Annotated in this window: 45 protein-coding genes, 1 rRNA gene, 3 pseudogenes and 1 riboswitch; of the genes and pseudogenes, 12 read left to right on the top strand and 37 right to left on the bottom strand. The window is 38.5% G+C overall.

What is annotated here, in order from left to right:
* Positions 1–23: 23 nt before the first annotated feature.
* Positions 24–155, bottom strand: a pseudogene (locus AAFN87_RS19615) (IS21 family transposase); the annotation flags it as partial.
* Between AAFN87_RS19615 and AAFN87_RS19610 the strand changes: the two are divergent.
* Positions 134–940: pseudogene (locus AAFN87_RS19610) on the top strand (CotH kinase family protein); the annotation flags it as partial. The pseudogenes AAFN87_RS19615 and AAFN87_RS19610 overlap by 22 nt on opposite strands.
* A gap of 328 nt (positions 941–1,268) precedes the next feature.
* On the opposite strand, the gene AAFN87_RS19605 reads toward AAFN87_RS19610, so the two are convergent.
* The 3 genes from AAFN87_RS19605 to AAFN87_RS19595 form a co-directional block, all read right to left on the bottom strand.
* A complete protein-coding gene (locus tag AAFN87_RS19605) occupies positions 1,269–2,669 on the bottom strand; it encodes a vWA domain-containing protein (protein WP_347792751.1) in 1,401 nt (466 codons plus the stop codon).
* 696 nt (positions 2,670–3,365) lie between these two features.
* Positions 3,366–3,650, bottom strand: a complete 285-nt coding sequence (locus AAFN87_RS19600; protein WP_347792750.1) for a hypothetical protein — start codon at positions 3,648–3,650, stop codon at positions 3,366–3,368.
* A gap of 181 nt (positions 3,651–3,831) precedes the next feature.
* Positions 3,832–4,305, bottom strand: a complete 474-nt coding sequence (locus AAFN87_RS19595; protein WP_347792749.1) for a MarR family winged helix-turn-helix transcriptional regulator — start codon at positions 4,303–4,305, stop codon at positions 3,832–3,834.
* Positions 4,306–4,453: 148 nt separating this feature from the next.
* Between AAFN87_RS19595 and AAFN87_RS19590 the strand changes: the two genes are divergently transcribed.
* The 4 genes from AAFN87_RS19590 to AAFN87_RS19575 all read left to right on the top strand — a co-directional run bounded on the left by AAFN87_RS19590 (position 4,454) and on the right by AAFN87_RS19575 (position 8,586).
* Positions 4,454–5,038, top strand: coding sequence for a DUF3238 domain-containing protein (locus AAFN87_RS19590; RefSeq protein ID WP_347792748.1), 585 nt, complete (start codon positions 4,454–4,456; stop codon positions 5,036–5,038).
* A 47-nt stretch (positions 5,039–5,085) separates the two neighbouring features.
* A complete protein-coding gene (locus AAFN87_RS19585) occupies positions 5,086–5,712 on the top strand; it encodes an FMN-dependent NADH-azoreductase (RefSeq protein WP_347792747.1) in 627 nt (208 codons plus the stop codon).
* Positions 5,713–6,807: 1,095 nt separating this feature from the next.
* On the top strand, positions 6,808–7,965 hold the full coding sequence (locus AAFN87_RS19580) for a YhgE/Pip domain-containing protein (RefSeq protein ID WP_347792746.1): 1,158 nt from the start codon (positions 6,808–6,810) through the stop codon (positions 7,963–7,965).
* 69 nt (positions 7,966–8,034) lie between these two features.
* Positions 8,035–8,586 carry a PadR family transcriptional regulator gene (locus AAFN87_RS19575; RefSeq protein WP_347792745.1) on the top strand — a complete coding sequence of 184 codons (552 nt, stop codon included), beginning with the start codon at positions 8,035–8,037 and terminating at the stop codon, positions 8,584–8,586.
* Between the two features lie 188 nt (positions 8,587–8,774).
* Here the strand turns inward: AAFN87_RS19575 and rlmD are convergent, their stop codons facing one another.
* The 5 genes from rlmD to AAFN87_RS19555 form a co-directional block, all read right to left on the bottom strand.
* Entirely contained in the window at positions 8,775–10,136 is a 1,362-nt protein-coding gene (rlmD, locus tag AAFN87_RS19570) for a 23S rRNA (uracil(1939)-C(5))-methyltransferase RlmD (RefSeq protein ID WP_347792744.1), read from the bottom strand.
* A 331-nt stretch (positions 10,137–10,467) separates the two neighbouring features.
* Positions 10,468–10,572: a cytochrome bd oxidase small subunit CydS family protein gene (gene cydS / locus AAFN87_RS20115; RefSeq protein ID WP_481886499.1), complete on the bottom strand. Its 105-nt coding sequence runs from the start codon at positions 10,570–10,572 to the stop codon at positions 10,468–10,470.
* A gap of 12 nt (positions 10,573–10,584) precedes the next feature.
* The gene (locus AAFN87_RS19565; protein ID WP_347792743.1) at positions 10,585–11,610 is read right to left on the bottom strand and encodes a cytochrome d ubiquinol oxidase subunit II; all 1,026 of its coding nucleotides are present in this window, start codon (positions 11,608–11,610) and stop codon (positions 10,585–10,587) included.
* Positions 11,607–12,953: a cytochrome ubiquinol oxidase subunit I gene (locus AAFN87_RS19560; protein ID WP_347792742.1), complete on the bottom strand. Its 1,347-nt coding sequence runs from the start codon at positions 12,951–12,953 to the stop codon at positions 11,607–11,609. The genes AAFN87_RS19565 and AAFN87_RS19560 overlap by 4 nt, the downstream gene beginning before the upstream one ends.
* Positions 12,954–13,162: 209 nt before the next feature.
* Entirely contained in the window at positions 13,163–14,077 is a 915-nt protein-coding gene (locus AAFN87_RS19555) for a diacylglycerol kinase (RefSeq protein WP_347792741.1), read from the bottom strand.
* Positions 14,078–14,599: 522 nt separating this feature from the next.
* On the opposite strand from AAFN87_RS19555, the gene AAFN87_RS19550 reads away from it, so the two are divergent.
* From AAFN87_RS19550 to AAFN87_RS19530, 5 genes are all read left to right on the top strand, one after another.
* Positions 14,600–16,231 carry a peptide ABC transporter substrate-binding protein gene (locus tag AAFN87_RS19550; RefSeq protein WP_347792740.1) on the top strand — a complete coding sequence of 544 codons (1,632 nt, stop codon included), beginning with the start codon at positions 14,600–14,602 and terminating at the stop codon, positions 16,229–16,231.
* A 112-nt stretch (positions 16,232–16,343) separates the two neighbouring features.
* Entirely contained in the window at positions 16,344–17,273 is a 930-nt protein-coding gene (locus AAFN87_RS19545; protein WP_347792739.1) for an ABC transporter permease, read from the top strand.
* Positions 17,273–18,208, top strand: a complete 936-nt coding sequence (locus tag AAFN87_RS19540; protein WP_347792738.1) for an ABC transporter permease — start codon at positions 17,273–17,275, stop codon at positions 18,206–18,208. The genes AAFN87_RS19545 and AAFN87_RS19540 overlap by 1 nt, the downstream gene beginning before the upstream one ends.
* A 14-nt stretch (positions 18,209–18,222) precedes the next feature.
* Positions 18,223–19,281: an ABC transporter ATP-binding protein gene (locus tag AAFN87_RS19535; protein ID WP_347792737.1), complete on the top strand. Its 1,059-nt coding sequence runs from the start codon at positions 18,223–18,225 to the stop codon at positions 19,279–19,281.
* The gene (locus tag AAFN87_RS19530; RefSeq protein ID WP_347792736.1) at positions 19,271–20,185 is read left to right on the top strand and encodes an ABC transporter ATP-binding protein; all 915 of its coding nucleotides are present in this window, start codon (positions 19,271–19,273) and stop codon (positions 20,183–20,185) included. The genes AAFN87_RS19535 and AAFN87_RS19530 overlap by 11 nt, the downstream gene beginning before the upstream one ends.
* 114 nt (positions 20,186–20,299) lie before the next feature.
* Here the strand turns inward: AAFN87_RS19530 and AAFN87_RS19525 are convergent, their stop codons facing one another.
* The 13 genes from AAFN87_RS19525 to AAFN87_RS19465 form a co-directional block, all read right to left on the bottom strand.
* Positions 20,300–20,857, bottom strand: coding sequence for a thioredoxin family protein (locus AAFN87_RS19525; RefSeq protein WP_347792735.1), 558 nt, complete (start codon positions 20,855–20,857; stop codon positions 20,300–20,302).
* Between the two features lie 278 nt (positions 20,858–21,135).
* Complete coding sequence (locus AAFN87_RS19520) at positions 21,136–22,656, bottom strand: hypothetical protein (RefSeq protein WP_347792734.1); 1,521 nt, start codon at positions 22,654–22,656, stop codon at positions 21,136–21,138.
* A 13-nt stretch (positions 22,657–22,669) separates the two neighbouring features.
* Positions 22,670–23,467: a cupredoxin domain-containing protein gene (locus tag AAFN87_RS19515; protein WP_347792733.1), complete on the bottom strand. Its 798-nt coding sequence runs from the start codon at positions 23,465–23,467 to the stop codon at positions 22,670–22,672.
* A 176-nt stretch (positions 23,468–23,643) separates the two neighbouring features.
* Complete coding sequence (gene gatB, locus AAFN87_RS19510) at positions 23,644–25,071, bottom strand: Asp-tRNA(Asn)/Glu-tRNA(Gln) amidotransferase subunit GatB (protein ID WP_347792732.1); 1,428 nt, start codon at positions 25,069–25,071, stop codon at positions 23,644–23,646.
* A 1-nt stretch (position 25,072) separates the two neighbouring features.
* Positions 25,073–26,536, bottom strand: a complete 1,464-nt coding sequence (gatA, locus tag AAFN87_RS19505) for an Asp-tRNA(Asn)/Glu-tRNA(Gln) amidotransferase subunit GatA (RefSeq protein ID WP_347792731.1) — start codon at positions 26,534–26,536, stop codon at positions 25,073–25,075.
* Positions 26,537–26,557: 21 nt separating this feature from the next.
* Entirely contained in the window at positions 26,558–26,848 is a 291-nt protein-coding gene (gene gatC, locus AAFN87_RS19500) for an Asp-tRNA(Asn)/Glu-tRNA(Gln) amidotransferase subunit GatC (protein ID WP_347792730.1), read from the bottom strand.
* 248 nt (positions 26,849–27,096) lie between these two features.
* Positions 27,097–28,269 (bottom strand): CamS family sex pheromone protein, encoded by a 1,173-nt coding sequence (locus AAFN87_RS19495; RefSeq protein WP_347792729.1) that lies wholly within the window; start codon positions 28,267–28,269, stop codon positions 27,097–27,099.
* 14 nt (positions 28,270–28,283) lie between these two features.
* Positions 28,284–30,284, bottom strand: coding sequence for an NAD-dependent DNA ligase LigA (gene ligA, locus AAFN87_RS19490; protein WP_347792728.1), 2,001 nt, complete (start codon positions 30,282–30,284; stop codon positions 28,284–28,286).
* 10 nt (positions 30,285–30,294) lie between these two features.
* Positions 30,295–32,550 (bottom strand): DNA helicase PcrA, encoded by a 2,256-nt coding sequence (gene pcrA / locus AAFN87_RS19485; protein WP_347792727.1) that lies wholly within the window; start codon positions 32,548–32,550, stop codon positions 30,295–30,297.
* 31 nt (positions 32,551–32,581) lie between these two features.
* Positions 32,582–33,277: a heptaprenylglyceryl phosphate synthase gene (gene pcrB / locus AAFN87_RS19480; RefSeq protein WP_347792754.1), complete on the bottom strand. Its 696-nt coding sequence runs from the start codon at positions 33,275–33,277 to the stop codon at positions 32,582–32,584.
* Positions 33,278–33,388: 111 nt separating this feature from the next.
* Positions 33,389–33,706 (bottom strand): YerC/YecD family TrpR-related protein, encoded by a 318-nt coding sequence (locus AAFN87_RS19475; protein WP_347792726.1) that lies wholly within the window; start codon positions 33,704–33,706, stop codon positions 33,389–33,391.
* A gap of 21 nt (positions 33,707–33,727) precedes the next feature.
* Entirely contained in the window at positions 33,728–34,783 is a 1,056-nt protein-coding gene (locus AAFN87_RS19470; RefSeq protein ID WP_347792725.1) for a DUF3048 domain-containing protein, read from the bottom strand.
* 14 nt (positions 34,784–34,797) lie between these two features.
* The gene (locus tag AAFN87_RS19465; protein WP_347792724.1) at positions 34,798–36,528 is read right to left on the bottom strand and encodes an adenine deaminase C-terminal domain-containing protein; all 1,731 of its coding nucleotides are present in this window, start codon (positions 36,526–36,528) and stop codon (positions 34,798–34,800) included.
* A 158-nt stretch (positions 36,529–36,686) separates the two neighbouring features.
* Between AAFN87_RS19465 and AAFN87_RS19460 the strand changes: the two genes are divergently transcribed.
* Positions 36,687–36,896, top strand: coding sequence for a YgaP-like transmembrane domain (locus AAFN87_RS19460; RefSeq protein ID WP_347792723.1), 210 nt, complete (start codon positions 36,687–36,689; stop codon positions 36,894–36,896).
* Between the two features lie 40 nt (positions 36,897–36,936).
* Here AAFN87_RS19460 and purD read toward each other — a convergent pair whose 3' ends face one another.
* The 13 genes from purD to AAFN87_RS19395 all read right to left on the bottom strand — a co-directional run bounded on the left by purD (position 36,937) and on the right by AAFN87_RS19395 (position 49,861).
* Positions 36,937–38,187 (bottom strand): phosphoribosylamine--glycine ligase, encoded by a 1,251-nt coding sequence (gene purD, locus AAFN87_RS19455; RefSeq protein WP_347792722.1) that lies wholly within the window; start codon positions 38,185–38,187, stop codon positions 36,937–36,939.
* A 363-nt stretch (positions 38,188–38,550) separates the two neighbouring features.
* On the bottom strand, positions 38,551–38,853 hold the full coding sequence (locus tag AAFN87_RS19450) for a hypothetical protein (RefSeq protein ID WP_347792721.1): 303 nt from the start codon (positions 38,851–38,853) through the stop codon (positions 38,551–38,553).
* A gap of 52 nt (positions 38,854–38,905) precedes the next feature.
* Positions 38,906–40,432, bottom strand: a complete 1,527-nt coding sequence (gene purH, locus AAFN87_RS19445) for a bifunctional phosphoribosylaminoimidazolecarboxamide formyltransferase/IMP cyclohydrolase (RefSeq protein WP_347792720.1) — start codon at positions 40,430–40,432, stop codon at positions 38,906–38,908.
* Between the two features lie 395 nt (positions 40,433–40,827).
* Entirely contained in the window at positions 40,828–41,391 is a 564-nt protein-coding gene (gene purN, locus AAFN87_RS19440) for a phosphoribosylglycinamide formyltransferase (RefSeq protein ID WP_347792719.1), read from the bottom strand.
* Positions 41,391–42,446: a phosphoribosylformylglycinamidine cyclo-ligase gene (gene purM / locus AAFN87_RS19435; protein WP_347792718.1), complete on the bottom strand. Its 1,056-nt coding sequence runs from the start codon at positions 42,444–42,446 to the stop codon at positions 41,391–41,393. The genes purN and purM overlap by 1 nt, the downstream gene beginning before the upstream one ends.
* A 19-nt stretch (positions 42,447–42,465) precedes the next feature.
* Positions 42,466–43,890 carry an amidophosphoribosyltransferase gene (gene purF, locus AAFN87_RS19430; RefSeq protein WP_347792717.1) on the bottom strand — a complete coding sequence of 475 codons (1,425 nt, stop codon included), beginning with the start codon at positions 43,888–43,890 and terminating at the stop codon, positions 42,466–42,468.
* Positions 43,866–46,097 (bottom strand): phosphoribosylformylglycinamidine synthase subunit PurL, encoded by a 2,232-nt coding sequence (purL, locus tag AAFN87_RS19425; RefSeq protein WP_347792716.1) that lies wholly within the window; start codon positions 46,095–46,097, stop codon positions 43,866–43,868. The genes purF and purL overlap by 25 nt, the downstream gene beginning before the upstream one ends.
* Positions 46,084–46,767 carry a phosphoribosylformylglycinamidine synthase subunit PurQ gene (gene purQ, locus AAFN87_RS19420; protein ID WP_347792715.1) on the bottom strand — a complete coding sequence of 228 codons (684 nt, stop codon included), beginning with the start codon at positions 46,765–46,767 and terminating at the stop codon, positions 46,084–46,086. Before purQ ends, purL begins: the two co-directional genes overlap by 14 nt.
* 2 nt (positions 46,768–46,769) lie before the next feature.
* Complete coding sequence (purS, locus tag AAFN87_RS19415) at positions 46,770–47,018, bottom strand: phosphoribosylformylglycinamidine synthase subunit PurS (protein WP_347792714.1); 249 nt, start codon at positions 47,016–47,018, stop codon at positions 46,770–46,772.
* A 162-nt stretch (positions 47,019–47,180) separates the two neighbouring features.
* Positions 47,181–48,305 carry a 5-(carboxyamino)imidazole ribonucleotide synthase gene (purK, locus tag AAFN87_RS19410; RefSeq protein WP_347792713.1) on the bottom strand — a complete coding sequence of 375 codons (1,125 nt, stop codon included), beginning with the start codon at positions 48,303–48,305 and terminating at the stop codon, positions 47,181–47,183.
* Positions 48,302–48,790, bottom strand: coding sequence for a 5-(carboxyamino)imidazole ribonucleotide mutase (gene purE, locus AAFN87_RS19405; protein ID WP_347792753.1), 489 nt, complete (start codon positions 48,788–48,790; stop codon positions 48,302–48,304). Before purE ends, purK begins: the two co-directional genes overlap by 4 nt.
* 177 nt (positions 48,791–48,967) lie before the next feature.
* Positions 48,968–49,067, bottom strand: a riboswitch (purine riboswitch).
* Positions 49,068–49,155: 88 nt separating this feature from the next.
* Positions 49,156–49,344 carry an NETI motif-containing protein gene (locus tag AAFN87_RS19400; RefSeq protein ID WP_347792712.1) on the bottom strand — a complete coding sequence of 63 codons (189 nt, stop codon included), beginning with the start codon at positions 49,342–49,344 and terminating at the stop codon, positions 49,156–49,158.
* A gap of 106 nt (positions 49,345–49,450) precedes the next feature.
* Entirely contained in the window at positions 49,451–49,861 is a 411-nt protein-coding gene (locus AAFN87_RS19395) for a hypothetical protein (protein WP_347792711.1), read from the bottom strand.
* 218 nt (positions 49,862–50,079) lie between these two features.
* Here AAFN87_RS19395 and AAFN87_RS19390 point away from each other — a divergent pair, with 218 nt between their 5' ends.
* Positions 50,080–51,030 carry an LCP family glycopolymer transferase gene (locus tag AAFN87_RS19390; RefSeq protein WP_347792710.1) on the top strand — a complete coding sequence of 317 codons (951 nt, stop codon included), beginning with the start codon at positions 50,080–50,082 and terminating at the stop codon, positions 51,028–51,030.
* 368 nt (positions 51,031–51,398) lie between these two features.
* Here the strand turns inward: AAFN87_RS19390 and AAFN87_RS19385 are convergent.
* Positions 51,399–52,346 (bottom strand): annotated as a pseudogene (locus AAFN87_RS19385) (carbon starvation CstA family protein); the annotation flags it as partial.
* A 361-nt stretch (positions 52,347–52,707) separates the two neighbouring features.
* Positions 52,708–52,823: ribosomal RNA gene (gene rrf, locus AAFN87_RS19380) — 5S ribosomal RNA — on the bottom strand.
* Positions 52,824–52,960: the final 137 nt, after the last annotated feature.

Genomic DNA, 52,960 nt, shown 5'->3' with positions numbered 1-52,960 from the left:
ATAATTCGTTGTAGTTGGATTCATTATTTATACACCTCTCCAATCGCTACTAAATTACGTTTTGCTAAGTCATCAATATCTGGATAGTTAGGCACTGATACACTTAGTGCTTCTTGATAATGTGTCACCTGGTAATTTAATTTCGCTTGACTTAGGGTGCTTATCGCCAAAGTCCCAATTTGTAAATATGAAATTGAATGGGATAACTGAGGGGCTTTATTTGGAATTAGAATCAGTGGATGAGTATTTCCTTAAGAATCAACAGCTACCGCAAGGACCAATATTCTATGCGGTTGATGGCGATGCTAACTTTTCGTTGATGAGTGATCTTGATAAAGAGGTTAAGAAATCACTTAAGGCCGGCTATGAACTAAAATATGGGACAGAACAAGATGAATTTCATTTACAAAAAATGATTATTGAAATTAATACCATTTCAAAAGCTGAATTTGAAAATAAAATTGTGAAATACATCAATGTTGATCAGTATCTTAGCTGGTTGGCCGGCGTTGTTTTCACCCAAAATTTTGATGGTTTTGTTCATAATTACGCATTATACCAGAATAGCGAAACTAGGCTATTCGAAATCATCCCGTGGGATTATGATGCAACTTGGGGAAGGGATGTAAATGGGAATGTGATGGAGGAAGACTATTTACGAATCGAAGGATTTAATACGCTTACTGCAAGAATTCTCGACGTAAAAACATTTCGACGTCAATACAAAAACTTGCTAAAAGTTATTTTAAACAACCAATTTAATGTAGACTATTTGAAACCTAAAGTACAAGGTATGCATGCTTTAATAAGACCTTATATTCAAAAAGATCCTTATAAAAAAGACGATATTCATTTATTTGATAAGGAACCAGCGTATATATTGAATTTTATTGAAGCACGGGCGAAGTATATAAGAGGGAAATTAGATTCATTAGATTAGGTTGTAGCATCATCTATTGGTGTTCTTATTATGCAGTCTTTTTTTTAGTTCATCAGCTAAGCGAGTTACCGGAGATTATCCCGGGTAATAGTGAAGTCATTTTAGCTTCCTTTCTTCAGCTAAACTGCGACGTTAGCTCAATAACTTTTACGAAAATTTCTTGCCTTATTAAAAGCCTTTATTAAAACAACAAGAAAAAGAACGAATTCTCCTCTTTGGAATTCGTTCTTTTTTTCATTATACTAACTCCAACCAAATAACCGCTTCACAATGTGCGGAGTGTATGTGTCAACACAAGGATGTTGGTAGGTTTAAGTTTCAATTCCCGTTATTCATTTTCCCATTGCTGTTTCCATTCATTAACCTTATCATCAATTTCCTTCTCCGCTTGTTCTCTTTCCGATTCCTTGTCCTCTTTTACTGATTTGAAGTGTTCATTACGTAAGTCTTGCATCGAGTCAGCCAATTCCAGCACTTGTTTCTCTAAGTCATCAGTAATTAATTCACTGTTATTCAAGAAATAAACAGCATTTCTGATACGATTAAATTCTGCATTGGAAACGGTATATAAAGGATTATAAATTTTATTCATTCGATCCTTTGCATCAATAGATTGCTGTATCGTCACTCCTTGTGTCCAAACGAGTTGACCAATCGATGGCTGCCACTTTTTCGTCATTTGAACTTCAAGCTCAGTGGGATCCTCCACTGTAACATATTCTCCACCGCCTGAATCGGCCACTTGCTTTAGCTGTTGCTGACCTTCGTTATCTACGTCGAAACCGATAATATTGACCTTTGCTTTAATACTTTGACTTTGAAGAAGCTTAGCTGCAGCAACCGGGTCTCCATCACATGTTTCCACTCCGTCACTTACCATATAAACGACATTCGAGTAATTTTCTGCAGGATAGGCTTGCAGAATTTCTCCGGCTTTATTGATTGCCCCGGCTAGTGGAGTCCAGCCCCTCGCCTCGAAAGAATTTAACGAGTTAGTGAAGTTTTCGGCTTGATAAGTCGATAGCGGATACACTGATTCCACATTTGAACAGGATGCTATTTTATCCGACTCGGACGATGAGCCAACATGTCCGTAGGCGATCAACGAGACATTGGCATCAGTAGGAATTTGCTCAACGAATCTGGCAATCGCCGCTTTCGCAAGTTCCATTTTCGTTTGACCGGCTATTTCTCCTTTCATACTGCCGCTTGCATCCATTAACACCACAACATTCATTTTCTTTTGTTTAGTAGTGACCTCATCCTCGCCCTTCGGTAATTCCGGCATTACATACCCATGATCATAAGCAACTAATTGCTCATAATAATTTTTATAATTTCCTGAACCAAGCATATAAACAAGATAATCATATACCTGCTCACTGTTTAAGTTTTTATGTTTAGTAAAATAAGTTTGGAACTCCTTCTCTGCAATAGGATTGAACGTATGCTTCAGAAAATCTAGGTATTGCTGACCGTCCCATCCCCCCAATGTTTCTAACTGCTGATCCATATGCGTTTCGACTAACACACCAGCTTTTTGGCCAACCATTTCTTCTACTGTTCTCGCGGCTTGTGGAATCTTTTCCTCCACTGTTTCCTCGGTTGTCGCTGTTTTGGCAGGCTTCGAATCCTCCGTTTTTGTTTGCGTTTGATCATCCGAACACGCCGCTATTACCATTAAGAACAGCATGCACACTAGAATTGCCCCCCGTTTTAAAAAAATCATCCCTTCCCCTCCTTCTATTACATACTATCTTTTACGTTTTATGGAACGAATTCGTTTCTAAGTCTTTTAATACATTTATACCGAGATATTTTGAGTACAAATTACTAACGAAAAAGAGTTGCGAATTTCATGCTAATGCTAACTCTAATCCTTCGCTATCTCCAAGGAACGACAGGAAAGCAGTTCATCACAAAGTTAATCAAGAAGTTAGAATTAATGGACCTTATTTCTCTAGCCCTGTTCGGTTCCCCATAACTAATGTTAAATTGTATTATTTATCATTTTTCTCATGCGTCTATCTTTTTGTTAAATGATAAAACAAGCATCTTGTTCTACTAATCTGCGCCGATGTTTAATAACTTCATCAAATATATCTTTAATCCTTTTTTTACACCAAGAAAAAAAGAACGAATTCCATTATCGGAAATTCGTTCTTTTATCACTAAGCTAACTCCAACCAAGCAACCGCTTCACAATGTGTGGAGTGTATGTGGTAACACATGGTTGCTGGTAGGTTTAAGTAATTGGCCAGGCCCTACTATAATAGAACTTAGCATTTTTATTTATCTTCAAACAGTTTTTTCTTCAACTAACGCCGAAGTGCAATCTTCCACAAACTATATTTCATACAACAAATAAACGGTGCCTTATACTTTATAAAGAAACGCCTGTAAGGTGTTTCTTTTTGTTCTATTATTATCGTGACATCTTAATCACTTTCACCATGCCCGTTTTTTTCACTAAAATTGTTTTATACTTCACATGCCCTTTTGCATCTTTATATAGTGTGATGCGTTTTCCTTTATTATCTTCTACAACTTTCGCAACATAGCCTGACAGGTCGACTGTTTTATTTGATTGATATGTACCATGATTATAGTGATTTGCTGCTGCTTCAGTATGCGTTAAGTTTGTTGCTGACATACCTCCAACCGTTAACATCAATGCTCCAACTACTGCGATTACAACTTTTTTCATCATTCATTCTCTCCTTTAGGGGTTGTCTTAACTTCTAATTTCATTATAAAAGAGTTTTCTGTGATTCCCCTGTGAATAATATTAGAATTTGATGAGAATGAAAGATTTTGAGATGGTAATTCGTGAAAAAGTACTGATCTACGTTATTAAACACGCTTAAAAACCCACCTTATAAACTTTATTTTTACCAGACAGGTCTTATTCTCAATGATGATTTACATTCATTTTCTTTATAAATAAATTTTGATAAATCTTCTTTTAACACTTGAATTCGTTCAGTTCCGATGTATTCCATCCAACGTGTCTCAATTTCATTTAGTATCTTTTCTTTTGCTTTTACTACTAACCATCCACGTTCGGTCAAAACAATGATTTTCCCTCTCTTATCAATGGGATGCGGTTTACGCATTACATAACCACTTTTCTCAAGATAATCCACCATATTACTCACAGCTTGCTTTGTAATTCCTAAATATTCGGCTAGTTCTATTCCTGTTGCTCCATTGGAGGCGATGCATTTAAACATAAAACCATGTACAGGTCTAATATCCTCAAATCCCAATTCACTCAATCTGTCATGTAGTTCATTTATTGATGTACTTAAAGATAAAGACAAAAGTGATATAAGATCCAACTCATTATCTTCTTTAATATTCATATATACCTCCATTGTATATAGTCAACTTAGTTGACTATATAATAAATCTATTGTACTATGCGTAAAGTAGTCAATCAAGTTGACTATAATTCGGTTTTAAAAGAAGTAGCATTCACCGAAACAAATTTTAAATATTATGGAGGTTCTCATGGCTAACATCATTAAAATTAGAGCAAGTGTATTCATTCCAATGCCTTGGACTGAACCTAAGAATGATACCCAAACAGGGAATGTAATTCAATTTGAAGGTGACTCACGTGAGTTTACTCCATATGCTGTAAACGTTATGCGTTCTAGAATTGAACAAGAAGTAGTGGTTGATTTTTATAAAAAAGAGATCTTCACATACGCGAATACTGGCATAACAACAGAAAGAATTACACATCCTGATTGTTCAGTTCATAAAAGAACAGGAAAAGCTAGTACCGAACGTATTTTGTGTACGGACATTGTATGGGGAGAGGATAACGTCAAATTTCATATGAGTGCCAGTGCTAGCAATCCACTAAATGAGTATGCACCTCCCGTTGATTATCTATTAATTGTACTTGTTAAAAAAGATGGTACTATCGATATTCAAGGTGAGCATGACGGATTCCCTTGTTATGAATTTTATAAGCAAGTCGACTTTGGTCCGTTTGATAAGATTCATACACATGACTTCAGAGAAACTGGTCATACAGCTGCAGCTCTAGGTGGAGATATGGATTGCAGTTTTAAAAAGATTATATAAAGACAATAAGCATTCACAACATAAGAATGAACAACAGGAGAAAAAGAATGACAACAGTTTTATTTGTAAAAGCAAACGATCGCCCCGCAAGCCAAGCGGTGAGTGTAAAATTATATGAGGCATTTTTAGCAAGTTATAAAGAATCACATCCAAATGATACAGTGGTAGAGCTTGATTTATACAATGAAGAATTGCCATATGCAGGATCAAATATGATAAACGGGACATTTAAGGCTAGTAGAGGAATGGAATTAACAGCAGAAGAAGCAAAAGCAGTAGCTGTTGCTGATAAATATTTAGATCAATTCCTTGCAGCTGATAAAGTCGTGTTTGGTTTCCCATTATGGAACTTAACAATTCCAGCTGTACTACACACATATATTGATTATTTAAACCGCGCAGGCAAAACATTTAAATATACGCCAGAAGGCCCGGTTGGTCTTATTGGAGATAAGAAAATTGCAATATTAAACGCTAGCGGCGGTGTATATTCTGAAGGACCAAAAGCGGAACTAGAGATGGCTGTTAAATATGTAGCAAGTATGATGGGCTTCTTCGGTGTAAAAGATATAGAGAAAGTAGTCATTGAAGGTCACAATCAATTCCCAGATAAAACAGAAGAAATTATTGCCGCAGGACTTGAAAAGGCTGTTAAAGTAGCAAGTACATTCTAATTAACAAACATTCTTCAACTGAATATGGCAGTGCCAGAGCTTTTATAGTGTTGGTACTGCTTTTTTATTCGCTCATCTTGCTAGTTTTGTGTAGTAAGAACCTGATGTTTATTTCTAGTTCAACTAAAACACTTGTCAGTTTAATAAGAAAAAAGAGAAGCCTAAATAGCTCAACAATCTTTCATTAAAGCACCCCGATCAATAACTTTAACAAAAAATATCTTTAATCCTTTTTGGAACAACAAAAAGAACGAATTCCCCCTCGGAAATTCGTTCTTTTCATTAAGCTAACTCCAACCATGCTACCGCTTCGCAATGTGGTGAGTGTTGACTGTTGACACAAAATTATAACAGGGATGTAGTTGGTTCTCCAAGACTTCCTGTCATACCCGCTAAGCCAATTAATCGAACAAATTCCTTCTTATGAAACCACCCTGCCAAAATAAATGAACGAGTTTGCAAATTCCGATGGGGATTTTAACAGATCGTTATGTGCCAATTTTTTCTAATTATTGGTACCACAATTACAGGTTTAGGTACAATATCTGCTATTTTGTTTTTCCAATGATTTCTGTTCCTAATAGCCTTTACTCTATGTATATGATTTTCATGTAACGGTAAACCTTGTTGTTCAGAATAGTTTTTTTATTTGAATTTGGTCAGAGGTTTTTTGTTCGATAAATACAATAAAAAAGTTTGAATCTTGGATTTTTTCAGGTCTCATATATGATATTTTCATTTTCTCCTCAATCTGTACTTCGCTTATAAACAAAAAATAGAAAATGGACGGAGGGATTGGGGTACCCCCTTTTCTATCCATTCTTTATCCATTTGGTTTGCACAACTTTATTTCTAATAAGCAAGAGTCTATTTATGCTTTAATACACTCAATCCAACCAATCAACCGCTTTACAATGTGATATCAGTAAGGGTTAGTAGATTTTCGAGGAAGTATAATTTTATGTATATGTATTCCTCCAGGTGCTAATGAAATAAAAAAGTGAGTATTGACTACAAAGTTCAAGAAGAGTATAATTTTTCCACGCTACTCTAATTAGAGTACTCTAATTCGATATAGACGGGAGAATGTTCAATTTGCAAGTTTTCAAAAAGATTATTAAGATACCAGCAATTCGTAATGCACTCATCATGGCAGGTTTCTATCAAATTGTTTTTATTGCTATTTTTATGTATGGCTATACTGCGGTACCGAAGAACATCGATAAGCTTGATGTCGCAATTGTCAATCAGGACGGTGAAGCTGGTCAGGCGATGATGGATAGCTTTACAAGTCAATTGCCTTTTAACACTGTTAAGGAAAGTTCGTTAGAGAAAGCAAAGGAAAAACTTGATAAACGTGAAATTTACTTTATCATTTCTTTGCCCGCAGGTTTTACGGAGAGTTTGCAGAAACAAGGGGAGAAGAGTACGCTTGACTTCTATATAAATGAGGCGAATCCACCACTTGTCACAGAGGCATTGGCACAAGTGGCTACAGAGATGACGGCTTCGATTAATAAAGAGATTGGAATAAACGGTATTGAGGGGACACTTACCAGCCTACATATGCCTGCTGATCAAGCAAAGGAACTAGCCTTGGCACTTCCAAATAAGCTAGAGTCAAATATTCATAAAACAGCCGTAGTCCCAGAAGGTATGAATCATCAGATGGCACCATTCTTCCTAACAATGGTTTCCTATATTGCTGCCATGGTTTATTCCATGACGACAGGGAATGTACTTCTTGGAGTGAAACAGCATTTTGGAAAATGGAAATCATTCTGGTCTATGCAAGTTTTGAATGTTCTCGTTTGCTTAATTGCGCCATTACTTGGTATCATTGTCTACTTTGCAATCAGTGGAGGATTTGATTGGAGTGTATTCGTAAAAGTTTGGCTTTCCCATTCACTAGAAATGATTGTGGCAGTTGAATTCATGACAATTTTCGCCTTTCTTTTCCGAACAAATGCAATGTATGCGAATTTGCCTTTCATGATATCACAGGCAGTTGCGTGTGGTGCAATGATGACAACAAGTATGATGCCATGGATTTTCAAGGCACTTAGCCATGTATCTATCATGTTTCACAGTGTACAAGCCGATTACATCCTTTTGTTCGGTGGTAGTGGAGCGGCAGGGCACTTGTGGAAACTAGCACTTATTGGCGTTGTAGCCTTTATTCTTGTTCTAGTAGTTCATCAGTTACTTCCTGTCAAAAAGCTGGAGGCCAAAACGGAGACACGTGCAGCCTAGTTAGAAATGGTGTAAACTTATCCTTAGTGAGAAGTATAGTTTTAATTGCTGGGAGGTCTAGCCATACCCATGTCACTACAAATTTTTATTCTAGGTATTCTTTCAGAAGGGCATCATCATCCATATGATTTGAAGCGGATTTTCAAAAAAAATAATATAGGTGAGGATTTCACGATAAACGATGGAAAACTGTATTACAACTTCGATTCTTTGCTAAAAAAAGGCTGTATTGAAATGATTGAAGTTGTTCATGAAGAGAATCGCCCTGCTCGAACTGTATATGGGATTACAGATAAAGGTAGAGAAGTATTGAAGGAAAAAATCTACAAAAGTTTATCTAACTTTCAAGGAATACGTTCCATTTATTCCTCGGTCATCTTCATTAAATATACCGATCTTGAAAAATCAGCTTTTTTGCTAGCAGAACAGGTTGCAAAATTGAAAGAAAAAATTGCTCACTATGATCAGGTATGGGAGCAGTTGGAAGATAAGACACCGCCGGCTTTTCACCTTATCTCAGATTACACACATAATCAAATGCGAGTAGATCTTGTTTGGCTTGAAAAGGTAACAAAATTTGTCCAGGATGGCTTATGGCTTGATGGACGATCTGAGTTTTAATGGTGAGGCTAAGTCATAACGAGCCGTAGATTGAAGAAAAGGAATGCGCCCACCAGTTTATTGTGGGCGCATTTCTGTTTGTCTGTGGTTTAAAAAATAGTTCCTCAATTCCCCCGAACCAATAGTCCGAGGGAACGTAATACACACATCATTATTCAAGAAAAACGGCTAAACCTATTGCCACCAAGCTACTTCAACTCTATCAACGCCACGCACTCCACATGTGTCGTATGCGGGAACATATCAACTGGCTGTACTTCCTGCGTTTTATAGCCGCCATCCTCTAAAATGCGCAAGTCGCGAGCTAGTGTTGCTGGGTTGCAGGATACATAGACAACGCGCTTCGGCTTTTGCTCGATAATTGTGTTCAACAATGCCTCATCACAGCCTTTACGTGGTGGATCGACTACGAGGACATCTGCTTCCTTGCCTTCTTTATACCAGCGAGGGATTACTTCTTCAGCTGGGCCAGCTTCGAAATACGTATTTGTGAAGCCATTAATTTCAGCATTGCGTTTAGCATCCTCAATTGCTTGTGGGACAATTTCTACCCCCATTACATAGCCCGCTTTTTGAGCTAAAAACAGTGAAATAGAACCGATGCCGCAGTATGCATCGATCACACGTTCATTGCCTGTTAGCTGTGCATAGTCCAGTGCTTGCTTGTACAACACCTCTGTTTGCTCAGGGTTTACTTGGTAAAATGAGCGTGCTGATATTTCAAAACGTACATTACCGATCGTATCTTCAATCGTATCTTTACCCCAAAGAGTGACTGTTTCATTCCCAAAGATGACATTTGTTTTTTCGCTATTTACATTTTGGATAATGGACGTCACATTCGGTACTAGTTCACGTATTTTAGCAACGGCTGCCTCTGCTTGTGGGAATTTACGAGATTTCGTCACAAGAACAACCATTACTTCATTTGTTGCGCGTCCTTTTCGAACAACGACGTGGCGCAGCATACCTTGATGTGTTTCTTCATTATAAGGGCGTACACCAATAGCAGCGAGCTCACCTTTTAATCCTGATAAAATAGCATCTGCCTCTCCTGTTTGAATGAGACAGCGTTCCATATCTACAATCGAATGTGATTTAGATTTATAAAAGCCTGCAATTGCTCCGGTCTCACTTTGTGCAAACGGAATTTGCGCTTTATTGCGATATTGCCATGGGTTGTCCATTCCTTTTACCGGATGGACTGGTGCATCAATTTTGCCGATACGCTTCATCACATTTTCAACCATGCTGCTCTTCCATTTAAGCTGTCCTTCATAGGAAAGATGCTGTAGTTGACAGCCTCCACATTGGGCAAAATATTGGCAAGGAGCATCTACTCTGTCTAGTGATGGCTCGATAATATTTACTACTTTCGCAAAGCCATAGTTTTTCAATGTTTTTAATACATGAATTTCGACTGTTTCGCCCGGTAGCGCCCCGGCAATAAATAATGGATAGCCATCAATTTTTGCGACACCATTCCCGTCATGTGTTAAATCTTCTATATAAACTGTTCGTTGATCATTTTTTTTAATTGGTGCAGTCATATTCCGTCCTCCATCTTTTCAATTTCTCTATTGTAACATGACTACATTAGAAAAGTACAAGCGCCCCGTTTAGTCCAGACAGCTGCTTGCAGACGGGAATCCTATCTAGTTGGCATAGTTCAAACTCAACAAAAATTTGCTATTTAAAAGTTATGAATTCAACTACTCATTGCATTTTACTTTACCTAGTGAATAGGTGACAATTTTTTAGTTGATTGTAGTGAAGGCTGGGCGACTCCTTGGGGATTAGCGTCCCAGCCGTAACGGAAATCAACCTGCTGCCAATGATTTTAAAAACTCACGAGACTATCCATTAGTCCCGCACGCCTAGTTATTCTTTATTCACAATTTTATCTTTCGGTGCAATTAGAAACGCCACAATAACCGAAAACACTACAATGATAAATGGGGCAACAAAAATTAGAAAGTTACTCATTTTGCATCCTCCTTAAGCATGGTCATCTTGTTTACCTGTTACATAATCTTTATTAAATAAAAACAGCTTAAATAATAAATACAAAGAAGGTAGCAATAAGCACAGACCTAATACAAAGACAATCACAAGCCCAATAGCCATCGCCTCATTCGTGAAACTATCGTAAATCGTTAAATATGGATATAGCAAATACGGGTAATGTGAAAAACCATATGCGAAAAATGCTAAGGCAAACTGGCCAAATAATAAGACGACTGCCATCCCGTAATTTCTTTTTCTCCATATTAACCAAACTGTGATTAAAAATAGTACAGCAGAAATTGCGAACATCCATGAAAAATCAATTATATTTTCAAATCGTTCAAGGTTATGATCTTTAAGTTCATAAATAATGCCAAGTGCTGTTATGGCCAGTGGAGCTGCCCAAATTAAAGAGTATTTTCGCATTAAATTAGAGGCGCTTTCATCTCCAGCTTTCCTGGCATACCATGTTAAAAATACAGCTGAAATATACAGCACAGCGACAATACTAAGCGCCACAATACTCCATGAAAATGGACTTGTATAAAGTGCCCAATAATCTAACTTCGGCTGCCCATTTACCATCTCTACAAAGCCACCTTCTGAAATCGTAAAAACAACTGAAAGAGAAGCTGGAATGAGTAGACCTGATAAACCGTAAGCAAATGCGTAGCCTTTATGACCACTAGATCCATATGATTCAAATGCATAATATGAACCTCGAATGGCTAATAACAGAATCGAAATACTGACTGGAACGAGTAAAATTGTACCGTAATAAAAAGCGGTTTGCGGGAAAAAGCCAACCATCCCAACAAAGAAAAATACTAAAAAGACGTTTGTCACTTCCCATACAGGGGACAAATAACGCTTGATAATACTCGCTAATACATCGGATCGATTCGTAATTAAACTATAGGCATTGAAAAATCCTGCGCCAAAGTCGATGGAAGCGATAATGACATAGCCATACAAGAAAATCCATAGCACCGTAATGCCTAGAAGCTCTAAATTCATTGTAAATCACCGCCCCTTTCTGCTATACGGTCCGCTATTTCTTGCTCAATTGGATTATTTCGGAACATACGTCTTAAAACGACGACGCTACCAATACCTAATACTAAATAAACAATCGAAAAGAGGATGAGCATTAAATCGACGCTATCACTTGTAGTTGCTCCTTCAGCTGTTCGCATGATGCCACGCAAAATCCAAGGTTGCCTGCCGACTTCAGCCAACCACCAGCCTGTTTCAATTGCAATAATAGCTAACGGACCGCCCATTACGATAATCCACCTAAACCATTTTGCATTTGTAAATGTCCATTTCCGCCATTTTCCTACAACAAATACAAGTGCAACGAGCGCTAAAAACATGCCGATAAACACCATAATATTAAACAAATAATGAATATAGAGTGGTGGTCTTTCATCTTCTGGGAACTGATCTAGGCCAATTACTTCTGCATTTGGATTATTATGCGCTAAAATACTGAGCCCCCAAGGAATATTAATAGAGTACTTCACTTCTCCGTCATCTAATACACCAAAAAGAATTAGAGTAGCGCCTTTTTCTGTTTCAAAATGCCATTCTGCTGCAGCTAATTTTTCTGGCTGATACTCCGCTAAATATTTTCCTGAAAAATCGCCAACGACTGCCGTTGCAATGGAAAACACAAGCCCTAGCTTCATCATTAAATACAAAGACTTTTTATGATATACATGATCCGAACCTCTTATTAAGCGGTATGCTGCAATTGATGCGAGTACGAATGCCGCTGTCATATAGGCAGTCGTTAATACGTGCGCTACTTTCGTTGGCATTGCTGGGTTGAACATTGCGAGAACTGGCTGGATATTCACTATCTGCCCATTTACAATATCAAACCCTTGCGGTGCATTCATAAAAGCATTAACTATTGTGATGAAAACAGCTGACATTGAAGCTCCGATCGCTACTGGAATGAGCAAAAGCATATGCTTTTTTTGACTTTCAAAACGATCCCATGTATATAAATAAATGCCTAAAAAGATCGCTTCAAAGAAAAAAGCGAATGTTTCCATAAACAAGGGTAGCGCAATTACTTGTCCGGCTAGCTGCATAAAGTTTGGCCACAAAAGCGATAGCTGCAAACCAATCGCTGTACCTGTCACAACACCTACAGCTACTGTAATAACAAAGCCTCGCGCGATACGCCTTGCGAGCAAAATGTAATGTTCATCATTATTTTTATAGCCTACCCACTGCGCAATCATAATCATTAGCGGTACGCCAACACCAATCGTCGCATAAATAATATGGAATGATAGCGTGAGCTCTGTTAGCACACGACTCCAAAAAACAGCAGACTCATTAATCAACTATGTTTACCTCCTATCCGAATAATCGACCGACAAATGACAGTAGCATAATTGTGGCTACCGCAAAGCTTAAAATAATGAGCCATTTCTCTTGTTTTTTATACAATGAAACATCCCCTTTCTATCACTATGTCCATTCAAAAAAAATTGAATTCATGCATAGAAATAAAAAAGGCCTGAAAGTTCCAAAAAACTTTCAAGCCGTGAGCTTACACTCTATCTTCCTCACGAATCTCGTCGATTGGAACAAATACTTCAATATGACGTTTTAAATTTTGGAAAACAGCGGGTGCATCTCCGCCATACTCACCATCTAAGTTTAGGTGAACATCTTCCTCGGATGTGACTTTCACATTGCTTGCTTTGCGGTAAATAAGGTTGGGATCATTTAAATGATCTCCGCGTAGTGCTAGTGATGCTATTTTAATGAAATCTGCTATAGAGCATTCTTTTAATACCATCACTGTAAATAAACCATCGTTTATTGAGGCATCTGGTGCAATCTTTTCAAAGCCGCCAACAGAGTTTGTAAGGCCACATAAAAACATCATCGTTTTGCCTTCAAATATTTCACCATCAATGTCGATTTTCATGTGTGTCGCTTTAATAGAAGGAATCATTTCAATGCCCTTTAAATAATAGGCTAGCTGACCAAGCATCGTTTTCATCTTACTAGGCACTTCATAGGTAAGCTCGGTAATACGACCACCAGCTGCAATATTAATAAAGTAACGCTCATTATTCATCAAACCAACATCGACTGGAATCGTATCACCTTTAATAATGATATCTAGTGCTTCTTCGATTTTACGTGGGATACGGACAGCTCGTGCAAAATCATTGGTCGTCCCCATCGGAATAAGTCCAAGCTTTGGTCGATTTTCGCATTGGCTAATCCCAGCTACGACCTCATTTAACGTACCATCACCACCAACTGCGATGACAATGTCAAATTTACGTTTTACCGCTTCTATTGCAGCGATCGTTGCATCTCCTGCTCCTGTTGTAGCGTGGCAAGACGTTTCGTAGCCCGCCACCTCTAACTTTTCGAGCACTATTGGTAAATGTTTCTTAAATAATTCACGACCTGAAGTAGGGTTATATATAATTCGGGCTCTTTTCATATTTTTCTCTCATCCTGATTTTCTTTATTTTTACATACATTCTTTCTTATTAAAGGTCCCTTTTAAAGGTTCCTTTATTTACTAATATCTATTTTAACTGAGTTCTTTCCTTTTTACATCAAATAAGACACAACAATATCTACAAATTGTGTCCATTACATAATATCACCAAAAACGTAATTCCTATTCCCACCACACACTACACTCCATAGATGCTCCCAAAAAAAGTGATTCCCATATAAAAATCTAATTTTGATTTAACGCTCCGATGTTGCCTATCTATAGATAGATAAAAATGGGAAAATATATCATAATATACAAAAATAATAATTACATATTTTACATTTAATATGCAAAACAAACATTTATATGTAATAACTACCATTTAATGGTCTTCAATAGTGAAAAAATATTGTATTTTCAGTATTTTTATATTTATTTATTATCAATTTTCTGATATATTAAAAGAGCATTAATATTATAGCAATATATAATGCATAAATTTTAATAGGAGGTTTTACAATGAAATTCAACAAATTTCTATTGCTATCTATTGTACTAGTACTTTCACTAGCGCTAGCTGCATGTGGTACTGGTGATGAGAAATCATCAGGCAGTGAAGATAAAGGTTCAGAAAGTGCAACTAAAGAACTTAACTTAACATTTGCTTCTGAGCCACCTACACTTCACCCAGCCTTAGCAACTGACACAACTTCTGGTTCTGTTATTACAAACATTTTTGAAGGTTTAATGACTATGGTTGACGGTAAGCCTGTTGAAGCGGCTGCTGAAAGCTACGAAATATCAGAAGATCTACTTACGTATACATTTAAATTACGTGATGCAAAATGGACAAACGGTGATGCTGTAACTGCGGAAGATTTCAAATACTCTTGGTTATGGGCATTAAACCCAGAAAATGCATCTGAGTACTCTTCAATTCTTTACCCTATCAAAGGCGCTGAAGCTTACAACCTAGGTGAAGCAACTGCAGAAGATGTAGCTATTAACGTAGTAGATGAAAAAACAATTGAAGTAACATTAGAAGCACCAACTCCATATTTCTTAGAGTTAACTGCTTTCAAAACAATGTACCCAATTCACCCAGCTACTTCTGAAGAAAACCCAAAATGGTTTACTGAAGTAGACACAATCGTTTCAAATGGTCCATTCACTCTAACTGACTGGGTACATAACGGTTCAATGGTATTAGAAAAATCAGATACTTACTGGGATGCTAAAAACGTTAAAATTGACGTTGTAAACATTACAATGGCAGAATCTGAAACAACTGAAATGACAATGTTCGACTCTGGTGAAATTGACTACTTAGGTGCTCCATTCGGTTCAATTCCTCTAGATGCAATCGATCGTTTAAAATCAGAAGGTTCATTAAACATTACTGATCAGTCAGGTGTTTACTGGTACAAATTCAACTCTACAGATGAAGTAACTTCGAACGTAAACATTCGTAAAGCACTTACTTTAGCAATTGACCGTGAAGGTTTAATTAAAAACATTACTAAAGGTGAGCAACAACCAGCTTTAGGGATGGTTCCTAACTCTGTAGAAGGCTTCGGTGATGATGAAGGTTATTTCGCTGACGCTGACTTTGAAACTGCTAAAGAATATTTAGCTAAAGGTTTAAAAGAACTTGGCTTAGCTAGCCCAAGTGATTTAACAATTGCTATTTCTTACAATACAAGTGAAGCTCACGCAGCAATCGCTCAATTCATCCAACAAGGTTGGACTTCAAACTTAGGTATCAATGTGAAACTTGACAACTCTGAATGGCAAGTTTACTTGGATAAATTAAATAACCTTGACTACCAAGCTGGTCGTATGGGATGGGTAGCTGACTATAATGATGCATACTCATTCTTAGAGCAATTTAATTCAGCAGCTAACGGCAACAACGATACTGGTTGGGAAAATGCTAAATACGCTGAATTATTAAAACAATCTACAAAAGAAACTGATCCACAAGCTCGTATTGATTTATTAAAACAAGCTGAAGCAATTTTCATGGATGAAATGCCAGTAGCACCTATTTACTTCTACACTAATCTTTCAACTCAAAAAGACTACGTGACTGGAATAGATGCAGATGCTTTAGGAAACATCTTCTTAAAATACGCTGATGTTAACAAATAATTAAATCAATCATTATACACATGAAAGGCTGCTTAAACTGACATTTCAGTTTCAAGCAGCCTTTCATAATACTAACGAATATTCTAAATTATGAAAAAAGGAGGTTATTTCATTGCTCGGTTATATTTTTAAACGTTTAGTTTATATCATCATTGCAATGTACTTAATTATTTCAGCGACATTTTTCTTAATGCAGCTCGCTCCAGGTAGTCCCTTTGCAAGTGAACGGGAATTACCAGCAGCAATTGAAGAGCAGCTAAATGCAAAATATGGGTTAGATAATCCATGGTATGTGCAATATAAAGATTATTTAGTGTCAACAATGACTTTTGATTTTGGTGAGTCAATGAAATATAAAGGTCGTTCAACAAACGATATTATTGCAGAAAGCTTCCCAATCTCAGTTGCCCTCGGTTTACAGGCAATGATTTTAGCAATTGGTTTAGGTGTATTACTAGGTATCATTTCTGCCCTTTACCATAATAAACTTCCTGACTATGTGTCTACTGTAATTGCAATTTTAGGTATTTCCGTACCTTCCTTCATTCTTGCGGGATTATTGCAATATTATCTGTCCTTCAAAGCTGGATGGTTCCCTGTAAGTGGATGGAAAGGATTTACCTACACAATTTTACCATCACTAGCTATCGCTCTTGGTCATGCTGGCTCTATCGCAAAACTGACTCGTTCAAGTATGTTAGAACAATCGAATAGTGATTACGTAAAGCTAGCTCGTGCGAAAGGACTCGGCAAATGGACTACCGTGTTTAAGCACACACTACGTAATGCTCTATTGCCAGTTGTCACATATTTAGGACCTTTATTAGCAGGTGTTATTACAGGTAGTTTCGTTATCGAGCAAATTTTCGCGATTCCTGGTTTAGGTCGCCACTTCGTTACTTCGATTACGAACCGAGATTACACTGTCATCATGGGGACAACAGTGTTTTTTGCTATCATTTTATTATTCGCTGTATTAATTGTAGATATTTTATACAGTGTAATAGATCCGCGAATTAAACTGAAAGGAGCGAAAAAATAATGGCTCAAAACGATCCAAATCTTGAAAAAATATCGCCAGACATGTTTAAAGTCGTTGGTGGGCGCTTTAATGAAACTGAACAGCTTTCACAAAAGCAAGTCTCTTTCTGGAAAGAAGTATTTTATCGCTTCTCTCAAAATAAATTGGCTTTAATCGGCCTAGTGATTTTATTTATTATTATGGGTATGGCCATTGTAGTGCCTTTTGTTTCACAGTATAGCTATGACCAGAATGTTGGTCTTTACAATACAGCACCTTCTGCTGCACACTGGTTCGGTACTGACGATTTAGCACGTGACATGTTCGTCCGTGTATGGGAAGGTGCACGCATTTCCTTATTTATCGGTTTAACAGCGGCTGCAATCGATTTAGTCATTGGTGTCCTATGGGGCTGTATTGCAGGACTTTCTGGCGGTCGCGTAGATAATATTATGATGCGTATCGCTGACGTATTAACAGCTGTTCCATACCTATTAGTCGTGATCATTCTATTAGTAGTAATGGAACAAGGCTTGATTCCATTAATTATCGCCCTTTCAATTACTGGTTGGGTAGGCATGGCCCGTATCGTTCGTAGTGAAGTACTATCTATTAAAAACCAAGAGTATGTACTAGCATCTCGTACTTTAGGTGCAAACAAATGGCACTTAATTAAACGTCACCTTATTCCAAATGCAATGGGTGCGATTATAGTAACGATGACATTAACAATTCCTAGCGCAATCTTCACTGAATCCTTCCTAAGTTATTTAGGACTTGGTGTTCAAGCTCCAATGGCTAGCTGGGGGACAATGGCTTCTGAAGGTTTCAAGGCGTTAACTTCAGCACCTTGGCGTTTGATCTTCCCAGCAGTGTTTATTTCGTTAACGATTTTTGCATTTAACGCAGTTGGGGACGGACTTCGTGATGCGCTAGATCCGAAATTACGTAAATAAGGAAGGTGTACGAGATGAAGAAAAAAGTATTAGAAGTAAAAAACTTACGTATTAATTTCAAAACGTATGCCGGTGTCGTACAAGCTGTTCGTGGCGTAAATTTCGAACTTTATGAAGGCGAAACATTGGCAATCGTTGGTGAATCAGGTTCAGGTAAAAGTGTTACGAGTAATGCTTTAATGAAATTGATTCCACAGCCACCTGGCATTTATGCGGATGGGCAAATATTATTTAATGGTAAGGACATTATTCCATTATCAGAAAAAGAAATGATGAGAGTTCGCGGTAATGATATTGCGATGATATTCCAAGATCCGATGACAGCATTAAATCCAACAATGCGTATCGGACTTCAAATTACAGAAGTGATTTTAAAACATAAAAAAGTATCGACACGTGATGAAGCAAAACAACGTGCCATACAATTGCTCGATCAAGTTGGTATACCTTACCCAGAAAAACGTTTCCGTGCTTACCCTCACGAACTTTCTGGTGGGATGCGTCAGCGTGTGGTCATCGCCATTGCTCTAGCAGCTGATCCAAAGCTATTAATTGCAGACGAACCAACAACAGCGCTTGACGTAACAATCCAAGCACAAATTTTAGAATTAATGAAAGAAATCCAAAAGAAATCAAATACGTCTATTATTTTCATTACGCATGATCTTGGTGTAGTAGCGAATATTGCTGACCGTGTAGCTGTAATGTATGCAGGACAAATTGTTGAGTATGGTACAGTAAATGACATATTCTACAATCCAAAGCACCCGTATACTTGGGGCTTGCTTGGCTCAATGCCTGACTTGGATAACGATGCAGATGAACTATTACGAGCTATTCCAGGTTCTCCGCCAAACTTAATTAGTCCACCAAAAGGCGATGCATTCGCTTCTCGTAACGAATTTGCGTTAGCAATTGATTTTGAAAAAGAGCCACCAATGTTTAAAGTATCTGACACACATTACGCAAAAACTTGGCTACTCCATCCTGATGCGCCAAAAATTCCGCTGCCAGAATCAGTAGCACGCCGTATTGAAGGCTATCAAAAGGAGGCGAATAACAATGGCCAATAAAATTTTAGAAGTCAAAGGTTTAAAGCAACATTTCGGCACTAAGAAAGCTCCTATTAAAGCAATCGATGGTATTAGCTTTGAAGTATATGAAGGCGAAACACTTGGTCTTGTAGGGGAATCTGGTTGTGGAAAATCTACAACAGGTCGTTCTATTATTCGTCTCTATGACATTACTGAAGGAGAAATCCTTTTCAAAGGTAAAAATATTAATGAATATAAATCACGCAAAGACGCTTTGCAATTCAACCGTGAAATGCAAATGATCTTCCAAGATCCATATGCATCATTAAATCCACGTATGACTGCTGGTGAAATTATTGCAGAAGCATTTGATATTCATGGTCTTTACAAAAAGAAAGCAGAACGCCGAGAAAAAATCGGTTCTTTACTTGAAGCAGTTGGATTAAATCGTGAACACGCAAACCGCTATGCACATGAATTCTCAGGTGGTCAGCGTCAACGTATCGGTATTGCTCGTGCTTTAAGCTTAGATCCAAGCTTCATCATTGCCGATGAGCCTATTTCTGCACTTGACGTTTCTATCCAAGCACAAGTAGTTAACTTATTAAAACAATTGCAAAAGGAACGCGGCTTAACGTATTTATTCATCGCCCATGACTTATCAATGGTCAAATACATTAGTGATCGTATTGCTGTTATGTATCGTGGACGTATTGTGGAGTTAGGTGATGCAGATGAAATTTACAACCACCCTATTCACCCGTATACGAAATCACTACTTTCTGCTGTTCCTCAGCCGAACCCAGAATTTGAGCGTACACGTGTACGTATCCCATACAAGCATGAAGAAGTACCAGCTGGTGCAAAAGTGATTGAAGCACGTCCAAAACACTTCGTTCTTGCAACAGATGAGCAGCTAAAAAGCTGGTTAAAAAATGACTAAAAAAACAGTAGGCTATCCCAAAAGTGAGTAAATTCACTTGGGATAGCCCTTTTTATTGTTTATCGCAGATTAACGGGCAGTATGACTCCCACTGAAGATTCACTTTATATTAAGTTAAGATAATGTCGGTTCAATTGCTTGTTTGAAGCTATTGTATACATAGTTCCAAATCTCTGCATCTTTTGTATAGCGGTCACGCATTGTTGTGTACATTTCTAATTGAGCTTGTTCAAAGCTTGGATCCTCTTTATCAGGTAACTTTGCACGTAAGTCCATTACTAATTGTTGCAATTCTGGTGCACGTGGACCCCATTTAGCGACAACTTCCCCTTCATTGTTTAACACTAAGTAGATTGGAATTGCACGTCCACCATTAGTTAAATAACGGTCAATTAAATCCGTATCTGCATCACGTAATGTTGCATGCATTTCTATGTTTGCTGCCTCAGCTACTTTACGGATAATCGGATTATTTAACATCGCATCCCCGCACCAGTCTTCAGTAATAACGAGCAAATGATAGCCACTATTTTTTAGTTTTACAAAAAAATTATCATTTGGTACTTCAAATTGATTGTAAATTTCAAAACTCAGTTCCTTCAGCTGCGTCATATTTTCCATATATTCTTGGATTGATACCGCTTCTTCAAAATATTGTTGTTCTGTTTTCACACCATAATCCCCCTTAGTTCATTTATATCTATTGTGCATCGCAAGTAATTTTTTTACAACTAATTATACTAAACTTTAAATCAGGTTACTTTCATAATTCATTGTCATATTAATAAATACGAATGTCGTTAAAGAACTTACAGACATCTATACTTTTCCACCCTACAAAAATATCTGTGTCCTTTATGAAAAATCCCCTATTACTAAAGGATAAAACAAGAGCTGTTTCAATAAGTGACAAAAAATCATCTCTTTGAACAGCTCTCTCTAAATTATCTTTATTCTGTTACTAAAAATGACATACGAATTGCTGGCATTGCTGAACCAGGATGATCATTTACATACGATAGTTGCGGCAAGATTGTCATATCATAGCCTTCATCCTCTTGCACATAGATTCCTGGGTACATATCAATAATATGATGGCCTGTCTCACCTGTTGCATACACATCGAACGTTAAATCACCCATACTATTAAACGCACACATATAGCCAATATAAGCATTGTCATATGTTAAATAATAAGCATTATCAAACTCTGTCCAGCCACCACCTTTAATGGTAACTTTAATTTTTGTACCAACTGGACCAGATTTCGGCTCGAAGCTAACTATCGATGGCAAAATACGCAAATACGTTTGTCCGTAGCTTTCACCTTCGACTTGTATATCGATTAAGTGTGGAATTCCTCCTAAATCATCGGGTACGGCGAAATTATACGTAATATGGCCGTTACTATCACTTTTCCCTTTGCCTAAATCAACAATTTCCTTACCATAACCGGTCCCACTTACTCGACTTCCGCGCATCGTATTAAAAATAAATTGCACGTCCTTATCTTTCGGTAAACCTGTTGCTGTAATGGATACTTCCTCACCAACTATCGCTTCATTCTTATTAATTGTAACTTCTACACCGTTTTTATTTACTGCGCTTGCTTGCTTCGCGCCGCCGTGTGCTGCTACTGGTGCAGGCTCTACATAATTATTAATATTTGCAGCAACACCTTCAGTTACTTCAAATATCATGTCGGGTACATCACGATCACCAAACGGACCTTGTGCATAGTTTAAATAACCACTACCTATAAATCCGGTACGCAAGCTAATCATTTTCTTTCCAATTGGCCCAGCTGCGCGAATTTTCGCTTCACCCGTACCATTAGTTGAAATAGCAGACATAAAGCCTGTGTATTTATTGTCATACGTTAGCATCCAGTTACGTTGATAGGTTGACCAACCAATACCTGTTGCTTTAATCGTAATTTCTGTACCAACTGGACCACTTTCAGGCTCCATCGTAAACTTCGTCTCTACTGAAAAACCGACTTGCCCAATCTTTTTGCCACCCTGTGCAACCCAAATCGTAGACTTCCCTCCAAAACCTTCTGGTACGGTAAAAGTACTACTCCAATTGCCTTGTGCATCGACCATTCCTTCAACGATAATTTCATCTTTTTCGGTAAAATTTAAACCGATAAAGCGATAACTATCTTCTACAATATACTCGCCTTCCACTCGATTCCAAATTAACTGTGCAGATTCATTTGGCTGCAATTCATCAATGGTAAATTCTATTTCATCTCCAACAAAGCCTTTCTCTACAGCAAGCGTAATATTATTTTTCATTTTATCTTGCTGCTGCTCTACTGCTTGGTTAGAGTTTTGTTGTTCCTTTTTCGCACTTGCGGATTCTATCTTATCATTTGTAGGCTCTGTTCCTTCTTTTTCTGTACATGCTGCTAGTAACAAGATTAATAGAAATGCTGTAAATAAAGTATAAGTTTTACGGTAATTCATATGAGGATCCCCCTTAAACGACTACGAGTGTAACTACCATATCGCTATGCCCTGGCCCGCAAAATACATTACAAAAAACGCGATATTCACCTGGCTCAGTAAGCATAAACTTTAGTTCTCCATCCTGCTGTAAACTTACATCCATACCTTCTATGGCAACTCCGTGCATTCCTTCTTCAGACTTTAATGTTAACGTCACTTCTTCATTAGCCTTTACGTAAAATGTTTTTTCACCATTTGGCCCTTTAAATTCAAAGTTCACTCCAATAATATCCACTTTTTGATTTGTTTCAATATTACTTAAATCTTCTTCAGATTGACTTGGCCCTGCTGCCGATACTTTATTTCCAGCAATAATAGTTAATAATGATGGTGCAACGTTAAATGGCTTGAATTCTCCTACGCGGTCATTCAATGTTGCCTTTACTGTATAGCCTAATTGCCCTGTTGGCGTATCTTCTGTTACTGGATATACAGCTACCCAGAAATTATCCTCACCATGTGGACCATACTTCATATCTATCACTTCACCAGTCGATAAATGTACTTGCAATACTGCATCCTTTACTTGCTCATTCGTTAAACCATCTACTACATTATTACGAAATACGATTAAATCGCCCGGCGCAAACTGGCTTGCTAATACACAGCCTAATTGCTCAGACACGATATCCCCCGTCACAACAAGCTGACCAACTACTTCTTTTGCCCCTACTTCCAGCTTGTTGCTTTCCGTATTTTCTTGTGTGCCTTTGCACCCAGCAGTTAATATCACTATCCCGATTATACAAATCACTAAAAATCTCTTCATACTATACACCTCTTTTGTTATAGTAAAATACTGTTTAAAGCAGAGAAAAATGCACAATAAACATATACTTATGCATACTTTCAATTATATTGAATTTCAGTAATAAAAATACTAGACAAAAGACTGAGAAAAAAAAACACGCGTATCGGTTTGACCGATACACGTGCCTAAAAAAATTAGCGTTTATTAATTTCTTCCATAAGGATCTGGTTTGTTAATTGTGGATTTGCTTGTCCTTTAGAAGCTTTCATAATTTGACCAAGAAGTGCTTTAATCGCACGGTCTTTACCAGCTTTGAAGTCTTCTACTGATTTTGCATCGTTGTCTAATACTTCTGTTACGAAGCCAAGAATAACAGCTGGATCAGAAATTTGAACTAAGCCTTTTTCTTTCACGATTTTCGCTGCGTCTCCACCATTTGCTACTAGCTCCGTGAAAACTTTTTTCGCGATTTTTGATGAAATCGTTCCATCAGAAATTAATTTTACCATGCCTGCTAAATTTTCTGGTGTAAGTGCTGTATCTTTTAGTTCTTTGCCTTCTGCGTTTAAGTATGCAGAAACATCACCCATTAACCAGTTAGCAGCTAATTTCGCATCTGCGCCAGCTGCTACTGTTGCATCGAAGAAATCAGAAATATCTTTGCTCACAACAAGTACGGCTGCGTCATATGCTGTTAACCCAAGCTCTGTTTCATAACGAGCTTTACGAGCATCTGGCAATTCAGGAATTGACGCTTTTACGCGCTCCAACCATGCATCATCGATTGATAAGTGCACTAAGTCAGGCTCTGGGAAGTAACGGTAATCATCCGTCCCTTCTTTGACACGCATTAAAATTGTTTTCCCTGTTTTCTCATCAAAACGACGTGTTTCTTGCTCAATCTCACCGCCAGAACGTAATACTTCCGCTTGGCGTACTTCCTCATGCTCTAAACCTTTACGAACAAAGTTGAAAGAGTTTAAGTTTTTAAGCTCTGCCTTTGTACCAAACTCTTCTTGACCGTATGGACGTAAAGAAATGTTAGCATCACAACGAAGTGAGCCTTCCTCCATACGAACGTCTGAAACGCCTGTATATTGGATAATTGATTTTAATTTTTCTAGATATGCATACGCTTCGTTTGGTGTGCGAATATCCGGCTCAGATACGATTTCTACAAGTGGTGTTCCTTGACGGTTGAAGTCTACTAATGAATAGCCATCCGCGTGCGAAAGTTTACCCGCATCTTCTTCCATATGAAGGCGTGTAATACCAATACGTTTTGTATAACCATCTACTTCGATTTCGATCCAGCCATTTTTCCCGATTGGCTTATCAAATTGTGAGATTTGGTATGCTTTCGGATTGTCCGGATAGAAATAGTTTTTACGGTCAAATTTTGTTTCTTGTTCGATTTCCATGTTTAATGCAAGTGCTGCACGCATTGCGAAATCTACAACGTTTTTATTTAATACAGGTAATACACCTGGGTAACCTAAATCGATTACAGATGTGTTTGTATTTGGCTCAGCACCGAAGTGGTTTGGTGAGCTTGAGAATATTTTAGATTCAGTTTTAAGCTCAACGTGTACTTCTAAACCGATTATTGTTTCAAAGTTCATGTTATTTTACCTCCCAAATTTGAGGTGTTTTTGTATTGAAATCCGTTGCTTGCTCGTAAGCATATGCAGTACGGTAAATTGTTTCCTCATCGAAGTGCTTACCGATAATTTGTAACCCTAGTGGTAAACCATTTTCAAAGCCACATGGAATTGAAATTGCTGGTACACCTGCTAAGTTAATCGGAATAGTTAAAATATCGTTTGCGTACATTGTCATTGGATCATCTACATTTTCACCAATTTTAAATGCTGGTGTTGGCGCAGTAGGTCCGATAATAACGTCATAGTTTTCAAATACTTTGTCGTAATCTTGTTTGATTAATGTACGAGCTTGTTGTGCTTTTTTGTAATACGCATCGTAAGTACCCGCAGAAAGTGAGTATGTTCCAAGCATAATACGACGTTTTACTTCGTCACCAAAACCTTGTGCACGTGTTTCTTTATAAAGCTCCATTAAATTTTTCACGCCTTCAGCACGGAATCCATAACGAATACCGTCGAAGCGAGAAAGGTTTGACGAAGCTTCTGAAGAAGAAAGGATATAGTAAGCTGCTAATGCGTATTTTGAGTGAGGAAGTGAAACTTCTTCTACAGTAGCGCCTTGAGCTTTTAGAACTTCCAGTGCGTCAAGTACTGACTGACGCGCAGCTTCGCCAACGCCTTCGCCTAGGAATTCTTTTGGAACAGCGATACGAAGACCTTTAATGTCACCGTTTAATGCTGCCGCGTAGTTTGGTACAGGTACGTTTGCTGATGTCGAATCGTTTGCATCCACACCAGAAATTGCTTCTAATAATAAAGCGTTATCACGTACATTACGTGTAATTGGTCCGATTTGGTCTAAAGATGATGCGAAGGCAACAAGACCAAAACGAGATACACGACCGTACGTCGGTTTCATCCCTACAACACCGCAATATGCTGCTGGCTGACGAATTGAACCACCTGTATCAGAACCTAGTGAAAATGGTACTTCACCTGCTGCTACTGCCGCTGCAGATGCACCTGAAGAGCCTCCTGGTACATGTTCAATATTCCAAGGGTTTTTAGTTGTTTTATATGCAGAGTTTTCATTAGAAGAACCCATTGCGAATTCGTCCATGTTTAATTTACCAATTGTAATCATGCCTGCTTCGCGTAGTTTTTTCACTACTGTTGCATCATAAATTGGCATAAAGCCTTCAAGGATTTTAGAAGCACAAGTTGTTTCTAAGCCTTCTGTTACGATATTGTCTTTTACCCCGATAGGTAAACCGAATAAAGGTCCACGTTTCTCGAATGGCACTTTATCCATTTCAGCCGCTTGTGCTGTTGCTTGTTCTTTGTTTAATGCTAAAAATGCTTGCACATCGCCTTCTAATGCTTCAATGCGTGCGTAAGCTTCATTTGTTAATTCAGCGATTGTTAATTCCCCATTATGTAGGCTTTCTTGTAACTCTTTCGCTGAGCGTTCAAATAATGTCATGAGGGTCCCTCCTTTTATGTTTTAGTCTAAAATTGATGGTACTTTAACTTGACCTGCTTCTTGCTCTTTTACGTTTAGCATCATTTTTTCACGTGGTAAGCCTTGTCCAGCTACATCCTCACGCATCACGTTTACTAATGGTAATACGTGTGTTGTTGGTTCAACGTTTGTTGTATCTAATTCATTAAGTTGCTCGGCGAAATCTGTAATTTTACCTAATTGCTCAGCAAATTTTTCTGCCTCTTCTTCTGTAATTGCAAGTCGCGCTAAGTGTGCTACGTGCTTTACTTCTTCTTTTGTTAATTTTGCCATTTCTTACACCTCCGAATAAAGGATAAATTCATTATTTTTATTTAAATAAATAAGGCTTAGTAAAGTTAACCATGCCAATAATCATAACATTTTTCATTTTAAAAATCATAGCTTTGAAAAAAATAACGAAACTTCTCAACAATGTTAGCCCAATTATCGTCATATGACACACTAAAGCGATAAAGCGATAATAAAACTAAAAATAAAACAGTGCAACCGCTGGAGGTTACACTGCTTTTTCAGAGGTTTCACTCATAAATATGGACAAAGGGCTTGTTATTATTACGCTCTTTTTTTATTAATGCTTCTGGTCCGTTTACTGACGTAATACTTACACTAATATTTATATCTTTCGGTAATTGATCAAGCATGACACCTGTTAAATATTGCGTGAAGCCAATTAGCTCCGCCGTACCGTAAAATTGAATCGGAATTTCAATTTCCAAACTTTGAATCTTTTTGTTTTGATAAAAACCTGTACCAATTACGCTCGTAAAGTTGGAGAAATATTTATCGACTTCTTGTTTAAATTTTTGGAAACTCGTGTTCATTTCGCGGTATATATCATCTGGTGAAGACATTGGGAATGTAATGTATTGTTCATCCAATGCCACCCAATCTTTTAAACTATTCTGTCCACTTTTTGCAACACTATACGCAAAATATGTGCCCGGTACAATTGAATTACGCGCTTCTTGCTTAAATAAGCCGATAACGATTGGCACATCTGCTAGCTCTGGAATTGCTCGTAGACGAGTTATGACTTCAGCAGCTATTTCTTTTCCCGCTTTTTCAAGCTCAGCTGTTGGAATAGGTTCCTCGTAATATTCACCGTACTGTTCTTTTTGATAATAATAAATGGAGTTTAGCGCAAGTCCAATTGAGACGCCACCTAGCTTTACTTTATTATCATCTGTCATTGTTAAATAATTTTGCTCAACAATATGTGATAAATAAATAGGAGCTTTTTGTGCTCTAACAACTGGATCCATTTCTTTCTCATTTTCATCTAAGCTAGAAGGATTAAGCCCTTGCAACTCCGGTCCTTTATCCTTCGTTTGGTTTTCACGCGCAAGCCAATAGCTAACAGTTTCAGCAGATAAATATTGTCCCTCCTGGAAGAAGTATTTATCGGTACTAAATTCGTTTTGTGAAATACGCATTAAGCCATTTTCTACTTCCTTCATATCATATTTCGTATGAATATTCGATACGACAAGCCCTCTACTGGCGCTTTCTTTATACGGAATTAAAGTTTTATAATAGTTTTCACTTAATTGTATATTTGGGATAATTGTCGTTTCTACTTCTGTATCATCTGGCTTCTGTACCATTTCAGTATCTTTCTTTAATGAAGGGGTACAACCAGAAAGTAAGACGACAGTTGCTAATATCGCTGACATCCAGCGAAATCGAGTCATTGGTCAAAACTCCTTTACTGTTGTAATTGTTCGATTAGGCGGTTTTCATCCCAAATTTCGATACCTAAACTTTGTGCTTTATCTAGTTTAGAGCCCGCATCTTCTCCGGCAATTACAAGGTCTGTCTTTTTACTTACACTACCTGTTACAATACCGCCTAACTCTTCTATTTTCGCCTTTGCTTCGTTACGTGTCAATTGCTCCAATTTGCCTGTTAACACAATTGTTTTCCCTGCAAACGGATTGGCACCAGCTTCAACTTGGATCTTCTTGCCTTTATAAGTCATATTAATACCGACATCTGCTAGGCGAGTAATAAGCAGTTGCACTTCTTCATTTTCAAAATATGCAACAACGGAATCAGCCATTTTTTCTCCGATTTCATGAATGGCTGTAAGTTCTTCTTTCTTCGCTTGCATTAGGGCATTCATTGTTTCATATTGCTCCGCTAATATTTTTGCTGCTTTTTCTCCTACATGCCGAATGCCTAAGCCAAATAAGAGACGCTCTAAAGAGTTCTCTTTTGAACGCTCTAGTGCTTCAACTAAATTAGTAGCTGATTTTTGCCCCATACGCTCAAGCTCGACTAACTGTTCAATTTGTAATAAATAAAGATCAGCCACATTATGAATATAGCCTTCACGTAGTAGTTGCTCTACAACCTTTTCGCCAAGACCATCGATATTCATCGCATTGCGTGAGACAAAATGTTTTATACCTTCTGCAATTTGAGCAGGGCAAGTTGGATTGACACAACGTAAAGCCACTTCACCTTCTAAACGAATAAGTTCACTATCACACGCGATACAGTGTGTCGGCATTTCGTATGGTTTAGAATCATCCGGGCGTTGCTCTAAAATGACGCCAACTACTTCTGGAATAATATCGCCCGCTTTACGAATAATGACAGTGTCACCTATGCGAATATCTTTTTCACGAATTAAATCTTCATTATGCAAGGAAGCACGCCCCACTGTTGTACCTGCTACTTGTACTGGCGCTAGAATAGCAGTAGGGGTAATCACACCTGTACGCCCTACAGTTAAATCAATATCAAGCAACGTTGTGACGACTTCTTCTGCTGGGAACTTATAAGCAATCGCCCAGCGTGGACTTTTCGCTGTAAAACCAAGCTCATCTTGATGTGCATAACGGTTTACCTTAATAACAATACCATCAATTTCATACGGTAAATCATTCCGCATTGCAGTCCACTTTTCTATAAACGTTAATACGTCGTCAATTGTTGCACAAACTTCGCGTTCACGGTTTGATGGGAACCCAAGAGTTTGTAAGTAATCAAGCATTTCCCCGTGACTATCGATTGAGTACGCTTCACCGTCTCCTCCAACTGCATAAATAAACGTCGATAGTTGACGACTTGCTGCAATTTTAGGATCCAACTGGCGCAATGAACCTGCCGCAGCGTTACGAGGGTTAGCAAATAATTCCTCGCCATTTTCCGCACGTGCCTCATTTAAGCTTTCAAATGATTTTTTTGGCATATACGCCTCTCCGCGTACTTCAATTGTCACCGGCTGTTTTAAACGTAGTGGAATCGCACGAATCGTTTTTAAGTTCGCTGTTATATCTTCACCAACTTGCCCGTCCCCACGTGTTGCGCCTTGTACAAAGACACCATTTTCATAGCGTAAAGCAATCGCAAGGCCATCTATTTTCAGCTCACAAACATACGAAAAATCATCACCAATCGCTTGACGAATTTTACGGTCGAAATCCCGTAAATCAGCTTCGTTAAAAGCATTGGATAAGCTAAGCATCGGGGTAGCATGTGTTACTTTTTGGAATCCTTTTAACACTGCACCACCGACACGTTGCGTTGGAGAATCTGGATAAATAAGTGAAGGATTCGCCTCTTCTAGCGCTATTAATTCATGTAAAAGCTGGTCATAAACAGCATCGGATACAACTGGTTTGTCCAACACGTAATACGCATAACCATAATCGTGTAACAATTGATTGAGCTCAGCTATTCTTTTTTCAATTTCGTTCATTGTAGTCCTCCTACCCTTTTGTAATCGGGGCAAATTTTGCGAGTAATCGTTTAATACCCAATTGTGGGAAGGCAATGTCTAGCTCCATGCTTTCTCCATCTCCTCTTACACTCACGACTGTGCCAGTACCCCATTTGCCATGCAACGCTTTGTCTCCTACTTTCCAGCTGTGCTGATCACCACCTGTAGATTGAAGACGCGAAATTTGTGATGCTGGTTTTTGAATATCCCCTAGCGTTCTCTTTGATGTGGCACGATCATATCGACTCGAGCGGAATGGGAGTGAATCTGCTTCTGAGCTACTAGATGCTCTCGATACTTGTTCTAACACATCGTCAGAAATTTCTCTTAAGAAACGAGAAGGTGCATTATAACTCGAGCGACCGAAAATTGTGCGAGAGCTTGCACATGTTAAATATAACTTTTCTTCAGCACGCGTGATGCCCACGTAAGCAAGGCGGCGTTCTTCTTCCATTTCGTCATTATCATCAAGTGAACGAGAGTGAGGGAAGATGTTTTCTTCCATACCGATAATGAACACGACCGGGAATTCTAGCCCTTTTGCTGCGTGCATCGTCATTAAAATAATTGTGCCTTTTGCTTTTTCTTCTTCGTCTAACGAATTGATATCTGCAACAAGCGCTAAGTCTGTCAAGAACGCGACAAGCGACTGATCCTCACTACGCTCTTCAAATGCTTTTGTTACAGTTAAAAATTCCTCGATATTTTCTAAACGACTTTCGGCTTCGATTGATTTTTCGCTTTGCAGCATTTTACGATAGCCAGAACGTTCAATGACTTCTTCAACTAATTCTGTTACTGATAATGTTTCTTGCTTCGCCGATAAATCACGAATCATCGAGTAAAAGCTCTCTGCAGATGCAGCCGCTTTTCCAGTTAAGCCCATAAACACAAGCTCCTGCATCGCATCAAAAATGGAACGATCCTGTTCAATCGCGTACATTGCCATTTTTTCAAACGACGTTGCACCTATACTTCGTTTCGGTTCATTTATAATACGTGCAAGTGAGATATCATCATCATTATTAGCAATGAGACGCAGGTATGCTAGTAAATCCTTAATTTCTTTACGGTCGTAGTACTTCGTGCCGCCAACGATTTGGTAGTTCATATTCGATTTTTTGAGCACATCCTCCATTGCACGAGATTGCGCATTTGTACGATATAAAATCGCAAAATCATCTAGCTTACGACCTTCTTTTCGGATCATGTTTTGAATCGTCTGTACGACGTATTGAGCTTCTTCAATTTCGTTGTATGCCTTATATGTTACGATTTTTTCGCCGTCATCATTATCCGTTCGAAGTTTCTTTTTATAACGGCTTGCATTATTTTCGATAACGTCATTTGCAGCTTGTAAAATACGTTTTGTTGAACGATAATTTTGCTCAAGCATGATGACTTTGGCATCTTTATAGTCTTTTTCAAATGATAAAATGTTCGTAATATCAGCACCGCGCCAACGATATATCGATTGGTCAGAGTCCCCTACAACACAAATATTGCGGAATTTTTTCGCTAACATTTGTACTAGACGATATTGCGAATGGTTCGTATCTTGATACTCATCGACATGTATATATTGAAATTTATTTTGGTAAAACTCCAATACTTCTGGTACTTTTTCAAAGAGCTTAATAGTCGTCATAATTAAGTCATCAAAATCAAGTGATTGATTTTTACGGAGACGTTTTTCATAGCCTTCGTATACTTGTCCAACGATTTTCTCGAAAGGGTTATTCACATTCATACTTGCTTGGAAACCACTTGCTGTAATGCATTCATTTTTTGCTGAGCTAATCGCGTTTAATATGGCACGCGGCTCATATTTTTTCGGATCAATATTTTGTTCCTTGAGCACATTTTTTACAACTGTTAGCTGATCTGAACTATCTAAAATCGAGAAGCTTTTAGAAAAACCGAGCTTATCAATATCACGACGTAATATGCGAACGCACATTGAGTGGAATGTAGATACCCACATGCGTTCACCCGTACCATTACCAAGCAATCCATCGATACGTTCACGCATTTCACGTGCTGCTTTATTTGTAAAAGTAATAGCTAAAATTTTGGAAGGATATACTTCTTTTTCTACGACTAAATAGGCTATTCGGTGTGTTAATACACGTGTTTTTCCTGAGCCCGCACCCGCCATTATAAGCAATGGTCCTTCTGTCGTCTTTACTGCCTCTGCTTGCTGAGGATTCATCCCAACAAGTAGATTTTTTGTAATTTGTTCCATTTCGCACCTCTCTTAAAACGAACGTTAGTTCCTATTTTATCATAACACTTTTAACAGCACCAACTGTTTTTAGAGCTGCCTGCAAATCATCATAAATAATATTGCCAACTACAACTGTATCTGCGATTGCGGCCATTTCAGCTGCTTGTTCAGCAGATGTAATACCGCCGCCATAAAATAATTTTGTATTTGAAAGCACATCTTTTGCCGCACGAACTATTTCTACATTTCCGTACGTTCCGCTATACTCTAAATAGAAAATTGGCAATTTGAAATAGTTTTCTGCCATTCGAGCATAGGCTACGACGTCATCTTCCGATAAATCCGTATTCGCACTTGTGGCATGCGCTACTTTACAATCAGGATTTAACACGCAATAACCTTCTGCAACGAGCTCATCCCACACCATAATATCGCCATACTCTTTAATTGCCTCATGGTGCAAGTCCTTTACCCATTTCGTATCCGTACTATTTAACACTGAAGGAATGAAATAATAATCATAGCCAGGTGTTACTGATTCTACCGTAGAAATTTCCAGCGCAATCGGCACTGTAAAACGGCGTATTCGCACTAAAATATCAAGTACATTGTCTAGTGTGACACCATCCGTACCACCAACTAAAATTACATCAGTACCAGATTCACATATCTTTTCTAAATCTTCATCTGAAATGTACTTAGCTGGATCTATTTTAAACACATGTCGCCAATTTTGATAATCCATCATTTCCCCACCTTATTGATAGTTTTTATATGCACTCACAAGTATAACTGATAACACAAAAAAAACGAAAAAAGAGCCATCTCGCTAGTTTCGAGACGACTCTATTTCAATTTATTTAGGTGCTTGAAACGATTTCTCATCCGGATAAAGACGGCCTAACATTTCGTCATACGTATCGTTTCCATAATCGAAGCAACGGCGTACACGTGAAATCGTTGCAGTTGATGCACCTGTTTCTTTTTTTATCGTTTCATATGTTTTTTTCAAACGTAATAAATGAGCTACTTCAAAACGTTGAGCAAGCGATTGAATTTCGCTAATTGTACATAAATCATCAAAAAATTTATAGCATTCTTCTATATCTTTTAATTCTAGTACAGCTTTAAATAGTTGGTCAGTTTGATGTCCACGAATTTTTTCTATTTGCATATATTCTCTACCCTTCCCTCTTTATTCCGTAAACGTTACAGCAGATGCTAAGCCTGGTGATGTTGGTATGAAATGCACCCAAGTTTGCCCTGGCACTAGCTGTACATCACTTCCATCTGTTTCAATTGGCACAAGCAATCCATCGATATTTTTCCAGTTGATTTCACGCATCATTCCTTTTTGGAACACGTATGCGTTACCTCCTGTTGAAATATTAATATCACGGCGTCCTACATTATCGATAATGCGATGAGGCATTTCAAAAAATAGAACGTTCGCAAGCTTCAATTCATCACCTGTTGTATAATCTGTTGTGACAATATTTGCGGAAGTTCGTTTATAGCGTTCGGTTTCTTCATCATAAATATATGAACTATTAAAATAGCCATTTTGACTATATTTGACATTTACTTGATTGGCCTTAATACCTATCTTAACACTATCTTCGCTATCATAAAAAGTATAAGACACTTTTTTAGAGTAAATCATTGAAGCGCCTATTTTTTCAGCACCAGCAATGACATTTTCACCTGAAATATAAGAGTTATGTGGCGCTCTCCTTTCAGATGAGCGCTTGAAGTAAGTGCCGTCATAGTGCATACCATTAATATTTGACACAACACCACTAGCTAGCATGGATTTTGCTTCTGGGCTATAACCATGCGCTATATAAAATGCATCTAAACCTTTCGCTATATCGATAAAATAGGATCTTGCACTTCGAATTGGTCCTATTTGGTCCGGTATTTGTGATTGATATAATGCTAAAAATCGTGTGACATCTCCTTCAGCTAACATTTCATACACAACATCAGCTTCAGCTAAACCAGACTGCGGACGTGCATCTGGATGATTGTTAATCGTAGCAAGTATTGGACGCTGCGTAATTTCCTCAGCCACTCTTTCACCGGTAAATGGTGTTGTGAAAGGTAATACTTCGGAAACTTCTTCAATATCTTCTGTTTCTTCAATAACTTCTACATCTTCTACTTCTTGTTCACCTTTGTCTTCTTTGTTACACCCTGCCACAATAAGTACCGAACATAGTACAGCAAATAATATTCCCTTTGACCCCATCTCTTGTCTCCCCTTTAACGCATAACAGCTGGTATCATCACTTTATTTTTCATGACATCAAATAATCCTCTACGTGTAATGCGAATATATGGCAAATGCGTTGATTGTAAAAATAATAGTGTGTAAATTGCATCTGTATAGTGATAGCCGCGCGTACGAAGGGCTTCTTTTAAAGCAACTTCTTTTTCAATAAGCGTTTCTACATCTCCATCAAATAAGCTTCCACCAATCGGTAAATCGATAGCAGCTATGATCTCTTTATTTTCTGTTAGCACAATACCGCCATTTAGTTCTTTTACCTTGTTGAAGGCAAATTTCATTTCTTCGATGCTTTTACCGATTAAAATGATATCACCAGTATTTGAATACGATGTTGCAAAGCCTTGTACATTTGTTGCAAAGCCTTTGATCATTGTATTAATACGCCACTTCCCTTGACGATCTACGAGCATTAAATAACTTTCATCATGTGTCGATTCTAGTACGCCACGATTAAGCTGCAGCGTCACACTATAAGGTTTAGTAATGACATCATTGACCATCTCAATCCCTATAGGCATCGAAAATTGGAAGTCTTCATCTGTTAAATTAAAGTCTACATTTAGTGTCCCTAAAGACGACCAATCAATTGAAGGCAACGCATAGGCTTTCTTAGTATCACGTTTCAACCATACCCCTTTTGATAATACCGCTTCCGGTGTTGGCGACAATTCATCTGCCAAAATATTTAGCGTTGCATAACGACCTGTTGCAATAAGACCGTGCAGCTCTGTCATATTGTAATAGCGCGCTACATTATATGTCACCATATTATAAGCATCGATTGGCTTCACTCCTGCTTCAAGTGCTAATCGAATACATTGATCCATTACACCATCTTTATAGAAGCTCGGCGTAGAACCATCCGTAGTCATCATTAAATGGTTGAAAACATCTAGCTCTCTAGCAACGATATCTTTTAGTAACTTCGGCAAATCAGGACGAATCGAAGAATAACGAAGTGTCACAGCATAACCGTGCAATATACGACTCTCCACCTCATCAATTGTCATCGCCTCATGGTCACCGTCCGCTCCAAACAGCTTCATGCGTGCTAACGTTCTTTCGGAAGCACCCGGAAAATGTCCTTCGACTTTTTTACCATTTATTTTTGCTAACTGTAGCCAATATAGCATTTGGTCATCCCCGTGCAGAAGCTTTGGCCATCCAGTCAATTCTCCGCCAAGCAAAACATCATCTCGCTCTAGCCACTCCATAACAGATGCTGTTGAATACATTTTATCCTCAAGCTCTGTTACAGTTTGCGAATCAAAACGCGCCCACCAGTAAAAGGAAAATGGCAAAGCTTGTAATTGATCCAATATTGTAAACGCTTTCTTATTATCCATAAGTGCAGCAAATGACATGTTGTCACTAATAAATGTCGTCGTCCCAGTTTGTGCAGAAAAATCAGCAAAAGACTGTGGATTATATAATTGGAACGGATGAACATGCGGCTCAATATAACCCGGTACAATCGTTTTCCCTGTAACATCAACAACTTCTGTACCTTCTAGTAAAGCAGGCATTTCTTGTCCAACATAGACGATTCGATCATGTAAAATCCAAATGTTCCCTAGCATCCACTTTTTGAACATACTATGCAAATAGCGTGCATTTTTGAGCACAATTGTTGGTGCGAGTTTACCATCAATTACCGATACTTGCTCTCGAATATTTTTGATTTTCCACTTCATTTCAGGCATCTTCAAACGCTCCCTTCTTATAATGAATTTACTCACGAAAAATACACATACTATGTATGCAATTTGTCGCCTTAACATTTTTATCGTATCATAGCACTTTCATAAAGCAAAGCGTTAAAGATGGGATTCAATTACTTTTATATAAGGAGTTGGGTATTTTGCTAAATGAAAACATTTCAGAACGAAATGCTTTTATCCGTCTTATTTGCGGTGTTTCAATGACTTCATGCGGCATCGGTCGTATAGCACGCAATCCTAGCTGTATGATTGGCCATGGAATGATAGTTTTAGGTGCAATGAAAATTGCAGAAGGTACTTTTTTATATTGCCCATTAAAGGCAATGTTAGGTGCCGAAGAAGAGGTATAAAAAATGCGGAGAGCCTTAGGATGGTTCTCCGCATTCCTCATTACTTAAAAGTACGCCAACCAATATCTTTACGGAAGAAGAATTTATCCCATTCTTTCGTTGCGATTGCTGCGTATACTTTTTCTTGTGCTTGTTTTAATGAATCGGCCTTCGCTGCAACTAATAATACACGGCCTCCATTACCAACGAATTTGCCGTCTACATATTTTGTACCTGCGTGATATACAGGTAGTTCGATATCTGAAAGCTCTGGTAGCGGATTCCCCTTTTCTACTTCCCCTGGGTACCCTTCAGCAGATACTACTACACCTAGCATTGCTTCGTTCGACCATTGTAAATCGAAATATTTTTCTTCCATTAAAGCTTTCATAAATAGGCCAAAGTCTGAAGCCATGCGGGGAAGAACGACTTGTGTTTCCGGATCACCGAAACGCGCATTATATTCGATCACTTTTGGACCTTTTGCTGTTAATATAAGCCCTGCATATAATATACCTGTAAACGATACACCCTCTTCTTCCATCGCTTTAACAGTTGGTTCAACAATTTCGATGAATGCACTCGATATAACACTTTGCGGAATTTGAGGTACTGGTGAATAAGCACCCATCCCTCCAGTGTTTGGTCCTTTGTCTCCATCGTACGCACGTTTATGATCTTGTGCAATAACCATCGGATAAATTTGTCCGTTATGTACGAATGACATGAATGAAAATTCTTCACCGTCTAAAAATTCCTCAATGACAACACGAGATGAAGAATCGCCGAAGCGTTGATTGCCAATCATATCGTTCACTGCTTCAATCGCTTCATCCTCTGTCATCGCAACAATTACACCCTTACCTGCTGCTAATCCATCTGCCTTCACAACAATTGGTGCGCCTTGTGCTTTAATATACGCAATAGCAGGCTTTGCATCTGTAAATGTTTCATAAGCCGCAGTTGGGATATTATATTTTTTCATTAGTTCTTTGGCATATGATTTTGAACCTTCGATTTGTGCAGCCGCTTTTGTTGGACCAAAAATGGTTAAACCACAGTTCTGAAAGTAATCTACAATACCTGCTGCAAGTGGTTGCTCAGGACCAACAAATGTTAAGGCAATTTCATTTTCTTTCGCAAACGAGGCTAATGCTGCGAAATCTAATGCATCAATTCCAATAACTTCTGCATCTCCGCGCATTCCGTCATTACCTGGTGCAACGAATACTTTTTCTACAGACGGAGCAATGCTAAATTGTTTCGCAATCGCATGCTCACGACCACCACTACCAATAACAAGAACCTTCATTTTGAAGCCCTCCTAATAATTTGAATTTTCCAGCTTTTAAGTACAAAAAAAACGCTCACCTAAATAAATAAGCGAGCGTTCATATTACACTTCGAACAACAATTGTACCCGACCAAAATAGTATTGTTATTCAATAGTATAATAATATTGCATCCATCATCTCCCGGCCAAAGTCGATGATATATGCAGCATGTAATTGAAAGCATGTCCGACCAAAGCCATACTTCCTTAATTGTATAAGCATTCTTCCGACCAAAAAGAATAGCCTATACCGTATATACAAACGCTTCTGTCACTATCCGGCCAGAATAGCAACGAAACATTATTCTATTATAACGCCAGAATGACGTAAGTGCTATAGTTTTAATTAGACTGCTGTAGAAATACTGGCTGTTCGTGATGGAATACTTGCTTTTCCCACGCTAATACTCGCTCTTGATGAACAAATACAAGCTCTTCGGAATGAAATACTCGCTCTTGCCCCAATACTAGCTCTTCAGCACGAATTACTCGCTTTTCACACGCTAATACTAGCTCTTCACGATGAAATACTCGCTCCTGCACCAATACTAGCTCTTCAGCACGAATTACTCGCTTTTCACACGCTAATACTAGCTCTTGATGAACTAATACTAGCTCTTGAGGAACGAATACTTTCTCCTGCACCAATACAGCTCTTCAGCACAAATACTCGCGCCGACAGAAAACCCTATAGCAATTAATGTTTAAAGTGGCGTACTCCTGTGAACACCATTGCAATACCGTATTCATTTGCCTTATCAATCGAATCTTGATCCTTAATCGAGCCACCTGGTTGGATAATTGCAGTTATTCCTGCCGCATGAGCTGCTTCCACTGTATCGCTCATAGGGAAGAAGGCGTCAGATGCTAGTGCTGCACCTTTTGCTTTTTCGCCTGCTTGCTCGAATGCGATTTTAGCTGCGCCTACGCGGTTCATTTGTCCAGCGCCAACACCTAATGTCATTTGTGCATCCGTAACAACTATGGCATTAGATTTCACATGCTTCACTACTGCCCAGCCAAGCTTTAATGCTTCCCACTCTTGTTCAGTTGGTTCACGATCAGTCACCACTTTAATGTCTGCATTGGCGAATCCGAAACTATCAGGCTCTTGTACTAGTAAGCCACCTTCAACTGATACTACGTTGAATTTATCTTGTTTGCCTTGCGAGAAATCGATTGCCATTAAACGGATATTTTTCTTTTGCGTTAAAATCTCTAACGCCTCTTCAGAAAAGCTTGGTGCAATAATGATCTCAAGGAAAATATCTGAAAGCTTCGCTGCAGTTGCCGCATCTACTTCCATATTTAATGCGATAATACCGCCGAAAATAGATGTAGAATCTGCTTCATATGCTTTACCGAATGCTTCTTCGATTGTTACACCTGTCCCAACACCACAAGGATTCATATGTTTCACTGCTACTGCTGCTGGCATTTCGAATTCTTTTACGATTTGAAGTGCTGCATTAGCATCTTGAATATTATTGTAAGAAAGCTCTTTACCGTGTAATTGCTCAGCAAATGCGATTGAGAAATCTGAGCCTAAACGTTTTTGGTAGAATGCTGCCTTTTGATGAGGGTTTTCACCGTAGCGTAAGTTCTGTTTTAATTCATACGTTAACGTTAAGCTTTCTGGGAAATCTTCTTCTGTTAAATGATTTGAAATATATGAATCATAGGCTGCTGTATGACGGAATACTTTTGCAGCGAGCTTACGACGTGTTTCAATTGTCGTCGTACCACCAGCTTTTAATTCTTCTAACACCCCAGCATAGTCAGCTGAATCAACGATAACTGTTACGTATTGATGGTTTTTCGCAGCAGAGCGTAACATTGTTGGGCCACCGATATCGATATTTTCAATCGCATCATCCCACGTTACATTAGGCTTTGAAATTGTTTCAACGAATGGGTACAGATTTACACAAACAATTTCGATTGGCTCGATACCATGCTCATTCATTTGTGCTTGGTGTGAAGCATCATCAAATTTCCCTAGTAGACCCCCGTGAATCATTGGGTTTAATGTCTTTACACGACCAGCTAAAATTTCAGGGAATTTAGTTACTTCATCAACAGCTGTTACAGGCACAGCATTGTCTTGTAACATACTTTTCGTACCACCAGTTGATAAAATTTCATAACCTAATGCTACTAATTCCTTTGCAAATTCTAAAATACCATCTTTATTCGAAACACTGATGAGTGCACGTTTAGTCACGATAAAATCCTCCAATTTGTATAAAAAATGGTGCTGCTACTGTTCTATCCACAAATAATAGCAAACACATAATAAATTAATACCTTATATAAATCTTCTATTAACATTAGCTAGGTTGATTTCCGTTACGGCCGGGACACTTTCCTGGGGGCGTCTGATGAGCCGCTTGGGGCAACAAGACGTTGGTCACGAAGGCGTCGTCACACGATGTGACGGTTTTAGCCTTCGTTCCTTTCCTACGCTAATCCCCAAGGAGTCACCCAGCCTTCACTACAATCATCAATAAATAGTCAGTAGCTTTATAGGTAACTAACTATGAAACTTTTAATTATAAAGATATGCACTGTCCTCAAATAGAAAGTACTTAAACGGAAAGGTGATTCGCTTAAACTCAATCATTTTTGAGCAAATAACTGCTGTAATGTTTTCGTATATAGCTGATGCTCTGTTGCATGAATGAGTTTTTCAGTCTCATCAAGTGTTCCTGCTACTTCAACAGCCGCCTGTGCAATAATCGGTCCCGTATCCATACCAGCATCAACGTAGTGCACCGTTACTCCCGTTACTTTCACACCGTGTTCAAACGCTTGACTAATTGCATCTTTACCTGGGAAAGATGGCAGTAAAGAAGGGTGAATATTAATAATGCGGTTCGGGAATGCCGCTAGTAATGTGTCGCTAATTAAACGCATATAACCAGCTAAAATAATCCACTCTACATCTTTTTCACGCAATGCTTTAATTACCGCCTGCTCATAAGCTGCTTTTGAGTCAAATGTTTTTGGCGTTAATTCAAGTACAGGAATATTAAATTTTTGGGCACGTGTGACAACAAATGCGCCAGGCTTATCTGTTACGACTAGTTCTATTTTCGCATTAAGTTCGCCGCGTTCAATACATTCAGCGATAGCCTGAAAATTACTACCGCTACCTGATGCAAATACTGCGATCTTCGTCATTACACTAAGCTCCCATCATGCTCACCGTTAAACACAACACCTTCGCCTTTAATTACGCGGCCAATTGTATATGCTTGTTCTCCATTCGCTTCAACAGCTGCAATCACTTTTTCTACTTCAGTAGAAGGCACAGCAATTACGAAGCCGATCCCCATATTGAAAACATTGTATAAATCTTTATCCGCTAATTGACCTTTATCTTTTAAAAACTCAAAGATTGGTAATACTGGCCAAGCACCTAAATCGATTTCGGTAGCAAGTCCTGCTGGCATCATACGTGGTAAGTTTTCATAGAAACCGCCGCCTGTTACGTGCGCACAACCATGCACTTCCGCTGCTTGAATTGCTGCAAGTACTGGCTTTGCATAAAGCTTCGTTGGTACGAGTAGCGCCTCACCGATTGGGCCAAGATTTTCATAACCTTCTACTACCTCGTCTACTGCATAGCCGTTATCAGCAAAAACGATTTTACGTACTAAGGAATAACCGTTAGAATGCACACCGCTTGAAGCAATACCAACAAGCACGTCACCTTCTACGATTTTTTCACCTGTAATAATAGCGCTCTTTTCGCAAGCACCTACAGCAAATCCTGCTAAATCGTACTCGTCTTCCTCGTAAAGGCCTGGCATTTCAGCTGTCTCTCCGCCGATTAACGCTGCACCAGACTGTACACAACCGTCTGCTACACCTTTTACGATTTGCTCAATTTTCGCAGGCTCAGCTTTACCAACCGCTACGTAATCTAAGAAGTAAAGTGGCTCTGCGCCTTGTGCAACGATATCGTTAATGCACATTGCAACACAGTCAACACCAATCGTATCGTGTTTATCAACCATGAAAGCTAGCTTTAATTTCGTACCAACACCATCTGTACCTGAAATGAGAACAGGTTCCTTTAAATTTAATGCAGATAAATCGAACATGCCGCCGAAACCACCAAACGTCCCCATTACACCTAGGCGATTAGTGCGCTCTACGTGAGATTTCATACGTTTTACGGCTTCGTAACCTGCTTCAATATTTACGCCTGCTTGTTCATACGCTTTAGACATGCGTTTTTCCTCCTTAAAATTAACGTACCAATTCTTTTTCATGCGGTAAGATCGTGTCTGGGAAAATTTCTGTTGGATATTTTCCTGTAAAGCATGCTAAGCATAGTCCGCGATTTGGATCTTCGAATGGACGTGCAATCGATTCAACCATACCTTCTGTTGATAGAAACGTTAATGTATCCGCACCAATCGCTTCACGAATTTCCTCAACATTATGACTAGATGCAATTAATTCTTCGTGTGTAGATGTATCAATACCGTAGAAGCATGGATCTGTCATCGGTGGAGAAGAAATAACTACATGCACCTCTGCAGCACCCGCTTCTTTCAGCATTTTTACAATACGGCGAGAAGTTGTTCCGCGCACGATCGAATCATCTACCATGACTACGCGCTTGCCTTTTACGACCTGTACAACAGGTGAAAGCTTCATTTTCACACCGCGTTCGCGTAACTCTTGAGTTGGCTGTATAAATGTACGACCAACGTAGCGATTTTTTATTAAACCAAGTTCATAAGGGATACCACTTTCCTCTGCAAAGCCAATCGCAGCTGAAATACTTGAATCGGGTACACCTGTCACTACATCTGCTTCTATATGTACACATTCTCTGGCAAGCTGTTTCCCCATACGCTTACGTGCCATATGAACATTGATGCCATCAATGTCAGAATCCGGACGCGCTAAGTATACGTACTCCATTGCACACATCGCACGATTTTCCATATCAACAAAACGGTCTGATGTTACACCTTGGTCGTTAATAATTAATAATTCGCCCGGTTCGACAGAGCGAACATATTCTGCACCGATTAAATCAAATGCACATGTTTCAGAAGCAACGACCCAGCCATCACCAAGCTTACCTAGTGATAGTGGACGTAAACCATGTGGATCACGCGCTACAAGCATTTCATCTTTCGTCATAATAAGTAATGAATACGCACCTTTAAGTAGGCTTAGCGCTTCTTTTACTTTTGCACGAAACGGCAAATGTTTACTCTTCTTAATTAAATGCGCTACTACTTCTGTGTCAGAGCTAGAGTGGAATATATTTCCTTGGCGCTCTAAATATTGTTTTAAGTGATTGGCATTTACTAAGTTCCCGTTATGTGCGATTGAAAGACTGCCTGTTGATGAGTGAAATAAAAGTGGTTGGACATTTTCGATTCCTTGTCCGCCTGCCGTTGCATAGCGAGCATGGGCAATCGCTGCTTTGCCATTCACCACTTTTAATTTTTCTTCATTGAAAACGTCATTCACAAGCCCTTCACCTTTGACCCCGCGCAGGACAGCACCATCATTGACAACGATACCTGCCCCCTCTTGACCACGGTGTTGAAGAGCATGTAGCCCGTAATAACTAAGGTGTGCTGGATTTGGGTTACCCCAAATTCCAAACACCCCACATTCTTCGTTTAAGCCTCTGATTTCAGCAAGCATGGGATTGCTCCTTTCCAAGCAGAACGGAATTCCTCCACTGTACCTTCTATAAGAACAGCATTTTCACCGTTAATAGTCAGTTTCGCATCGTTAGTTACGACACCAACTTTTTTCGCATCTACAACGACTTTTTCGAAACTAGCTGCATTTTCTTGTTTTACTGTTACGACAAATCGAGACTGTGTTTCAGAGAATAACGCTGTCGTAGCAGAACCTTCTAATGTTACGTTTAAGCCAAGTCCATTTGCTGCAAATGTTGTTTCAGCAAGGGCTACTGCAAGACCGCCTTCTGCCACGTCATGAGCAGATTGCACAAGTCCGTCACGAATCGCCGATAAAAGAGCTTGTTGACGTGCTGCTTCTATCTCTAAGTCGATTGCTGGTGCTTGACCTGAAATTTCACCATCACGTAATTTTTGTAATTCAGAACCACCGAATTCAGTATTAGTTTCACCGATTACATATACAACGTCCCCAGCAGCCTTCGCTTCTTGCGTCGTTACATGCGCTAGGTCTTTTACTAAACCAACCATACCGATTGTTGGTGTTGGGTAAACTGCTACACCTGAACGTTCATTGTAAAGTGATACGTTACCACCGATTACTGGAGCGCTTAATGCTGTACAAGCTGCTGCGATACCATCAGCTGATTTTTCGATCTGCCAGAAGATTTCTGGTTTCTCTGGATTACCGAAATTTAAGCAATCTGTAATCGCCAGTGGTTCACCGCCAGAACATACGATATTACGAGCTGCTTCAGCTACCGCAATTTTACCGCCCACTTCTGGATCTAAGTAAATGTAGCGAGAATTACAATCTGTTGTCATTGCTAAGCCCTTGTTAGTACCGCGTACGCGAATAACCGCTGCATCAGAACCAGGTGCTACAACTGTTGAAGTACGCACTTGGTAGTCATATTGACCATAAACCCACTCTTTTGAAGCGATTGTCGGTGCTTTTAGTAAAGCTGTTAATGTTTCTTTATAATCAGTTACTTGTGGCTCTACGTTTTCCATTGCTTGGAACTCAGCAAAGTAAGCTGGTTCAGCAGATGGTTTATAATAAACTGGCGCCTCTTCTGCAAGTGCGTCTGCAGGTACATCAGCTACTACTTCACCGTTATGAATTAAACGTAATTGTTTGTCAGCTGTTACATGACCAACTGCTACAGCGTCTAAATCATACTTATCGAAAATCGCTTTAATTTCATCTTCGCGACCTTTTTTCACAACTAATAACATACGTTCTTGAGATTCTGATAACATCATTTCATAAGCTGTCATGCCTGTTTCACGTTGTGGAATTAAGTCTAAGTTCATTTCCACACCAGTGCCTGCTTTCGAAGCCATTTCTGCTGAAGATGATGTAAGACCCGCAGCACCCATATCTTGAATACCAACTAATGCGTCAGATTTTACAACTTCAAGACATGCTTCAAGAAGAAGTTTTTCCATGAATGGGTCACCAACTTGTACTGCTGAACGGCTTTCCTCTGAATCCTCTGATAACTCCTCTGAAGAGAATGTCGCACCGTGAATACCATCACGACCTGTTTTTGCCCCTACGTACATAACTGTGTTCCCTACACCTGCAGCGACACCTTTTTGGATGTCTTTATGATCGATTAAACCAACACACATTGCATTTACAAGTGGATTGCCTTCATAGCAAGGGTCGAACTGAATTTCGCCACCTACTGTTGGAACCCCGATACAGTTACCGTAACCTGCGATACCCGCTACTACTTCTTCAAATAAATATTTACCACGTGCAGATTTTAATTCACCAAAACGTAATGAGTTTAACATCGCAATAGGACGTGCTCCCATTGAGAAAACATCACGGAGAATACCACCAACACCTGTTGCTGCACCTTGGTATGGCTCAATTGCTGATGGGTGGTTATGTGATTCCATTTTAAATACGACCGCTTGCTCATCACCGATATCCACGATACCAGCACCTTCACCAGGACCTTGTAGTACTTGAGGACCTGTTGTTGGGAATTTGCGTAATACAGGTTTTGAGTTTTTATAAGAGCAGTGCTCCGACCACATTACTGAGAAAAGTCCAGTCTCTGTCCAGTTTGGTAGACGACCTAAAATTCCTTCTACCATTGCAAATTCTTCGTCTGACATCCCCATACCAGCGTATAGCTTTTTTTCTTTAATTTGCTGTGCTGTTGGCTCAAACTTAGTTGTTGACATGATTTTCCCTCCACTGCTTCACAATTGATTTAAATAATGCTAATCCGTCTGCTCCACCTACAAGCGCATCAACAGCACGTTCTGGGTGAGGCATCATTCCTAATACATTGCCGCGCTCGTTTATAATGCCTGCAATATCTTCTATAGAGCCGTTTGGATTGTCGTCTGAATATGTAAACACGATTTGGTTATTTGCTTTTAATGTTGCAAGTGTTTCTTCGTCACAGTAGTAGTTACCTTCACCGTGTGCGATCGGTACATTAATAACTTGACCTTGCTCATATTGATTCGTAAAAAATGTGTTATTATTTTCTACTTTTAACTGCACTGGGCGACACATGAATTTCAAGTTTTTATTACGTAAAAGCGCTCCTGGTAGTAGGCCTGCTTCTGTTAGTATTTGGAATCCATTACATACACCTAGCACTGGTTTACCAGCATCTGCTGCTTTTTTTACTTCTGCCATAATGTTCGATTGGTTTGCCATCGCACCGCAACGCAAATAGTCACCGTATGAGAAACCACCAGGAACTAAAATACCATCAAAACCGCTTAAGTCCGTTTCTGAATGCCATACATATTCTACTTCTTCACCTAGTTCATCTTTAATCGCATGATACATATCGATGTCACAGTTTGACCCAGGGAATACGAGTACCGCGAATTTCATGATTAGTTAGCCTCCTCGACTTCATAACGGTAATCTTCAATTACTACGTTTGTTAAAACTTTTTCACACATTTCTTTAACTAGCGTATCAATATCACGATCCGTATCGCCGATTGTTAATTCTAAATATTTACCAATACGTAAATCTTTTACTTCACTGTAACCGATTTTTGTTAACGAACTTTTTACAGCTGAACCTTGTGGGTCTAAAATGCTTTCGCGTAATGTTACGAATATTTTTACTTTTTTCATTATGAACTTCCTCCAATTTTCGTCAAAATACTTACTTGTACATCTATTAAACTAACTGTCTGTGAAAAATGTCTGTGTCCGGTTTACGTCTCGATACCCGATACGATAAAACCTAAATGTTTAGGACAATTTCATCTACATGACAGTTAGACATTCAAATACTCACAATGACCAAATACTAGATTCATTAATTTGTTGTAATGTTTTTTCAATATCGTCAGTCATAATTGTGACATGCCCCATTTTTCTATTTACTTTTGCTTCCGCTTTGCCGTACAGATGGATGGACCAGTCAGGATATTTTGAAATCGAATTTGTTAGTGGCATCACATGTTGCCCTAACACATTGACCATAATCGACTTTGCCCATAACTTTGGTTGACGCAAAGGCCAGCCACATACGGCACGAATATGCTGCGTAAACTGTGAAATATTGCACGCTTCAATTGAATAGTGACCTGAGTTATGTGGACGTGGTGCTAACTCATTAATGATAATTTCACCATTTTCTAATACGAACATTTCAATCGCTAATGTACCTACTAAATTTAAGTAATCAGCAATTTTAGCTGCCGCCTTAGCTGCCGCCTCCGCTGTTATATCCGTAATTCGAGCCGGCACAATCGTTTCATGTAAAATATGATGGACATGAATATTTTCACCAACCGGAAGGCAGCATGTTTCACCTTGACCGTTTCGTTGAACTATTACGGAAATTTCTTTCATAAAAGGTACGAAACCTTCAGCAATACAAACAGAATGAGTAAATAATTCTTCCGCTAACGGTAAATCATCCGCGCATTTTAAGAGCTGCTGGCCTTTACCATCATATCCACCACGAGCTGTTTTTACGATACAAGGGAAACCGACTTTATTAATGCTTGCGACAAGTTCCTTATAGTTAGCTGCAACAACATACGGTGCAACTGGACATCCTGCTTCCACAATTGCCGCCTTTTCTGTTACGCGATCTTGCGTAATACGTACGAGCTCTGCACCTTGAGGAACATATGCAATTTCCGTTAATCTTTTTAAGCCTTCGTAGTCAATATTTTCAAATTCATACGTGATCACATCACTAATTTCTGCTAGTTCTTCAAGAGCTGCTTCATCATCATACGCTGCAACAATCCGAATATCCGCTACTTGCCCACCAGGAGAATCCATTGTTGGCTCCAGAACAGCAATTTTAAATCCTGCCTCTTTTGCAGCCATCGCCATCATACGTCCAAGCTGCCCTCCACCGATAATGCCGATTGTTTGCCCAGGATATATTATTTTTGTCACAGTAAATCACCTGTGCTTTCTAACACTTGTTGTTTTGTTGCTTCGCGTCTTGCTTCTAATTTTTCAGCTATCACCATGTCTGTTGCGCCTAAAATTTGTGCTGCTAGTAAGCCTGCGTTCGTTGCGCCTGCTTTCCCAATGGCTACTGTTGCAACAGGTACACCACCGGGCATTTGTACAATCGATAATAATGAATCCAATCCGTTTAACGCTCTAGATTGCACGGGTACACCAATTACAGGTAATGTTGTTTTTGCTGCAACCATTCCAGGTAAATGCGCTGCCCCTCCTGCACCTGCAATAATGATTTGAATACCTCGCCCACGAGCCGTTTCTGCATATTCAAACATTAAGTCAGGTGTACGGTGCGCAGATACGACTTGTTTTTCATAAGGAACTTGTAACTCATCTAAAATATCACATGCATGCTTCATTGTTTCCCAGTCACTAGAACTGCCCATAATAACGCCGATTTTTGGATTCATCATTTTGCTCTCCTTTAAACAATCTTTTCATTATTTATAAAAAACAATGAAAAAAGTCCCCAAATACCCTACTTTCTATGCATAAGAAAGCAGACTACTTGAGGACTGGGTTTCAAAGAATTGGCAGACAAAAAAAAGCATTCGAAGCCACACCCTTTAAGGTAACGTTCCAAAAGTTTATTAGTTGCTTTCCCGCATAGTCCGGCATTTACGGTACCGGGTAGAAACGCTAGAGCCATATTATCTAGCATATATGTGGGATGTAATGTTTTTCCTGTACATATTTTATCAAGACTAGTACATAAAAGCAATACAAAAATGCGAACAATAAAATTTATCGAAACGATAATGTTCGGTTTTAAATGCTATTCTTCTCTTAAAACTCCTTTGAATTGTATTTTTTGACGTAAATATGTTGGTTCACCATTAACAATATGAAACACAGGCTCTTCCTTACGACCGAATGGCATATAACCATCTCTATCCATTCTATCTAAACATTGCTCTATTGTTTCGTTTTCTTGTACTTCATACCAAACTTGTTTTTTTGACAAACACGTTCATCCTTCCGATTTTAACTAAGTCGCTATAACTATAGCATGAAGGAAAAAAACTTGCTCTATTATGGAGGAATCAACATTATTCCGCCGTAATTTATCGCTAATTGCTTGGAACCGTTTCCAGTAACTCCTCTAAGTATTCATATTCGATTTGCACATTAGTTGATTTATAAAAGAATCCTTTATACTGAATTGTATCCTCGCTATTAATAATGAGGCTTTCCTTCAGTTTATTGTGAATATAAATTTTTGTATCAAACCTAGATCCATCATAACCATGAGCGGATTTTTCTTTTTGGAATACGATGCGGTTTAAATTATTGATAATACGGGCTATTGTCGCATCATCCGTAATTTCTAGATGCTTCCCTGTATTGCCATCCAAAATCTCAATTTTAGATACATCTTTTGCTTGTACATTTACTATTTTTTGTGGAATATACGAAATGCCTGTCATAATAATAAACACACAAATAATCAGTATAGTCGCTGCAATTATTTTTCTCTTCACCAAATCGCCTCCTACTTAAATTAGACGTCCGAATTTGGCATTTGTTTCTATTTTCGTTATACTATAATTAAATAATGTTGGAAGCGATAGACAACATGGACTAAACCTTATGCATTTTGGTGAAAAACTAAAAACGGAAATACGTTATGTAAACGGAGAGAACTAATACTTATTTAACAGTGTTTATAAAATAATGATGAATACATATGGAGAATTTTATGAATAACAATTTGAAATTGACACGTAGTAGACGAAAAAGTAAAAGCAAATGGAAAAAGATCGTTTTGACAATACTCACTCTTTTCCTTTTTTCAATTATTAGCTACGGTGCCTACACCTACTATTCATTTCAAAAAGCAATAGATAAAATGAATACTCCAGAGCAATCAGATAATAATACCGTAACAAATATACCCGAAAAATCACCTCATATCGATCCTTTCTCTGTACTATTACTAGGCATTGATGAACGCGAATATGATGTTGGTAGAACAGATACAATGATTGTCGTCACAGTAAATCCAGACGAAAAAACAGTCAAAATGTTAAGTATCCCACGTGACTCACGGGTTGAAATTATTGGCAATAATACGGTTGAAAAAATAAATCATGCTTATCCACGTGGCGGTATTACTATGACAATCGATACTGTGGAAAACTTACTTTCGATACCAATAGATTACTATGTAGCCGTCAATATGGATGGCTTTTTACAAATTATCGATATACTTGGCGGTGTAACAGTTAATAACGATATGGATTTATCACATCTTCATTATACATTTCCAAAAGGTGATATTAAGCTGAATGGTGAAGAAGCTCTTGTATTCACACGTATTCGCTATGAAGATCCACGCGGGGATTTCGGTAGACAATTGCGTCAAAAACAATTAATCGAAGCTATTACAGCGAAAGCCGCTAGCCCTAAAACTATTTTGAAAATTAATGATGTTTTCGAGGTTTTAGGCGATAATGTACAAATGAATTTTTCTGCTAATAATTTATTTCAACTACAAAAACTGTATTCAAATTTAGACAAAAATATTGACCAACTACAATTCCAACAAGGTACCGGTGGATATATCGGTAAAAGTTGGTATTATACTTTAAACGAAGATGAATTAGAAGATATTAGTAATATATTAGGGCGACATTTAGACTTGAAGTAGACGCGACGAAAATCAATTTTTTAAAGTATTATGAACTAACAATACACCTTATTAGAAGAATTCGTGTCACTCTGTCGGAAAGCATAACTGTAGTGTAAATCAAGAGCATTTTTAGTTCATCCATTTCAAAAGAAAAAAGACTATAAACAACCCTCTATTTTTGAGTTCGTCTACAGTCTGAAAGGGACTTTTTTCGAGTCCCTTTCTTTTTTTTCATATTCTCTTTTTCACAATCCAATGTTTTAATTCGGAATTCAAACAGCTTTCTTATAGGTGATTCTATAAAAGTTTTAAACTAAAATAACCATTTAAATGATTAATAGTTACATTTAATAATACATGTTCTATACAAAACATTTAATGCAATATTATTTTATAATGTTTTGATAGCCTGATACATCCTCATCTAACAAGAAGCTAGTTCCACGCTTTTTCAGTGCTGAGCCAAAGAAAATAGCTGTAATCAAGGCCGAAGCTATTACACCTGCGATATTAGCAAGTGCAACTGGTTGACCAAACCCCATAGTAGGTTCGTAAATAATATAACTGAATACCATACTGGTCATAAATGCAGCAGGTATTGTTGCAATCCAGTGATTTTTACGTGATAAGAATAAATACATAGCTCCTACCCATAATGCAATGACGGCAGTTACACCATTTGCCCATGAGAAATATCTCCATAAAATATTAAAATCAATTTTTGTTAATGCATATGACATCACAAACAATGGAATGGCAATCCATAAACGACTATATATTTTTGCTTGAGCAAATTTGAAATAGTCGGCAATAATCATACGTGCTGCACGGAATGCTGTGTCACCAGAAGTAATAGGTAAAACAATTACTCCTAATACCGCTAATGTACCACCTATAGAACCTAGCATTAACAATGATGCTTCACTTACTACAGCAGCAGGACCACCCGCAGCCATCATTTCACTTAAACCGCCATACCCACCGAATAAGCTCATTGCTGCAGCAGCCCAGATCATTGCAATAATCCCTTCTGCAATCATCATACCGTAGAAAATTTTACGACCTTCTTTTTCGCCTTTAGTTGTACGTGAAATAATAGGCGTTTGCGTAGCGTGGAAGCCAGATAATGCTCCACATGTAATTGTAAAGAATAATAGCGGGAATATCGGTAAGCTCTTCGGATGCATATTTTCAAATGTTAATTCTGGAATCGGAGAACCTTTTACAATCATACCAATGCCAATACCTAAAGCGGAAATAACTAATAATGCACCAAAGTAAGGATATAAACGACCAATAATTTTATCTACTGGCAATAATGTTGCGAGTATATGCTGGGCGCTTTCTTAGGGTGAACCTTGAGCTGCTTCGTTGCTACGGCCCCTGCAGGTTCACAGCCAACACGAGGTTGTTCACAAAGGCGTTGTGCACGATGTGACGAACTTAGTCTTCTCTCTCGAGCTATTTCCCCAAGGAGGCGCCGCTTGGACTAATCCAAGGTGGTGCTGTCCATGATATTTAAACAAGCAACATTTATCTTAGGTCCGTATTTGCAAAAAAATAAATAAAGGTATTTGAGTTTTAAAACCCAAATACCTTTTTGATTTATTAAAAGCCCCAAACCCAAAATATAGGCCCTTTTTTACCGTAAAACTTCATATAAAAAAACCCGCTGATAATCAGCGGGTTTGTATTGCTTAGCGACGTCCTACTCTCACAGGGGGAAGCCCCCAACTACCATCGGCGCTAAAGAGCTTAACTTCCGTGTTCGGTATGGGAACGGGTGTGACCTCTTTGCCATCATCACTAAACTATTTACGGCTTTCAATATACATCGTATTTCTGCGTCAGCTTCACTCATTCAATCAGTCACGTACAGAGGTACGCTCCTTCAATCACTCGATTGCTTCCTTGAACTACTTGTATCTTGAAACCCTTGTGAAAGAAT

The sequence above is a fragment of the Solibacillus sp. CAU 1738 genome (assembly GCF_039888725.1).
Classification (GTDB): domain Bacteria; phylum Bacillota; class Bacilli; order Bacillales_A; family Planococcaceae; genus Metasolibacillus.
This window is presented reverse-complemented; position numbering and strand designations above follow the sequence as displayed.

Bases quoted from the DNA above. Each gene is read 5' to 3' on its own strand.
- AAFN87_RS19605 (WP_347792751.1), bottom strand. From the start codon at position 2,669: ATGATTTTTTTAAAACGGGGGGCAATTCTAGTGTGCATGCTGTTCTTA.
- AAFN87_RS19600 (WP_347792750.1), bottom strand. From the start codon at position 3,650: ATGATGAAAAAAGTTGTAATCGCAGTAGTTGGAGCATTGATGTTAACG.
- AAFN87_RS19595 (WP_347792749.1), bottom strand. From the start codon at position 4,305: ATGAATATTAAAGAAGATAATGAGTTGGATCTTATATCACTTTTGTCT.
- AAFN87_RS19590 (WP_347792748.1), top strand. From the start codon at position 4,454: ATGGCTAACATCATTAAAATTAGAGCAAGTGTATTCATTCCAATGCCT.
- AAFN87_RS19585 (WP_347792747.1), top strand. From the start codon at position 5,086: ATGACAACAGTTTTATTTGTAAAAGCAAACGATCGCCCCGCAAGCCAA.
- AAFN87_RS19575 (WP_347792745.1), top strand. From the start codon at position 8,035: ATGTCACTACAAATTTTTATTCTAGGTATTCTTTCAGAAGGGCATCAT.
- rlmD (WP_347792744.1), bottom strand. From the start codon at position 10,136: ATGACTGCACCAATTAAAAAAAATGATCAACGAACAGTTTATATAGAA.
- cydS (WP_481886499.1), bottom strand. From the start codon at position 10,572: ATGAGTAACTTTCTAATTTTTGTTGCCCCATTTATCATTGTAGTGTTT.
- AAFN87_RS19565 (WP_347792743.1), bottom strand. From the start codon at position 11,610: ATGAATTTAGAGCTTCTAGGCATTACGGTGCTATGGATTTTCTTGTAT.
- AAFN87_RS19555 (WP_347792741.1), bottom strand. From the start codon at position 14,077: ATGAAAAGAGCCCGAATTATATATAACCCTACTTCAGGTCGTGAATTA.
- AAFN87_RS19550 (WP_347792740.1), top strand. From the start codon at position 14,600: ATGAAATTCAACAAATTTCTATTGCTATCTATTGTACTAGTACTTTCA.
- AAFN87_RS19540 (WP_347792738.1), top strand. From the start codon at position 17,273: ATGGCTCAAAACGATCCAAATCTTGAAAAAATATCGCCAGACATGTTT.
- AAFN87_RS19535 (WP_347792737.1), top strand. From the start codon at position 18,223: ATGAAGAAAAAAGTATTAGAAGTAAAAAACTTACGTATTAATTTCAAA.
- AAFN87_RS19530 (WP_347792736.1), top strand. From the start codon at position 19,271: ATGGCCAATAAAATTTTAGAAGTCAAAGGTTTAAAGCAACATTTCGGC.
- AAFN87_RS19520 (WP_347792734.1), bottom strand. From the start codon at position 22,656: ATGAATTACCGTAAAACTTATACTTTATTTACAGCATTTCTATTAATC.
- AAFN87_RS19515 (WP_347792733.1), bottom strand. From the start codon at position 23,467: ATGAAGAGATTTTTAGTGATTTGTATAATCGGGATAGTGATATTAACT.
- gatB (WP_347792732.1), bottom strand. From the start codon at position 25,071: ATGAACTTTGAAACAATAATCGGTTTAGAAGTACACGTTGAGCTTAAA.
- gatA (WP_347792731.1), bottom strand. From the start codon at position 26,536: ATGACATTATTTGAACGCTCAGCGAAAGAGTTACAAGAAAGCCTACAT.
- gatC (WP_347792730.1), bottom strand. From the start codon at position 26,848: ATGGCAAAATTAACAAAAGAAGAAGTAAAGCACGTAGCACACTTAGCG.
- AAFN87_RS19495 (WP_347792729.1), bottom strand. From the start codon at position 28,269: ATGACTCGATTTCGCTGGATGTCAGCGATATTAGCAACTGTCGTCTTA.
- ligA (WP_347792728.1), bottom strand. From the start codon at position 30,284: ATGAACGAAATTGAAAAAAGAATAGCTGAGCTCAATCAATTGTTACAC.
- pcrA (WP_347792727.1), bottom strand. From the start codon at position 32,550: ATGGAACAAATTACAAAAAATCTACTTGTTGGGATGAATCCTCAGCAA.
- pcrB (WP_347792754.1), bottom strand. From the start codon at position 33,277: ATGGATTATCAAAATTGGCGACATGTGTTTAAAATAGATCCAGCTAAG.
- AAFN87_RS19475 (WP_347792726.1), bottom strand. From the start codon at position 33,706: ATGCAAATAGAAAAAATTCGTGGACATCAAACTGACCAACTATTTAAA.
- AAFN87_RS19470 (WP_347792725.1), bottom strand. From the start codon at position 34,783: ATGGGGTCAAAGGGAATATTATTTGCTGTACTATGTTCGGTACTTATT.
- AAFN87_RS19465 (WP_347792724.1), bottom strand. From the start codon at position 36,528: ATGCCTGAAATGAAGTGGAAAATCAAAAATATTCGAGAGCAAGTATCG.
- purD (WP_347792722.1), bottom strand. From the start codon at position 38,187: ATGAAGGTTCTTGTTATTGGTAGTGGTGGTCGTGAGCATGCGATTGCG.
- purN (WP_347792719.1), bottom strand. From the start codon at position 41,391: ATGACGAAGATCGCAGTATTTGCATCAGGTAGCGGTAGTAATTTTCAG.
- purM (WP_347792718.1), bottom strand. From the start codon at position 42,446: ATGTCTAAAGCGTATGAACAAGCAGGCGTAAATATTGAAGCAGGTTAC.
- purF (WP_347792717.1), bottom strand. From the start codon at position 43,890: ATGCTTGCTGAAATCAGAGGCTTAAACGAAGAATGTGGGGTGTTTGGA.
- purL (WP_347792716.1), bottom strand. From the start codon at position 46,097: ATGTCAACAACTAAGTTTGAGCCAACAGCACAGCAAATTAAAGAAAAA.
- purQ (WP_347792715.1), bottom strand. From the start codon at position 46,767: ATGAAATTCGCGGTACTCGTATTCCCTGGGTCAAACTGTGACATCGAT.
- purS (WP_347792714.1), bottom strand. From the start codon at position 47,018: ATGAAAAAAGTAAAAATATTCGTAACATTACGCGAAAGCATTTTAGAC.
- purE (WP_347792753.1), bottom strand. From the start codon at position 48,790: ATGAATCCAAAAATCGGCGTTATTATGGGCAGTTCTAGTGACTGGGAA.
- AAFN87_RS19390 (WP_347792710.1), top strand. From the start codon at position 50,080: ATGAATAACAATTTGAAATTGACACGTAGTAGACGAAAAAGTAAAAGC.